This window comes from Micromonospora sp. IBHARD003 (assembly GCF_056106285.1).
Map to the genome: position 1 here is coordinate 402,077 of NZ_JBWBBX010000001.1, position 57,671 is coordinate 459,747.

A 57,671-nucleotide genomic window follows, 5' to 3' on the forward strand; every position below is an offset into this window, starting at 1 on the left:
CTTCTGCCGGGACCCTTCCCACTTGCGAGCGGCGGCGCTCTAATGACCGCCCCGAGGCAGTAGTCCGTGCGGGCCGGAGCCAAGGAGGACTGGTGGAGTACAACCTTGCCGACCTGTTCGAGTCGGTCGTGGACGTGGTCGCGGACCGTGAGGCGCTCGTCTACGTCGACCATCCGGGGACGGGCGCGGAGCGCCGGTACAGCTACGCGGAGCTCGACGCCGCGGCGAACCGGATCGCCCACCACCTCGCCGGCGCGGGAGTGAAGCCGGGCGAGCACCTCGGGCTGCATCTCTACAACGGCGTCGAGTACGTACAGACGGTGCTCGGCTGCCTCAAGGCCCGCATCGTGCCGGTCAACGTCAACTACCGCTATGTGGAAGAGGAACTGGTCTATCTCTACCGCGACGCCGATCTGGCGGCACTCGTCTTCGACGCCGAGTTCACCGAGCGGGTCGCGGCGGCCGCGCCGCGCAGTGGGAAGCTGCGGCATCTGGTGCGGGTGGGGACCCCGCCCCAGGGCGCTTCGGCCCTCGACTGCACGGCGTTCGCGGATGCGGAGGCGGACGGCTCGCCGGAGCGCGGTTTCGGGCCCCGGTCGGCCGACGACCAGTTCATCATCTACACCGGCGGTACCACCGGGATGCCCAAGGGCGTGATGTGGCGTCAGGAGGACCTCTTCTTCGCCGGTCTCGGCGGCGGAGCGCCGACCGGTGAGCCGGTGCGGCGCCCGGAGGAACTCGCCGAGCGGGTCGCCGCGGGCGGCGCCGGCATCACCTTCTTCCCCACTCCCCCGCTGATGCACGGCACCTCGACGCTCACCGCGTTCATCGCCTTCAACTTCGGTCAGCGGGTGGTGCTGCACCGCAAGTACGTTCCGGAAGAGGTGCTGCGCACCATCGAGCGGGAGCGGGTCACCAGCGTCTCCCTGGTCGGGGACGCGATGCTGCGGCCGCTGATCGACGCACTGAACGGACCGCTGAAGGGCACGGACCTGTCCGCACTGTTCAGCGTCTCGTCCTCGGGGGCGATCATGTCCGAGACGGTGCGGGAGCAGTTCACGGCGCTGGCGCCGAACGTGATGCTGCTCAACAACTTCGGCTCGTCCGAGTCGGGCTTCAACGGTACGGCGACGGACGACTCGGGGCCGGACAAGGGCTTCCGGCTGCGCGTCAACGCCCGTACGCAGGTGGTCGATCCGGCCACGTACGAGCCGGTGGCCGTCGGCGAGCCGGGTCGCATCGCCCAGCGCGGCCATGTACCGCTGGGCTACTACAACGACCCGGCGAAGACGGCCGAGACCTTCTTCCGCCGGGGCGACGAGCGGTGGGTGCTGCTCGGGGACATGGCGACGGTGGACGAGGAGGGCGTCGTCACCGTGCTCGGGCGCGGTTCGCAGTGCATCAACACGGGTGGCGAGAAGGTCTATCCCGAGGAGGTCGAGCAGGCACTCAAGGCGCATCCGGACGTGTACGACGCACTGGTGGCCGGGGTGCCCGATGCGACCTGGGGCAGTCATGTGGCGGCCGTGGTGCAGCTGCGCGAGGGCGCGGATCCGCTCGACCTCGGGACCCTCCAGGCACACTGCCGCACCCGGCTGGCCGGATACAAGATCCCGCGGCAGCTGGTCCTCACGCCGGTGATCCAGCGCTCGCCGAGCGGCAAGGCGGACTACCGGTGGGCACGGGCCGTGGCGACCGCGGACGCGGAGGAACCGCCCGGGTCATCCGGCACCGAGCGCTGACCGGCTCACCCCTTCAGATACGCCAGCACCGCCAGCACCCGCCGGTTGTCCTCCGGCGACTGCTCGATCCGCAGCTTCCCGAAGACCGACGCGATGTGCTTGGCCACCGCGCTCTCGCTCACATGGAGGGTCTGGGCGATGGCGGTGTTGGAGCGGCCCTCGGCCATCAGGGCGAGCACCTCGTGCTCGCGGCCGGTCAGGGAGTCGGTGCGGCCCCGTTTCCCGCTGCGGGTCAGCAGCTTGGCCACGACCTGGGGGTCCATCACCGTACCCCCCGCCGCGACCGTGCGCAGGGCGTCGACGAACTGGGCGGTGTGGGTCACTCGGTCCTTGAGCAGGTAGCCCACGGCTCCTTCACCGGAGGCGAGGAGTTCATGGGCGTAAAGCTGGTCGACGAAGTGGGAGAGGATCAGGACGGGAAGTGCGGGGCGGCTGCGACGGGCTTCAAGAGCCGCCCTCAGGCCCTCGTCCGTGTGTGTCGGCGGGAGCCGGACGTCGATCACCGCGACGTCCAGGTCGGTCCGGGTGAGGGCCCGTGCCAGCGCGGGGCCGTTGTCCACGGAGGCGACCACCTGGCAGCCGTGGTCGTGCAGGGTGCGGGTCAGGCCGTCGCGGAGGAGAAAGAGGTCTTCGGCGAGGACGACGCGCACGGGATCTCCAAGGTTGCTGTGGTCGGTCCGCCCGGCGGGCTGTGCAGGGCGAGTGTGCCGTCGAAGGGGTCCAACCGGCGCCGGATGCCCGGCAGCCCGGTACCGGCCGCCGGGTCCGCGCCGCCGTGGCCGTCGTCCGTCACACTCACCCGCAGTCGGCCGCCGTGGTGGGTGAGGACCACGTCGACGCGGGTCGCCGCCGCGTGTTTGGCCGCATTGGTGAGGAGTTCGGACACCGCGAAGTAGGCCGCCGACTCGACGGGGGCGGGCAGGCGTGCCGGAGGGAGCTCAACGGCCACATCCACGTCCAGGTGGCTTTCCAGGGCCAGTGAGCGGACCGCGTCGGCGAGGCCCCGGTCCGCCAGGACGGGAGGGTGGATGCCGTGAACCAGGTCGCGCAGGTCCTGCAACGCCCGTTCAGAGGTGGCGCGGACGTCGGCGAGAAGGGCGCGGGCGGTCCGAGGGTCCGTGTCCAGTAGATGGGTCGCATCGTCCAGGGTGAGCCCCAGGGCCACGAGGCGGGCTTGTGCACCATCGTGCAGATCCCGTTCGATGCGGGCGATTTCAGCGGCGTGGATGTCCTGGGCAGTGGTTCGTGTGTCGGCCAGGCGAGTCACGCGGCGGGCGAGTTCGGTACTGCGCGGCGCGGAGAGGAGACGATGTGTGAGACGGGCGTGCAGCGTGGTGACAGACGGCGCCAGACGCAGTCCGGCCGCCGAGAAGGCAAGGCCCAGCAGCAGGGCGGTGACCATGGTGACCGTCGAGGTGACCGGCACGAAGGCGTACCAGTTGCCATCGCCCAGCCGGCGCCACACGAAGGGCTGGACGAGCGCTCCGAAGGCCCCGTAACCGACCAGGGCAAGCGGTAGGGCCGCAAGTACTCCGCCCGCCCACGGCTCCAGGCACGCCCAGCGCAGTTCGTGCCAGAAGCCGTCGTCGGCGAGGATCGCGGCGCTGCCGCGGCGGGCCGAGGTGTCGTGTGGGAGGGGGTCGGGACGGCTGAGGGGACGGCCGGTCCAGCGGGCCGCGCGGTTGCGGTACCGGTCGCAGACACGGCGCAGGAGCCGGGCGGCCGGAGGCAGCGCCCAGAAACCGACCCCGATCGGCAGCAGCAGCAACGCCCCACCGGCCAGGATCCCGGCACCGATCACCGCGAACCCTGTCAGCCCGAGCAACTGACAGCGTCCGAGGGCGACCCACTCCTCGCGCCCGAAACGCACCGCCCTCATGTCCCCCGACCCGTTCATCCCGCCGTCGCCGCGATCTTAACCGCGGAGCTCCGCCGTGCTCGCCACACCCACGGCAGGGCAGCAGTCGCGCACGCCAGGCCGAACAGCACCATCGGCGCCGCCCGGCCCGTCTCCTCGTCCATGAACAGGAGCATGCCCAGATTGACCAGGCAGTGGAAACCGCCCGCGAAGAGCAGGCGCCGGAGTCCCCGTGCCTCGTCCAGGGCCACACCGAGGACGACGGACATCGCGGTCGTGGCCAGCAGGAAACCCGCCGCGTAGGCCGGGCTCCCGGCCAGCACCTGAACGTGCCACAGCCCCCACACCACCCCGACCACGACCGACGCGGTGAACTGGTCGAAACGGGTGCGCAGCAGTGGCTGCAGGAAGCAGCGCCAGCCGATCTCCTCGCCGCAGGCGCCGACCAGTTGGGCGAGGACGACGAGGAGGAAGGGGTGGTGCAGGCCGCGCGGATCGGTGGCATGAGCGCCACCGGTGAGAAGGGCGTACGTGCCTGCCGACAGGAGGATGATCCAGGGAGCCGTGGCGAGCAACGCCGGGCCCGGGGCGGCCGTACCCGTCGGGGATCCGGCCAGCATCCCGCGAGTCCGGGCAGGCCACAGCAGGGCCGCCGCTGCCACGGCCAGCGCCGGACCGAACTGGGTCAGTTGGACGACCTCCGGGGGGATACCGGTGGCCGGCTGGACCGCTCCCAGTGTCCCGGCCGCCACGAAGGCGATCGCCAGAAAGAATCCGGCCGGGGCTTTCCACTGCTGTCTCATCTGCATGACGTCGACGATGCCGGACGGCCGGCGTGCGCGGACTGCACCTGCTTGCCCATGTGGGCTGTACCCAGCACCACCCCCGGGGTGGTGCGACAGCACGGTCGTGCCCCGGCGCGGCGTTGCAGGTGAAGGGTCCGGGACGAGGCTGTCGGACTGCCTCGATCTGTCCACGTGGCAGTCGGTGCGGGCGCCTCACACGCGCTGCGGCCCCTCCGGGAAGCGCCTGACGAGATCGAGGGCACGCCAAAAGAGGTTGTCGGTGCGTCGTGCGATAGTGACTGCGTGTTGAAACTGGTCGGTAGATCCGAGGAGTTGGCGCGGCTCGACTCGCTTGTCTCAGGTGTCGGAGCGAGCAGCAGACCCGGGGTGGTCGACATCACCGGGGACGCCGGGATCGGCAAGAGCCGGCTGCTGGGCGAGCTGTGCGCGAAGGCAGCGCGCGGCGGACTGCTCGTACTGCGGGGCAGGGCCACGGAGTTCGAGCGGCACACCCCGTTCCAGGCGTTCACGGACGCGTTCGCGGACATCGATGTGCACGACCTGGTGGACACGGCCACCGCCGATGGCACCGACGCCGCCTTCGTGGAGGCGGCGCCCGTGGTGCGCGGTGTCTCGCATGCGGCGCCCGGCGCGGCCGACCGCTTCGGTGTCTACCGTGCGGTCGCGCGCACGCTGGCCCGGCTCGCGGACGGTGCCGGGAAACGCGGGCTGCTGGTGACCCTGGACGACCTGCACTGGGCCGATCCGGCATCGCTGGAGCTGCTGGACCACCTCGTGCGGCATCCGGTGAGCGGCCGGGTGCTGTTCGTCGTGGCGCGCCGGGACCGCCAGACGCCGACCTCGCTCACCGCGGCGCTCACCCGGGGGATCGACAGCGGTGTCGTGCTTCCCATGGAGCTGGCCCCGCTCCCCGAGCGGGAGTCGCTCAGGGAACTCGCCGCCGATCTGCCGCCGGGTGACGCCGCGGAGCTCTTCGCGGCCAGCGAAGGCAACCCGCTCTATCTGCTGTCGCTGCTCCACGCCTACCGCAGCGGTGCGCCGCTGCCGGGAGGCTCCGGCGCCGCCCGGCACAGCGACCTCGTCGGGGTGCCGAGCGGTCTGCGCTCGCTGCTGCTGGACGAGCTCACCCTGCTGACCGGCTCCGAGCGCCGTACCGTCGAGACGGTCGCGGTGCTCGGCGATCACGCGACACCGGCGATGGCGGCCTCCGCCACCGGATTCAGCGCCTGTGAACTGGACGAGGTCACCGGTGCGCTGACGCGGCGCGATCTGCTGCGTCCCGCGCCCGGCGGCCGGTTGACGCTGCGGCACCCGGTGCTCAGAGCCCTGGTGTACGAGAACACCGCGGCCCATGAGCGTGCCGGGATGCACCGTCGTGCCGCGGACGAGCTGGCCCGGTCCGGCGCGTCCGCCGCGGAACGCGCCCACCATGTGGAGCGGTCGCTGACCGGCTGGGACCCGGCGGCGGCCGCGGTGCTCACCGAAGCGGCCGACCAGCTCGCCCACACGGCCCCGGCGACCGCCGCCCATCTGCTCGATGTCGTACTGCGGCTGCTGCCCGGCACGCCCGAACACGCACGCCGACGCGGTGAGCTGACCCTGGCCAGGGCCCGCGCCCTCGGCGTCTGCGGCCATCTGCGGGAAAGTCGCGACCTGCTGCACAAGGTGATCAACTCGTTCTGCGCCGAAGACCCTTCACTGCGCGCGGACGCCATCGCCCACTGCGCCGTGATGGAACGGCGCCTCGGTCACTCGCCGGAGGCCACCGCCCTGCTGCGCCGTGAGCTGTCGCGCAGCCCGGGACCGTCACCGGGCCAGACGGTGTCCCTGGGGCTCGCGCTGGGCATGTCGGCGCTGATGACCGTGACCTACCCGACCGTACGCGACGAGCTGGCGCGGACCCTCGCCCTCGCCCGGGACCACGACGACCGCACCGGTGAGGCCGCGGCGCTGGCCCTGTGCGCGCTCGGGGAGGCCTACGAAGGCGAGACCGCGGCCGCCCTCCGGTTCACCGACGAGGCGGCCCGGCTGGTCGACGGGCTGACCGACCCCTCCCTCACCGAGCTGTGCGAGTCACTGGTGTGGCTGAGCTGGTCGGAGACCCTGCTGGAGCGGTACGCCGACGCGGAGCGGCACGCCGAGCGCGGACTGGCCATCGCCCGCCGCAGCGGTCATCTCTATCTGCTGCCACACCTGCTGATGAGCAAGGCGTATGTGCATCTGAACACCTGCCGGCTGCCCTCCGCGCTCCAATCGGCCGATGAGGCGGAGTCCATCGCGCGGGGTGTCGGGGACAGTGAACTGCTGACGTTCACCCTGTCGTTCGCGCCGCTGATCGTGCTCGCGGCGTCCCCGCTGGGTGACTCGCGGGCGATGGCGGTCGCCGAGGAGGCCGTCGCCACGGCCGGTGCGAGCGACAGCTGGTGGGCCTCGCTGGCCTGGTGCATGCTCGGCCAGACGGCACTCGTGCACGGCGATTCGCAGCGCGCCGAGGAAGCCATCCTCAGGGCGGGCGGCGGTGCACACCTGAGGCGGGTGCAGCCGTCGATACGCCCCGCTCAGCTGGAGCTGCTCGTCGCCACCGCGCTCGCGGGCGGTCGCCTGGACGAGGCCGAGCGCTGGGCGGCCCGCGCCGCCGAGGAGGCCGAACGGCTGGGGCTCGGCGGCCAGCGTGCGGCGGCGCTGCGCGCGTCGGCCGCGCTCGCCGAGCACCGGGGCGACACCGGTACGGCCATGCGTCTGCTCGACGAGGCGGCGCGCGAGTACACCGCCCTGGGGGCCGCGCTGTGGGAGGCGTACTCCCTGTTGCGTGCGGCTGCCCTGGCGCAGTCGGCGGGTGACGGTCCGCGTGCCGCCGCGATGTGGCAGCGATCGCGGCGCCTCGCCGACGAGGGCGGAGCACGGCTGCTGGTCGATCTGGCCGACATGATGCGTCCGCAGGCGGCCGGCGAAGGTCACGCCGACCAGGAAGTGCCGGCGGAGCTGGCCCTGCTGACGGTGCGTGAACGGGAGATCGCCCATCTGGTGGCGCAGGGGCTGAGCAACCACGCCATCGCCCAGGGGCTGCACCTCAGCCGGCGTACCGTCGAGACCCATCTGACCGCGATCTACCGGAAGGCCGGGGTGCCGTCGCGTTCGGCCCTGGCCAGCCTTGTCACACGCACGGCGTCGCTCGACGGAGCCGCCCGGGCGGGCGGCGGCTGAGTCGCGGCTTTGTGGCGCGCGCGGGCCGGTCATGCGGGGGGACCGGCGGCGGCCGGGGTGACGGCGGACGGAGACACGGTGGTGAGGCTGACATGATCGCCGTCGAGGTGCAGGACGCGATCGGCGCGGGCCGCGGAACTCGAGCGGTGGGCGATCACTACGAGGGTGCCGGGCCTGGCCCGGAAGGCGGATTCCGCGACCTCCTCGGCGGCGGGGTCGAGGTGTGAGGTCGCTTCGTCCAGGATGACGATCGGGGCGGCGGAGAGATAGGTCCTGGCGAGGGCCAGCAGTTGGCACTCCCCGCTGGAGAGCGTGCCTGCGGGGTCGCCGATCACGGTGTCCGGGCCGCCGAGTCGGGTGAGCAACGGCGTGAGGCCGACCGCGGCGGCGGCACGGGCGATCTCGGTGTCATCGGCCCAGGGGGCGAGGTAGCGGAGGTTGTCCCGTACCGTGCCCTCAAAGACGTAAGCCTCCTGCGGGACAAGGGCGATGAGACCGCGGCGCAGTGCTTCGGGCAGTCCGGTGGCGGGTCGGCCCGAGACGAGGACCGCGCCCGCCGCGGGGGTCCGGATGCCCGCGAGGAGCATCGCGAGGGTGGACTTGCCGATACCGCTGGCCCCGGTGATCGCGAGATGGTCGCCGTACGGGATGCGCAGGTCCAGGCCCTTCAGCACGGGATCCGCACCGGGTCCGTAGGCGAAGGTGAGCCGTTCGGCCACGAGTTCGGGTGTGCCGGGGGGCGCGAGTGGTACCGGGGCGGTGGGCGGCGCGGCGGGCGGGGGCTCGGGGGCTGCCTCGGCCAGGCGGTGCAGCAGCACTCCGAGCTGGCTCCAGTAGCCGCTGACGGCACGGGTCATGAGTTGCAGTGCGGGGACGACGGATCCCGCGACATAGGTGGCCGCGCCGATCAGGGCGCCCGCGGTGATGGCGCGCTCTTCGATGAGCCTGGGCCCGATCAGCAGCAGGCCCACCAGGGGGACGTAGCCGCCGACGAGGATCACGGTGATACGCAGCGACGCCGCGCGGCCGACCTCCGCCAGGGCCCGGACCGCCGCGTCGGACCGGATCTCGACAAGCGCGGCTGCCTGCTGCTCGGCGCCGAGCGAGGTGATGTCGCGCGCGGCGGCAAGCACTTCTCCGGTGCACCCGGCGACCTCCTCCCCGGCGATCAGGGCGCGTCGCCGCAGTGCGGTCAGCCGTCGCATCGTCCACAGGAACCCCGCGATCGCCGTCGTGAGCGGTACCAGGACGAGGGCGGCGAGCAGGGGTGCGAGCCCGGCAAGGCCGGCGAGCGCCGCGAGGAGTGTGACGGCCAGCGGGCGGGCGGTCCGCATCAGCGTCGCGGTCAGATTGCGTACGGTGTCGACCTGGCCGGTCAGCCGCGACACGCTCGCGGTGTCGGGTGCCTGGTCGAGGGTGGTCGCCTGGGCCAGGGAGTTGTGGACGACGCGTCGGGTGAGACGGTCTCGCATCGGCTCGACCACCGCGGCCATCGGGGCGAACATGCCGCGCTCGGCGACGGCGCGTACCAGGTACAGCACGGCGAGAACCGCCAGCCAGGCCACTCCGATGTCCGGACGGTGCTTCAGGAAGCCCTGGTCGAGAGCGGTGGCGGTCACCCAGCCGGAGGCGAGGGCGGGGGCCGCCTCCAGGGCCGACAGGGCGGCTATCCGCAGCAGTGGCCGTCCACTCCCCCGCAGCGAGTCGACGAGCAGGGCGGACGCGGCGGGACTCGGACCGAGGCGTGCCGTCATGCGGCGGCGTTTGTGTGCGGCCGGGCCGGGAGGCCGGGTGGTCAGCGGTCGGCCGGGCATCGCCGCTCCTCGTCGGCGGTGGAGTGCGGGACGCCGGTGGGAGTGACGGGTGCGGGGCCGGTACGGGCGTCCGGGACGGTCGGCTTCCCGGGGCCCGCGGCGTCTGCAGCGGCAGGCGCAGGCACAGTGGTGCGCGCGAAGACGGCCTGGTAGTCAGGGTCTTCGCACAGGTCCGCGTGGGGAGCCAGAGCGCGGATGCGGCCGGCGTGCAGCCAGGCCACCAGGTCACAGCGTGCCGCGGTGGCCGCGCGGTGGGTGATGACCAGGCGGGTACGGTCGCCGAGCCGCGCGGTCACGGCGTCGCCGATCTGTCTCTCGGTCAGGGTGTCCAGGCCGGATGTCGCATCGTCGAGGACATACACCAGTGCCGGGCTTGCCAGGGCGCGGGCGATGCCGAGGCGCTGGAGCTGGCCTCCGGACATCGGTGCGAGCCGCACCGGAGTGTCGTAGCCGCCGGGCATTCGGCGCACGAAGTGGTCGGCCTGTGCGGCGCGCGCCGCGTCCTCGGCGGCAGGGCCCGGCAGTTCGGGGCGGCCGAACAGAATTGCCTCGCGCAGGGTCCGTCCCGCGAGGACGGGGCGTTCGAAAGCGTAGGACACGGTCCGGCGCAGGGTGCCGAGCTCCAGTGCGAAGACGGGCACACCGCCCACGCGTATCTGGCCTTCGTCCGGCTCCGCCAGCCGGCCCAGAAGTGCGGCGAGCAGGCTCTTGCCCGATCCGGTCGCGCCGACCAGGGCGACCGAAACGCCGTGCGGGACCTCCAGATCGATCCGGTCCAGGACGCGTTCGCCGGAGCGGTGGACGGTCACACCGCGCAGCGACACGGCGCCGTCGGGCGGCGGACTGCGGCGGGGACCGCCCTGGATCACCGGCTCGTCCAGGATGGCGGCGACACGGGAGGCGCCGACCCGGGAGTGTGCGAGGTTCAGCGCGATGTCGATCTGGTCGAGCAGGCGCGTGGCCAGGGCCAGGTATCCGGTCACGGCGAGCAGTTCGCCGGGGCTGATCCGTCCTGCGGCCACGTCGAGCCCCGCGGTTGTGAGCACGGCGATCTGGGTCAGGGCCACCAGCGCCCCGATCTTCCAGACGACCTGGCGCTGGGTGCGCCAGATCGCGTGGCCCGCGGCGGACAGCTCGCCGAGCGGGGTGACGACGCGCTCCGTCTCGGCCGCGAGGGTGCCGGCCGCCCTGATGGTGCGTGCCCCCGACAAGGCCGTCACCAGCAGGGTCGCCATACGCGTCCGGGCGTCGAGATAGCGGGCTTCGGCATCGCCCGCCTCGGCGACGAATCTGCGGGCCACCGTGGCGATCAGCGGTGACAGCACGGTGAAGGCCAGCCCCGCGCGCCAGTCGACCACCCACAGCGCGACCAGGGCCGCGAGCGAACCGAGCGCGGATACGGCGGCTTCGGCTGCCTCGGCAGGCAGGGAAGCCGCCTGCGGGGCCGACTGCACCACATGCGTCACCGACTCCCCCACGGAGTACGGCGAACCCGGGCCGAGGGCCAGCAGCCGGCGCACCGTCGACATCCGCAGCCAGGCGGTGCTCACCGCCGCGGTGGTTACCGAAAGCCGCAGGGCGGCAGCCTCGGCGAGGGCGCCCGCCACCAGGACGGCCACGAGCGCCGTGACGGGTCCCCGCAGGGCCTCGTCGCGGAGCACCGCGTCGCCGCACGCGGCCAGCAGTACCGGGATCGCCACTCCGGCACCGGAGTTCACGGCGAGCGCGATGGTCAGCAGAACCAGACGCGGGCGTACGCGTCGCGCCGTGGCCGCGAGCAGCCGGCCGCCGGTCAGGTCCTTTCCGGGCGGTCTTCGATGCTGTCGCCGCGGGCCCTGGAAGATCGCCCGGAGAGGGCCTGGGGCGGGCATGGTGCCTCCGTGGGATGTCGGCGTACGGGAAGGCCTGTGGCGGGCCGGTCGTGCCGGGGCGCTGCGAGCGCCCCGGCACGACCCCGGTTCTCCTGCCGTGAGACGGCAGGAGAACCGGCTCAGTCCGCTGAGAAGGCGCAGGTCCGCGGGCACGTGATGTCCGTCCGGTCGCAGCCTCCGGTCTGCTCCTCCTCGGCGGGAAGCTCCTGCAGGACGTCGAGGTCCAGTTCCACGATGGTTCACCTCCTCTCGCTTCGAGACGGGGCAGAACGCCCGCTAGACGGTGAAGGTCGGGCAGGTCGCACAGCAGCTGCTCTTGCAGCAGCCGGACTGCTCCTCGTCGGCGGGGAGCTCCTGCAGGGCATCGAGGTCCGGTTCCATGGCTGATCACCTCCTCTCTTCGGCCGGTCGGTGTGTGCGGCGGGTGGACCCGCCGTCGGTGAGGGGCCCGGTCACCTCGGCGGTGACCGGGTCCCCGACGGCCGCGCCGTTGGCGGCGTGGCCGTGGTCGGGGAGTTCGAGGTAGCGGTGGTCCGCGCCTCGCGGCTGCACAGCGCGGCCAGCCTCGCGGCGAGGGAACGGGAGGGAGCCACCGCCGGGCTCGGTGGCGCCGGCGAGAAGCGAAGGATGGCCGCCGTGACCGATGCCGTACACGGCGACGTGTTCATCGTCCGCCGACCGCCGTCGTGGCCGGGCGACCGGCTACGGCCTCACAGAAGGCGTCCGTCGCGAGCCCGTCGGCCATCCAGGGCCTGCCGCCTCCGTGGCGCAGCCGCAGCAGGAATCCCACCGCACCGCTCAGACCGACGTGGTAGTCGACCGCGACCGTGCGGTTGGACTCGTCGGGCACCAGCCGGAGTTCTCCGTGGACCGCATGGCGCAGGACCATGGCCGCGGCCAGTTCCTCGGCCCAACCGTGATAAGGGCCGCCGATCGCGTCGGCGAGATCGAGCAGGAACTCGCCGTTGCCGGCGAGGCCGTGGCAGGCCGCTGTGCCCGATGTCCACATGACCTGCCGTACCGCCGCGGCTGCCTCCTCCGCCAGGGTCAGACAGCCGGTGTCACCGGTGGCACGCCACAGTCGCAGCAGGAAGGTGCCCACTCCGGAGGATCCGCTGCACCAGTGGAACCGCATGCCCGTGCCGGGCGCGTCGGCGCGGTCGTTGCGCCAGCCGGTCCCCCAGGGACCACGCTCGGCCTCGGCGGCCAGTGTGGCGCCGGCGGTCACGGCCGCGTCCAGGTACTTCTCCTCGCCGGTCGCCTGCGCCGTCGCCAGCAGGGCGTAGCCCACCCCCGCGACACCGTGGGCGAATCCCAGGTGGGTGATACCGGCCAGCTCGGAGTCCATATCGGCCGGTACGGGCCAGTACACTCCGCCGTTCTCCCTCAGGGCGGCCGCCAGCAGCGCGTCCGCCGCGGCCCGCGCGCGGTCGAGGAATTCCGTGCGTCCGGTCCCGCGCCACAGATGGAGCTGTGCGAGGAGCGCTCCGGCGACTCCGTGGCACACATCGGGATTCGGCCCCACCACGGGTATGTCGAGGGCGAGTTGGACGGCGTGCCGTTCCCGTTCGGAGTCGCCGAGACGGCGTGCGGCGTCGAACAGCGCCCAGGCCGTGCCGGAGCGCCCGAAGTAGAGGCCGGGCAGCAGTCGGGGCACCGCCTTTCGGCGCCGGTCCGTCCAGCGCGCCACCCGTGCGACGGCCTCGTGCAGGTCTTCTCGGCCGAGCAGGCGGTCTGCCAGTGTGAGCACGCTCAGGACGCCCGCGGAACCGTGCTGCACGTTGCAGGGGTCGGTGTCGTCGCCGAACCCGGTGCTGGGCCACAGTCGACGGGCGTCGGAGGCGGGGCCGGCGAGGGTGGCCAGGATGTGGGCCAGGCCGTCGTCGGCCATCCGCTCCTGCTCGGCGGGGGTCAGGGCGCCACGGTCCGGTATGTCGGGGGCGGCGTCCGGCGTGCCCGCCCGGGGCGCCGTGGCAGGGGCGACGGGCGTCGTGGGGACGGTGGTTCGGGCGACGCCGGCGAGGAACGTCCGCAGGCGTTCGACGGACCAGCGCTCCTCGGGGGCGTCCGCGGTCAGCCCCCGTATCGCGGGAGCCAGCAGCCGGGCGGCCGGGTTGTGTTCGGCGACGGCGGTCAGCAGGGCACTGAGCCGCCCGTACGCCGGGACCGGTTCGGGCTTGTCCTCGCCGAACAGCGGGGCGGTGCCCGCCGTGACGAAGAACAGCAGCGCGCCCAGGGAGAAGAGGTCCGCCGTCCGCTGCGGCGCCGGACCCTGGCGGGGGTTCGCCAGCACCTCGTGGGCCGCGAACCCGGGTGTGTGGCCGCGCACGGCCCACGTTCCGGGCACGGCCGCCATCTCCGGGTCGATCAGCTTCAGTTCGCCGTCCGGGGTCACCATGATGTTGAACGGGGTGAAGTCCTGGTAGACGAGGCCCCGGTCATGGACCTGGGCCAGCAGCTCGGCCAGCTTCCGTGCGAGCGGCACGGCTTCGTGCGGGTCGAGCCCGGTGAGGGGACCCGTCTCGTCGAGCCGGTGGGCGACCCACTCGGCCAGCGTCCGTCCGGGCAGCAGCGACTCGACCAGGAATGTGTGCCCGTCCCGGTCGATGACGTCGATCGGCTCTGCGGCGATTCCCGACAGCGTGGCCAGGGCCGCCGCCTCCGCCCGCAGACCGTCCCGCGAGTCCTGGCCGTTCAGACGGACCCCCACGTGGGCGCGGGCCTGCTTGACGATCACGGGTGTTCCGTCGGTGCGGTCCACCGCCCGGTACACCCCGCCGCGGGCTGTGTGGCGGATGGCCTCGCGTACCTCGTAGCGGTCGGCTATCAGCACCGGACGCGGCCCGGACGTGCGGGCCGGAGGTGTCTGCGGCGGTCGGGGGAAAAGCGGTTCGGCCCAGGCAGGCGGGCAGAACCACGGCTTGCGGAGGTCTTCCACGGGTGTGCCGTCCGGATCGGCGACCCGCACCTGGTGGACGCCGTCGTCGGTCAGCACCGGCACACCGCGGAACGCGCCGTAGCGGTAGTGCACCAGGCTGCCGGGCCGCAGGGGCCGGTCGGACAGGATCGCCGGACCGGGCAGTCCGGCGGTGGCGTCGTCCAGCTCGGCGGCGAGCATCCGCAGCTGGTCCTCGTCGGACGGGTAGACGGTGATGATCTTTCCGCACTGGGCCCGGTCGGAGCGTCCACCCGTCATCTGCTCGACCATCGCGATGCTCCGGGCGAACTTGAACGCGCAGCCGTGGTCGACGAGCGGACCCGCCACCAGGTGGAGCACCTCCGGCGCGGAGAACCGGGTGGCGGATACATGCAGCTTCCAACCCTGGATCCGCTCCACGGCCCCGCCGTCCGCCGGCACCGCACGGCACCACACGTCGTCCCCGGTGAGCGTCCAGCCCTCTGCCCGACGCTCCGAGAGCACGGCATCCACGACCCACCGCAAGCGAAATTCCCGCATCAGACCGCGCGCTCCTCCCGGTGCCCCGTCGCCCTTTGGCGACCTCGGCGACGAATCTGGCAGGGGGCGCGGGCCGCAGCATGAGGGAGCGACCCCTGATGTGCGGACGGGGCGGTCAAGGGACCCCCTCGGTGCGCACCCGCACTCGTCCGCAGGGGGTGTCCGGGGCGGCGGACGGCACGGCGGCGGTCTCGCGCAAGGCCGGTCATCGAGGATGCGCGGCAAACCGCAAACCGCAAACCGCAATCCGCAACCGGACGGGACGCCCCCGCTACCTGCGCCGGATCTGCGTGATTACCACGATGCCTCCGTATGACTACGTGCCCGACGATCGGGTCAGACGTTCCGTTCCGCCGCGCGGGACGGCACAACCGTCCGGGCGAGGGGCCACGGACGAGGGTCGCAATCCGGCGACGGCCATGCCGTCCGCGGACGAAGCAGAAGGCGAGGCAGGCTTGTTGGAGCAGAGTCGGAGGGCAACCGGGTCCGCGACGGCGGACCGTCCGGAGCGTCCCGGCCGGTCAGGTCGGGCAGGTCGGGCAGATCGGGCGGGCCGGATGGAAGCCTCGGCGGGCTCCCGTCCTCGGTTACTGGTCGGCCGGGAGCACGAGACGGCACTGCTGCGCTCGGCGATCGCCGCGTGCGTCGGCGGTACCTCGTCGGTGATCGAGATAACCGGCGACCCGGGCCTGGGCAAGACGCGGCTGCTGGACGAACTCGGCGCTCTGGCCCGCGCCGAGGGACTGGTGACGCTCTCCGGCCGCGCCTCGGAGTTCGAACAGCAGCGCGTCTTCGGGGCGTTCGCCGATCCCGTCCGCCGGTGCGTCGAACTCGGCGCGCACGAGCGCCGTTCACCGGACGGGTCGCCCCCAGGGGCGCCTGACGACGAGACCGCGGCCCTTGTGGACCTGGTGCGCCACCGCGGGGTGGGCGCACGGACGACGACGTCACCGTTCACCGGGGACAGGCGGGAGACTCTGCACCACGCCGTCACCCGGCTTCTCTCCGCCGTGGACCGCGGCCGCGGAGTGCTGCTGTGTCTCGACGATCTGCACTGGGCCGACGAGGGCACGCTGGAACTGCTGCACCATGTGCTGCGGCATCCGCCCCAGGTCCCGCTGGTGCTGGCCTGCGGTCACCGGCTCCGGCAGGCGCCGGCGAAACTGCTCGCGTCCCTTCGCACGGCCGCCGCCGGGTACCGCACGGTCGGTGTTCCGCTCCCGCCACTGGACCGCAAGGCCTGCGACGCCCTGCTCGGGACCGGCCTGACCCCCGCTCAGCGGGACCGGTTGTACACGGCCGGCGGCGGCAATCCGTTCTACCTCGAGGTGCTGAGCGAACTGACCGCCGAGCGCACCGGCGGCTTCTCGGACCTGCCGGACACCCTCCGGGCGGCTCTGGCCCGCGACTGCGCGCTGCTCACCGATGACCAGCTGTGTGTGCTGCGCGCCGCCGCGGTGCTCGGCGACCCCTTCGACCCCCTGCTGCTCGCTCCCGTCGCCGCCCTGCCGTCCCCGGCCGCGCTGGAGGCGCTCGACGTGCTCGCCACGGCGGATCTCGTCAGGGCCGTGAGCACGCCGGGCCCGCGGGGCGAGGTGCGCCAACTGCTGCAGTTCAGGCACCCGTTGCTCCGCGAGGTGGTGTCGTGGGACACACCGCCCGGCTGGTGGCTGGCCGCGAACGGGCGGGCCGACCGTGCGCTGCGCCGCAGCGGAGCCGGGCCGGTGGAGCGCGCGCCCTACGTCGCCCGTTCGGCGCGGGCCGGCGACAGGGAAGCCGTCCGCGTGCTGTCCGAGGCGGCCACCCTGACCCTCCACGCGGCACCGTCGATCGCGGGTGCCTGGCTGCGAACGGCCCTGGACCTGTGCGCCTCACGGCGATCCGGTGAACCGGCCCGCGAGCGGCTCGGTCTGCTGCTCGGTCTGGCCCGCGCCAGCGGGATGACCGGTGACCTCGCCGCCAGCCGCGACGCCCTCGCCCAGGCCCTGGACCTCGTCCCGCGGGACCGGCCCGATCAGCGCATTCCGATCGTGGCGCTCCGCTCGGTCGTCGAGCGGGTGCTCGGCAGCCCCCGTACGGCCGGGCGCGTACTGGAGGAGGAGCTCGCCCACTGGCCGCCGGACGATCCGCGGCCGAACCCCCTCCGGCTGCAACTCGCCACCGTGGGCATGGCCCTGGGGCGCTACGAGGAGGCCGACGCCCAGCTCGGGACACTCCTCGCCCTCCTCGCGGACGGCCCCGCGCCGGCCGATCCCAGGACGCGCACGGCGGTCGCCGCGTGCCGTGCCCTCGGGGCCGCCCACAGCGGCCGGGCCGCGACCTTGCGAGCCTGCACCAGCGAGGCGGCCGCGTCGATCGACGCCATGGACGACGTGGATTTGGAGGCCCTGCTCGACGAAGTGGGGCAGCTGGGGCTGGCCGAGGTCCTGGCCGAGCGGCATCACGACGCCGTACGGCACCTGGTCCGCGCTGTGCGTGTCGCACGGCGGACCGGGCACACCTTCCTCCTTCCGTATCTGCTGCTGTGCCGGTCCCACGCCCAGCAGGCGCTCGGCGACCTCGACGGCGGAGAGGCGTCGGCGGCGGGCGCCGAGGAGACCGCCCGGCTGATCGATCGGCCGGACTTCACCGGCCACGCCCTGGCCCTGCGGGGGGCGATCACGGCGGTGCGAGGCGGCCCGGCTACCGCGATTCCCGTCGTCGAGCAGGCCCTTCGCTCGGTCGACCGGTGCGGACGGCTGTGGGAGCTGTCCGCGTCCGTCCTCGCGCCCCTCCGCCTCGCCCAGGGCCGTCCCGACGAGTGCCTCGAACTCCTGGGCACGGTCATCGGATCGGAACACCCACCGTCCACGCACACCCTGCGGCCCCTGTGGTTCTCCACGGCGGCCGAGGCCGCGGCGTCCCTCGGTGACATGCGCGCGGCCCGCCTCTGGGCCGCCCGCACGGCCGAAGCCGCGCAGTCCGCCGGCCTGCCGGGACAACACGGCCACGCCGCTCTCGCCAGGGCGTTCGTCCTCGACGACCCCGCGGCCGCCGCCGAGTGGTCGTCCGAGGCCGCCGACCGTTTCGCCGACGCCGGACTCGCCGTCGCGGAGTTCCGTGCGCGCCTTCTCCTCGGGCGCCACCTCGCCACCGCACGCAGCCTGGACGCGGCCGGGGCCGCCATCGGCCGGGCCAAGCACCTCGCCGATGCGCTCGGTGCCCCTCACCTCGGCGCGCTCGCCGTGGACGCCCAGCGCCGCATCGGCGCCCGCAGGCCGCGCGACGGCCACCGCGACCCCATCGGCGCCGTCCTCTCGGAGCGGGAGCGCCGAATCTCGGAGCTGGCCGCCCGCGGCCTCACCAACACCCGCATCGCCGCCGACCTCTACATCTCCGCCAAGACGGTGGAGGGCCACCTCACACGTATCTTCCGCAAGCTCCGCATCACGTCCCGGGCCGGGCTGCCCGCGGCTCTCGCGGGCCTGCCGGATCCGTCCTGCCGTTGAGGACGGAGGTTGAGGAGATCGAGGAGGTTGAGGACGGTGACTCGCACGGCCCTGATCCCGGACGACTGCGACCCATACGGACGTCCCCTCACCCCCCCGGGTTGAGCAAGGTCGTCCGGGCTTACGTATTCCCCGGCAGCCAGTCACCTCCGGAGGACCCCCCATGGCCGAAGCCGGCAGCAACGTCACCGAGCTCTTCCGCGCGTCCACGGCGCACAGCCCGTCGTACTTCACGCTCAGCAGGGCGGGGGCCGCGGGCCCGGGCGGGGCGGGAAACGGGCAGGGGATCACCGACTTCTGCATCCCCTGCAACCCGTACTTCCCGACGCCCGAGATGTTCGAGGAACTCGGTGGCCGGCTGAGGGACATCCTCACGTACTACCCGAGCAGTGCTGACACCATCACCGCCGAGCTGTGCTCGGTCCTCGGCCTCAATCCGCAGACCGTCGCCATGGGCAACGGCTCTACCGAGCTGATCACCTGGATCGACCATCTGCTGGTACGCGAATCGCTCGCCGTGCCGGTGCCGACGTTCGGCCGGTGGACGGACCAGCCGATGGAGACCGGCAAGCGGGTCGACATGTTCCCGCTGCCGGAGGCGAACGGATTCGCCCTGGACCCGGCCTCGTTCGTGGACTTCGTACGCAGCCGCGGCTCGCGCACGGCCGTCATCTGCAACCCGAACAACCCGGACGGCGGTCTGCTGCCCCGGCACGGTGTCCTGGCACTGCTGGACCAGCTGCAGGACCTGGATCTGGTCGTGGTGGACGAGTCGTTCCTGGAGTTCGCCGACGCGGAGGCGGACTCGAGCGTGGTCGCCGACGCCGTACTGCGCCCCAACACGATCGTGCTGCGCAGCCTCGGCAAGAACTTCGGTCTGCACGGGGTGCGTTTCGGCTATCTCGTCGCGAATCCGGGACTGGCCGGCCGGGTGCGTGCGGCGCTTCCGAAGTGGAACCTGAACTCCTTCGCGGAGACGGTGGTCTTCATGCTGAAGGAGCACCGGACGGAGTACACGCAGAGCCTGCGGATGGTGCAGCGCGACCGTCAGGAAATGCTCTGGCACCTCAGCCGGCTGCAGGGGCTGACGGTCTACCCCTCGCAGGGGAACTTCGTCTACGTGCGGCTCCCGGAAGGTGTCGACGGGGCGGCGCTGCGCGACCGGCTGCTGGAGGAGCACGGCGTCCTGGTGCGGGAGTGCGGAAACAAGATCGGCAGCTCGAGCCGCTTCCTGCGGCTGGTGGTACGCCCCCAGATCGATGTACAGCGGCTGGTGGCGGGGCTCGAGCGCACGTTGTACGCCGCGCCGCAGGAGCAGGTCCTGGGGCAGTTCCCCGGGCGGTACCAGGGACCGGTATCGGTGCCGTCGCGGGGACCCGGTCCGATGCCCGCCCTGGCACTGCCCTACGGCTCCGGTACCCCGGCCGTGGACCGGTTGGTGAGCGGAGGCTGACTCGCGTACGCCGGGGACCAGGAGCCCGCCGGCCGCCGTCTCGCGAAAGTGGGTTGCCGGGCGGTGGCGGGCCCTGCTGGGGTGACGGGATGGATCACGAAGCCGTCCGTGCGCAGTACGACCACCAGATGCGGCAGCACGCCCCTGCCGACGGCCCCGGGGCACGGGTGGAGCGGGTCGGTGACGTGGTGCGGCAAACCGCCCCCGCCCACGGCTGGAACGGGATCCTCTGGTCGCACCTGGACGAGTCCACAGCGGACGCGGCCATCGCCGAGCAGGTGCGGCACTACGACGCGCTCGGCCTCGAGTGCGAGTGGAAGCTGTACGGCCACGACCGGCCGGGGGATCTCGCGGAGCGCCTTGTCGCTGCCGGGTTCGTCGCGGAGCCGGAGGAGACCCTGCTGGTCGCCGGCACGGACGAACTCGCGGTCGGTACCGGCGTACCGGAGGGTGTGGAACTGCGGGAGGTGACCGACGCGGCCGGAGTCGACCTCGTGGCCCGGGTCCACGAGCGGGTGTTCGGGACGGACTCCCCCGGGCTGCGAGACCGGCTGCTGGCCCGGATCGGTGCTCCGGAGCCCACAGTGGTGGCGGTCGTGGCGATGGCCGGCCGGGAAGCCGTGGCGTCATCGCGGGTGGAGTTGCCGCCGGGGCGGGATTTCGCGGGGCTGTGGGGAGGCGGGACGCTCCCCGAATGGCGGGGCCGGGGAATCTACCGGGCCTCGGTCGGCTTCCGAGCCCGGATCGCGGCGGCCCGCGGCCACCGCTTCCTCCAGGTGGACGCCCTTCCCACGAGCGGGCCGATCCTGAGGCGTCTGGGCTTCACCGCACTGGGCACGACGACGCCGTACGTCCACCGGCCGCCCATGGCGCCGTAGCCGAGGCTCCGCGGGCCCCGCGTCCCACGGTTGCCGGTCAGCCGGTGGACAGCCCCGCCGCCGCTCGCGCCAGCGCCTGCAGGACCGTGCTGAGCAGCGGGTGCGTCTCGGCGCCGCGGCGCACCGCCGCGAAGACCCGGCGGGTCGCGGCCGGTCCCTCCACGGGCAGGACCACCGTGTCCTTGAGTTCCATGCCGCGCAGCGCGGACCGCGGTACGAGGGCCACTCCCGCTCCCGCGCCCGCGAGGGCCACGACCGCCCGGAAGTCGTCGGAGGAGTGGGTGAGCCGCGGTTCGAAGCCTGCCAGCTCGCAGGCGCGGAGCATCACGTCATGGCAGGGGTTGCCCGGGTACTGCCCGATCCAGTCGCTGTCGGCCAGCTCGGCGAGCCGCACGCGCGCGCCCTCGGCCAGCGGGTGCCCGCAGTGCAGCACCGCGTCGAAGGGCTCCGCGTACAGCGGGACGCGGGCGAGCCGGCGGTCGCTCTCCCGGGGCGCGCCCCGGTACTCCACCGCGAGGGCGAGATCGGCTTCGCCGTCGAGCACCATGGGCAGGCTCGCGTCCCCTTCGGCGTCCCTGACCCTGACCCGGATGCCCGGATGTTCCTCGGCGAGCCGCCCGATCGCCGGGGCGAGGACCTCGGCGATGCCGGTCGCGAAGGAGGCGACGGTGACCTCGCCGACCGCGCCGCCTTCGTACGCCGCGAGCTCGGCCTCGGCCCGCTCGAGCTGGGCGAGCACGGTGTGGGCGTGACCGAGCAGGATCTCGCCCGCTGCGGTGAGGCGCACACCGCGTCCGCTGCGTATGAGCAGGGTGTGGCCGGTTTCCTGCTCCAGCGCGGCGAGCTGCTGGGAGACGGCCGAGGGGGTCAGATAGAGCGCTGCGGCCGCGGCGGTCACCGTACGGTGGTCCGCCACGGCGCGCAGAATGCGGAGCCTGCGCGGGTCGATCACCCAGCCATTGTCGCCCGGGCGTCGACGAAGGCGGCAATCGCCCGCTCCACGTCCTCGGTGGAGTGCGCGGCGGAGAGCTGGACGCGGATCCTGGCCTGGCCCATCGGCACCACCGGGTAGGAGAAGCCGATCACGTACACCCCGCGCTCGAGGAGCAGCTCGGCCATGCGGCCCGCCTCGGCGGCGTCGCCGATCATGACCGGGGCGATCGCGTGGTCGCCCGGCAGGATCTCGAAGCCCGCCTCGGTCATCTTGGTGCGGAAGAGCGCGGTGTTCGCGGCGAGCTTCTCGCGCAGGTCGCCGGCGGACTCCAGCAGGTCGAGGACCTTGAGGGAGGCGGCGGCGATGACCGGGGCGAGGGAGTTCGAGAACAGGTACGGACGGGAGCGCTGGCGCAGCAGCTCCACGATCTCGGCGCGGGCGGCGACATAGCCGCCGGAGGCGCCGCCGAGGGCCTTTCCGAGCGTGCCGGTGATGATGTCGACCCGGTCCATGACGCCGTGCAGCTCGGGGGTGCCGCGGCCGCCGGGGCCGACGAAGCCGACGGCGTGCGAGTCGTCGACCATGACCATGGCGTCGTAGCGGTCGGCGAGGTCGCAGATCTCGGTCAGCGGCGCGACATAGCCGTCCATGGAGAACACACCGTCGGTGACGACGAGCTTGCGCCGCGCGCCGCTCTCCGAGGCTTCCTTGAGCCTGGTCTCGAGCTCGGCCATGTCCCGGTTGGCGTAGCGGTAGCGGGCGGCCTTCGACAGGCGGATGCCGTCGATGATGCTGGCGTGGTTGAGGGCGTCGGAGATGACGGCGTCCTCGGGGCCGAGCAGGGTCTCGAAGACCCCGCCGTTGGCGTCGAAGCAGGAGGAGTAGAGGATCGTGTCCTCCTGGCCGAGGAAGGCGGAGATGCGGCTCTCCAGCTCCTTGTGGACCTCCTGGGTGCCGCAGATGAAGCGGACGGACGCCATGCCGTAACCCCAGCGGTCCAGCGCTTCCTTGCCCGCGGCGACGACCTCGGGGTGATCGGCGAGGCCGAGGTAGTTGTTGGCGCAGAAGTTCAGTACGTCACCGGGGGCGCCGCCCGCCGTGACGGCGACGGAGGCCGACTGGGGTGTGCCGATGACACGCTCGGGCTTGTGGAGTCCGGCGGCGCGGATCTCGTCGAGGGTGGCACGGAGGTCGTCGCGTACGGACGCGTACATGTGTGGGTCTCCCTGAGGGCGAGTGCTGCTTGGTCGCTGCGGGCGAGTGCTGTGGGGCCGAACGGGCCTGCGGTGGTGTGCGGACCGGCGAGTGATCCGAAGGGCCGGGGGGAGGACCGGGCCCGGAGAGATTATGCGGTCCAGTCGAGGATGATCTTGCCGCTGCGGGCGGTGGAGGCCTCGTCGAAGGCCGCGTCGAAGTCCTGGTACCCGTAGCTCCCGGTGATCACGGGGCCGAGGTCGAGCCCGCCCTCCAGCAGGACCGTCATCGCGTACCAGGTCTCGAACATCTCACGGCCGTAGATCCCCTTGATGGTGATCATCGAGGTGACGATCTTGGACCAGTCGACGGCGAACTCCTGGGCGGGCAGGCCGAGCATCGCGATCCGGCCGCCGTGGGTCATGTTGTCGATCATGTCGCGGACCGCCTCGGGGCGGCCGGACATCTCCAGGCCGATGTCGAAGCCCTCCTTCAGGCCGAGCACGTGCTGTGCCTCGGCGATGGAGGACTCGGCGACGTTGACGGCGAGGGTGGCGCCCACCTTGCGGGCCAGTTCGAGGCGCGGCCCGCTGACGTCCGTGACCACGACGTTGCGGGCGCCGGCGTGCCGGGCGACGGCCGCGGCCATGATGCCGATCGGTCCGGCGCCGGTGATCAGGACGTCCTCGCCGACCAGCGGGAAGGAGAGCGCGGTGTGCACGGCGTTGCCGAACGGGTCGAAGATCGCGGCGACGTCGAGATCGACGTGGGTACGGTGCACCCACACGTTGGACGCCGGCAGGGACACGTACTCGGCGAACGCCCCGTCGCGCCCGACACCCAGCCCGATCGTGCTGCGGCACAGATGGCGGCGGCCCGCCAGACAGTTGCGGCACCTCCCGCAGACGAGGTGCCCCTCTCCGCTGACCAGATCACCGACGGCGATGTCCTGCACGTCGGAGCCGATCGCCGCGACCTCACCGACGAACTCGTGGCCGGCGACGAGCGGGGTGGAGATCGTCTGCTGGGCCCAGCCGTCCCAGGAGCGGATGTGCAGATCGGTGCCGCAGATGCCGGTACGGAGGACCTTGATCAGCACGTCGCCGGGGCCGTACTCCGGCTCCGGCACGTCCATGAGCCACAGCCCGGGCTCGGCGTACTGCTTGACGAGTGCCTTCATGGTGCGGCTCCAGGCATTGCGGGGAGGGACGTGCTGACCAGGCGAGATGCTCGGTCGGGGAACGCGCACCAATCTGCCGACCCGGAACCGCCGAGTCCATCGAGGATTTCTTAAGCGGGCCCACAGGAGATCTTCACGCGCCCTGCCGGCCGACGCGTGGGCGCGCCGGAGCGGGCCCCAACTCCCCTACGCGGAAAGGGCCTTGCCCTCTTCGCCGGTCACGGCCGTGCCGCCGGGACGGGTCGTGGCGGGCGGTCCACGGTGCCCTACTCCGTGCGGGTGGCGCACGAGGGCGGGGGGTCCCCTCCCGTCAAGGCTCGGGATCGTCGAGGAACGCGGCGACGGCGCGGCGGAAGGCCTCGGGGTCGTCCACCCAGGGGTAGTGCCCGGCACCCGTCTGGACGACCGTCCTGGCGTGCGGGAACAGTGCGGCGAGCTCGGCCGCGCGCGCCGGTGAGGGGCCGCCGTCGAACTCGCCCGCGAGTACCAGGACCGGCGCGTCGAGCGCGGCGAGAGCCCGCACGGTGGCGGGCGGATCGAAGGCTCCGTCCGCGTAGTAGACGCCCCTCGCCTGGTGATTGGACTGGTGGGCGTCGGCTGCCGCGTGTGTCTGGGCGGTGGAGTCCCAGCGGCCGTACATGAACGGCACGATGTCGGACCAGAGGTCGTCGAGCGCGCCGCCGTGCAGGAAGGCCTCCCAGGCGGCGCGCCCCGCCTCGTACCAGGGCTCGCCCTCCCGCAGGGCGATGGCGTCGCGCCAGTCCTGCTCGGTGGCCTCGATGCCGACGGCGCGGGTGCCGGGGGTGACGAGGGTCAGGGAGCGCACGCGCAGGGGGTGGGCCGCGGCGTACAGCTCGGCGAGGTTCCCGGACGCCGAGTGCCCGACGATGTCGATACGGTCCAGCCGCAGATGCTCGCGCAATGCCTCGACGTCGTCGACGAGCCGGTCGCAGCGGTAGGTCCCGGGGTCGGCGGGCACGGCCGAGTCCCCGGTGCCCCGCAGGTCCAGCCGGACGAGCCTGCGGTGGGCGGTGAGCCCCCCGAGGTCGCCGAGGTAGGCGGAGGCCCGCATCGGGCCGCCGGGCAGACAGATCAGCGGCTCGCCGTTCCCTGAGAGGTGATAGGCGAGTGTGGTCCCGTCATACGCGCTGAAGACCGGCATACGGCGATCCTCGCCGGACGTCCCCGATCCCGCCAGTGCATGCCCGGTGTGCCGTTCGCCCCGCCACGGGGGCCCCGCCGCGGGCGATGCCCCTCGAAGTCTTGACGCCCGGCCGGGTGACTGGATTACTGATCTCCGACAGCTCGACCGAATGATCGGTCGCCCGACTTGTCAGCCGGACACGGGAGTCTCCGTATGACCGACCAGACGCGCCCGACGACGGACCTGCTGGATGCCGGGGAGCGGCTGGGCCGCGAGGAACTGCGAGCGCTTCAGCTGGAGCGGCTGCGGGCGGCTCTGCGTCATGCGTACGAGAACGTCGGCTTCTACCGCGAGTCGTTCGACAAAGCCGGGCTCGCACCCGAGGACTGCCGGTCCCTGGACGATCTGGCGCGCTTCCCGTTCACCACGAAGGGCGATCTGCGGGACCACTACCCGTTCGGGATGTTCGCGGTCGAGCAGTCGCGGGTGCGGCGCATCCACGCCTCGAGCGGGACGACGGGGCTGCCCACGGTCGTCGGCTACACGGAGCGCGACCTCGACACCTGGGCGGACGTCGTGGCCCGCTCGATCCGCGCGGCAGGCGGCCGTCCCGGCGACACGGTCCATGTGGCGTACGGCTACGGGCTGTTCACGGGCGGGCTCGGCGCGCACTACGGAGCGGAGCGGCTCGGCTGTACCGTCGTCCCGGCTTCGGGCGGGATGACGGCCCGCCAGGTCCAGCTGATCCAGGACTTCCGGCCCGGGATCATCATGGTGACGCCGTCGTACATGCTCACCCTGCTGGACGAGTTCGAACGGCAGGGCGTCGATCCCCGGTCGACCTCGCTCAGGGTCGGGATATTCGGTGCGGAACCGTGGACCGAGGAGATGCGGCGGGAGATCGAGGAGCGTTTCGCGATCGATGCCGTGGACATCTACGGACTCTCCGAGGTGATCGGTCCCGGCGTCGCCCAGGAGTGCGTGGAGACCAAGGACGGGCTGCACATCTGGGAGGACCACTTCTATCCGGAGGTCGTGGACCCGTTCACGGGAGAGGTGCTCCCGGACGGTGAGGAGGGCGAGCTCGTCTTCACCTCGCTCACCAAGGAGGCCATGCCGGTGATCCGTTACCGGACCCGGGATCTGACCCGGCTGCTGCCGGGGACGGCACGTGTGTTCCGGCGGATGGAGAAGGTGACCGGACGCAGCGACGACATGATCATCCTGCGCGGTGTGAACCTCTTCCCGACGCAGATCGAGGAGATCGTGCTGCGTACGCCGGGTGTCGCCCCGCACTTCCAGCTGCGGCTGACCCGCGAGGGCCGCATGGACGCCCTGACCGTGCGGGCGGAGGCCCGGGCCGGCGCGTCGTCCGATCAGCGGGCGGCGGCCGCTGGGCTGATCGCGGCGGCGGTGAAGGACACCATCGGCGTCTCGGTGGCGGTGGAGGTCGTGGATCCGGAGACGCTGGAGCGTTCGGTCGGCAAGATCAAACGGATCGTGGATCTCCGGTAGAGCCCTTCCGGCCTCGGCCCCGAGCCCGGAGCGATCTCACGCGGGCAGCCGGAGCGTCACGACGGCACCGGCACCAGGGGTGCTGCTCATGGTCGCGGTGCCGCCGTGCGCCTCGACGAGTTTGCGTACGATCGACAGACCCGGACCGCTTCCGCCGGTCTGCCGGCTGCGCGACTTCTCCGCGCGCCAGAAGCGGTCGAAGACATGGGGCAGGTCCTCGGGCGCGATTCCCGCACCGGTGTCCGCCACCTCGATCACCGCGTCGGCACCGTCGCGGCGGACCCACAGGTCGACGCTGTCACCCGCACCCGGCGGCCGCGAAGAAGTGCGAGTCGACGCGGCCTCTCAACCCGCCCGAGCTGGAAGAGGAGACCAACCCGCACTACGTGGACGACTTCCGCGAGTGGATCGCGTGCATGCACCGGCACAAGTACATGGTCATCCCCGCGCCGGACGGATCGGGATACGCCAACCCCGAGGGCCAGATCCCGCCCAACTCCAAGGAGATCGAGAAGAAGTGCCAGCAGGAGACCTTCGGCGGCCGCGAGTAGCAACCCGTCGTCCGCCGCACGGGGTGCTGCCGGTGACTACCGTGCCGTCAGCCGGGCGCGCAGTTCCCGTTTGAGGATCTTGCCGCTCGCGTTGCGCGGCAATTCGTCCACGAACACGATCCGCTTCGGGGCCTTGAAGCCGGCGAGCCGCTCACGCACATGGGCGAGCAGTTCCTCCTCCGACACCGTCGAGGTGCCGCGGATGACGACGACCGCGGTGACCGCCTCGATCCAGCGGGCATGGGGCAGGCCGACGACCGCGGCCTCGGCGACGGCGGGATGGGTGTAGAGCGCGTCCTCGACCTCGCGCGAGGCGACCAGGACCCCACCGGAGTTGATGACGTCCTTCACCCGGTCGACGATCGTGTAGTAGCCCTCGTCGTCTCGTACGGCGAGATCGCCGGAGTGGAACCAGCCGTCCCGAAAGGCGTCCTCGGTCTCCTCGGGCTTGTCCCAGTAGCCCAGGCACAGCTGGGGCGAACGGTAGACGATCTCGCCGGGCGTGCCGTCGGGGGCGTCTTCGCCGTCCTCGCCGACGACCTTGGCCTCGACGAAACGGACGGGCCGACCGCAGGAGTCCATCCGGCCCTCGTGCTCCTTGGGGCCGAGCACGGTGGCCAGCGGTCCGATCTCGCTCTGGCCGAAGCAGTTGTAGAAGGCGAGTCCGGGCAGCGTCCCGCGCAGACGCTCCAGCACGGGCACCGGCATGATCGAGGCGCCGTAGTACGCCTTGCGCAGGGCCGTCAGATCGCGGCTGGTGAAGTCCGGATGACCGCTGAGACCGATCCAGACCGTGGGCGGGGCGAAGAGGCTGTCCGCACGTCCGGCCTCGACGAGGTCGAAGATCCGTGCGGGGTCGGGCGCGTCCAGGATGGTGTTCTCGGCCCCGACCGCGAGGTACGGCAGCAGGAACACATGCATCTGTGCGGAATGGTAGAGCGGCAGCGAGTGGACGGGGCGGTCGCTCTCGTCCAGGTCCAGGGCCGTGATCGCGCTGATGTACTCGTGCACCAGAGCGCGGTGCGTCATCATCGCGCCTTTGGGCAGGGCGGTGGTGCCCGAGGTGTAGAGCAGTTGTACGAGTGCGTCGGTGTCGTGCCCGATGCCGTGGTCCCGTGGCTCGGCGAGGGCGTTGAGCAGGGACTCGTCCGTATCGCGCAGGGCCCGCACGGCGAGACCCTCGGGGACATGGCCGGCGAGGCCGGGGTCGGCGAGCACGAGTGAACTGCCCGACTGGTCCAGGATGTACGCGAGGTCGTCGCCCGTGAGGTGGTGGTTCACCGGCACATGGACCAGCCCGGCGCGCGAGCAGGCCAGGAAGGCGATGAGATACGCGTCGGAGTTGTGTCCGTAGGTGGCGACACGGTCGCCCTGGCCGAGGCCGTGGTCCTTCAGCACGGCGGCCGCGGTCGAGACGGCCCGGTCGAGTTGCTCGTAGGTCCAGGAACGGTCGGCGTAGCGGACGGCGATGCGATCGGGTACGCGCCCGGCGCTGTGGTGTACGAGGCCGTCGACAGTGTTGTTGAGGAGTTGCTCCAAGGCTGCCATGACTGGATCCTTGGCGGCCGTGGAGCAGTCGTCAAGCATCGAAGGGCCGGGCCATGCCCTTGCCGGACCGGGCATCGGCGCCCCGGGCAGCCGGATCGCAGCCACCTCGCCGACCGGGCCGATGGCCTCATCACACCGAAGGCGAGGAGGCGAAGACACCCGGCGCGCCACCGTCAACTGCTCACGGAAATGGATCGATTGCGGCGGGGACGGCAGGTTCACACGACACCGCCACCCCCCTAGACTCATCGCCCAACACCGGGATCATGTGTCAACCGTGTGTTCCGGCCAATTCGCCATCCCCCTTGGAAGGTTCATCCTCGTCATGCGTCTCAGATCCCTGCCTGCCATGTGCGGGCAGTTCGTCCGGCGGTCCGCTCTCGTCGTGCTGTCCACCATGCTCGCCCTGTCCGCCGCGCCACCAACCGCCTTGGCCGCGGGTCCGGTTGCCCCTCCGGCACTCGTCGAGCACCCGACCGACTACGTCGACCCGCTCATCGGTTCCCGCAACAGCGGAACCACCTACCCGGGCGCCACACTCCCGTACGGAATGATCGCCTGGTCGCCGACGAGCACCAGGGGCGACCAGACCAACACCGGGGCCGCCGGCGGCTACAACTACGACGTGACACGGATCCGGGGCCTCAGCCTCACCCATCTCAACGGGACCGGATGCCATCCGGGTGCCGCCGGCGACGTGCCGATCATGCCGCATGTCGGGGAGGTCGACTCCTCGCCGTCGGCCGACACCAAGGACGCCGTCTACGCGTCGAACTTCTCGCACGACAACGAGCAGGCCAAGCCCGGCCGCTACACCCTCGGTCTGGATTCCGGCGCCACCGCCGACCTCGCCGTCAGCCAGCGGGCCGGCGTCGCCGACTTCACCTTCCCGAAGAACAAGCCCGCCAACCTGCTCTTCCGCGTCTCCAACTCCCTCAACGGAAGCGAGGACGCCCACGTCGAGATCGACGCCGAGCAGCGCAAGGTGACCGGCTGGGTCCTCACGGGCGCCTTCTGCGGCCAGCGCGCCAACGGCGGTACCAACAACCGCAAGAGCTACTACAAGCTCTACTTCAGCGCCTCCTTCGACCGCGCGTTCGCTTCCATGGGCACCTGGCACGACGGCACTCTCTCCCCTGGCTCCACCGCGGTCTCCGGCGGTGAGGGTTACGCGGGCGCCGGGCGGGCCGGACGCGGCTCGGGTGGATACGTCGGCTTCGACACAAGCGATGACAACGTTGTCAACATGCGTATCGGGATCTCGTACGTGAGCCTCGCCGGTGCCGAGAGCAACCTCCGCCAGGAAGTACCCGCATCTGCGGAAGTCGGCGACGTCGCCGCCGCCGGCAGCCGCGCCTGGGACAGCGAACTGCGGTCGGTACGCATCGGCGGCGGGACGGATGCCCAGCGCACCACCTTCTACACCGCGCTCTACCACTCGCTGATGCAGCCGAACCTGATCAGCGACACCGACGGCCGCTACTACGGCATGGACGGCAAGGTGCACGAGATCGGCGCCAGCCAGGGAGCCCAGTACAGCAATTTCTCCGGCTGGGACCAGTACCGTGCCCAGATCCAGCTGCTGGCCCTGCTCAAGCCCAACATCGCGGGCGACTTCGCCCAGTCCTTGTACAACTTCGCCCGTCAGAACGGCGGAGTCTGGGACCGCTGGGTGCACGTCAGCGGTGCCACCCACGTCATGAACGGTGACCCGACGGCGGCAACCCTGGCCACCTTCTACGCCATGGGCGTGCGCAACTTCGACGTTCAGGGCGCCTATGACTCCCTCGTCCGCCAGGCCACCGTCCCGCATCCGGACGGTCTCTCCGACGCGGGCTGTGTGGGGCAGTGCGTGGGGCAGCGCCCCAATCTGCAGCAGTACCTGGATTTGCGCTACATGCCTCAGAACAACTGCCACTGCTGGGGCGGCGCGGCCGAGACCCTCGAGTCCGCCGTCGCCGACTCCGCGCTCGCGAAGTGGGCGAAGCTGCTCGGCCGGACCCAGGACGCGGCGACCTTCACCCAGCGGGCCGGTTACTGGCGCAATGTGTTCAACCCCGATGCCACCCCGGGCGCCGGATACATCCAGGCCCGCAACAGCGACGGTTCCTGGGTGACCCCCTTCAGCCCGCAGACGGGCACCGGTTTCGCCCAGGGCACCTCCGCCTCGTTCACGTGGATGGTCCCCCAGGACGTCCAGGGCCTGGCCGAGGCGATGGGTGGCCGGGACGCCGCCGCGACTCGTCTGGACGGCTTCTTCCACAAGCCGGACGGCTCCTGGTCCCTCAAGGGCGGCGACCCGCTGCGCTACGACCCCACCAACGAACCCGGTCTCCACGCGCCATGGCTCTACAACGCTCTCGGTAAGCCCTGGAAGACCCAGGAGACCGTCCGAGAAATCGTCAACACCGTCTACGGGACCGGCCCCGCGGGCCTGCCCGGCAACGACGACCTGGGCACGATGTCGGCCTGGTACGTCTTCTCCGCCCTCGGCCTGTTCCCGCAGACCCCGGGCGGGGCGAACCTCCTGCTGGCCGCGCCGCTGTTCCCCCACGCGGTCCTGGACCGTCCGACCCAAGGGGACATCGTCATCAGCGCACCGAACGCCGACGCCAAGCACAAGTACATCGACGCGGTCCGCGTCAACGACCGCAGAAGCGACAACTCCTGGGTCGACCGGGGACTGACGCTCTCCGGCGGCACCCTTGCCTACCGGCTCGCCGAACAGCCCAACAAGACCTGGGCCACCAACCCCGTCGAACCGCGGGGTGACGGCCAGGAGCTCCAGGTCAACGTTCCGAAGCCGGCGCCGGGTGAGTTCGGTTGGAGCATCGACGGCGGCAATGGCCTGGTGGACCTCGGCACCGCCCGGGAAGTCAACGGGGACCACTTCGTCGCGAGCGGCAGGATCAACCCGATCCTTGTGTCGGACAGCCGCCGTTCGCCGGCTCCGTGGGTGATCTCGGCCAACGTGAGCGACTTCAAGGACTCCGGCACGACGTTCCCCGGCTCCCACCTCGGCTGGACCCCGCGCCTCCTCGAGAGCGGCGCGGGCGCCGGCGCCGGTGAGCGAGTGGCCTCCGGCTACGACGACCACGGCCAGGGCCTGTCCGTCTCACGCAGCCTCGGCTCGGCAGTGCAGGGGCATCCCCGTGGCACCGCCAAGCTCGGCGCCGACCTGGACCTGAAGATCCCGGACACCGTCGAAGAGGGCCGCTACCGGGCCACTCTCACCATCACCGCACTGACCAACTGATCCAACCCGTTCCACAGGGCGGGGCGGCCACCTTCGCGTGCCTGCCCCGCCTCCCGCACCAGGAGAACCCTCCGATGCCCACACTCCCAACCCACCGCAGACCAACCGTGCTCGGCGCACTCGTCCGCACCGTCACCCTCGCTCTGCTCATTGCCGGCGTGATCACCGGTCTGGGTGCCTGCCCCGCACTCGCCGCGGACGGCGAAGTCACCTGGACGGTCAGGACGGCCGCGAACGAGCACGGCGAGGACCGGTCCAGCTTCGGCTACGGCGTCAGTCCCGGCGGACGGGTGAAAGACGCCATGGTCGTCGCCAACCACGGCAAGACCCCACTGAAACTGGCCGTCTACGCCGCCGACGGCTTCACGACCGACATCGGCCGGCTCGACCTGCTCACCAAGGACAAGAAGTCCGCCGGCGTCGGCGCATGGGTCCGGGCCGATCACGGCAGTGTCGTGATCCCGGCCGGCAAGTCGGCCCGGATTCCCTTCACGGTCACGGTGCCGGGCAATGCCAGGCCCGGCGACTACGTGGGCGGCATCCTCACCTCGCTCAAACAGCCCACCGAGACCGAGGGCGTCAATGTGGACCGGCGCCTCGGGATCCGCATCACACTGCGGGTCAGAGGGGAGCTCAAGCCGCAGCTCGCGATCGAGGACCTCCGTGTGAAGTACACCGGATCGCTCAATCCCTTCGCCAAAGGCAGGGCCACCGTCACCTACACGATCCACAACACCGGCAACACCATCCTGTCCGCACGCCAGCAGGTGTCCGTCACGGGCCCGTTCGGCTGGCTGCGGACCGACGCCGGCCCGGTCAAACCGCCACCGGACCTGCTGCCCGGCGAAACCTGGAAGATGACGGTGCCCGTTCACGGTGTGGCACCCGGAGTCAGCCTGACCGCCACGGCGACCCTCACTCCCGTGCTCACCGACGTCTCGGGATCCACCAGCCCACGTGCGCCCGAACAGGCCACAGCACACTGCTGGGCCGTGCCCTGGGCCCTGCTGCTGTTGATCGCCGCCGTCACCGGAGCCCTTCTCCTCACGCGCCACAGGCGCAAGCGCCGCAAGCTACGCGAGGACAAGCGCGTCCAGGACGCCGTCGAGCAAGCACTGCGCAACCACACGACGCAGGAGAACTGACCCCGTCTTCATGCGCCACACTGCCAGGCGTGCGCGTGGTCCACTCGGAGTGATCCGCTCGCGGTGTTCCGCCGTTGGGGGTCCCCTCCCGCCGGCAGCCCACAGAGCCCTCCCCGGCGGCTGCCGGGGACGGTGGGACGGCGGCACGGCGGCACGGTGGGACGGCGGGACGGCGGGACGGCGGCACGGTGGGACGGTGGGACGGCGGATCACATCGCGCGGTCGCGGCCCTCCCAGTACGGATCACGCAACCGCCGCTTGTAGAGCTTGCCGTTGGGGTCGCGGGGCAGCACATCGATGAAGTCGACGCTCTTGGGCCGCTTGTATCCGGCCAGTTGCCGCTCGCAGTGGGCCAGGATCGCGGTGGCCAGGGCCGGGCCCGGGATCTCGCCTTCCGCCGGTTCGACGACGGCCTTGACCTCCTCGCCCCAGTCGGAGTGCGGGATGCCGAAGGCGGCGGCGTCGGCCACCGCGGGGTGGCTCAGCAGCACGGACTCGATCTCGGCCGGGTAGATGTTGACTCCGCCCGAGATGATCATGTCGATCTTGCGGTCGCGAAGGAAGAGGTAGCCCTCCTCGTCGAGCACCCCGAGGTCGCCGACGGTGAAGAAGTCCCCGATGCGGTTCTTGCGGGTCTTGGTCTCGTCCTTGTGGTAGCTGAATCCCCCGGTCGACATCTTCATGTAGACCGTGCCGAGTTCACCGGGAGGCAGCCGTTTGCCGTCGTCGTCGAACACGGCGATCTCGCTGATGGGCCAGGCCCTGCCGACAGTGCCGGGCTTCTTCAGCCAGTCCTCCGCCGTGGCGAAGGCCCCACCGCCTTCGCTCGCCGCGTAGTACTCCTCCACACAGGTCCCCCACCACTCGATCATCGCCCGCTTCACATGGTCGGGGCAGGGGGCCGCACCGTGGATGGCGTGCCGCATCGACGTCACGTCGTACCGTCCCCGTACGTCCTCGGGGAGCGCGAGCAGCCGGTGGAACTGCGTCGGCACCATATGGGTGTGGGTGCAGGCATGCGCGTCGATCAGCCGGAGCATCTCCTCGGGCGTCCACTTGTCCATCACCACCAGCCGGTGGCCGATGTGCAGCGAGGCGCCCGCGAACTGGAGCACGGCCGTGTGGTACAGCGGCGAGCAGACCAGATGGACATTGCCGTCGAAGGGCCGGATCCCGAAGATGCCGAGGAAGCCGCCCAGGTAGGTCTCCTCGGGGAGCTTGCCCGGGAGCGGACGGCGGATGCCGCGTGGTCTGCCGGTGGTACCGGATGTGTAGTTCATGACCCAGCCGAGGGTGCGGTCGGCGGGCGCCGTGTCCGGCTGTCCGTCCAGGAGTTCGGCGTACGGACGGAACCCGCCGACCCTGCCGACGGCGTAGCGGTGGCTCCCGGGCAGCTTCGCCTCGTCGGCCGCCGCCCTCGCTGCGGCGCCGAAGCGTTCGTGCGCGATGAGCGCCTTGGCGCCCGAGTCGGCGACGATCCAGGCGATCTCGGAGCCGACGAGATGGTGGTTGACGGGGACGAGATAGAAGCCCGCCTGGGACGCGGCGAGGTACGCGGTGAGGAACTCGACGCCGTTGGGCAGCACGACGGCGAAGGCGTCACCCCGCTCCAGACCCGCGGCGCGCAGTCCGTGGACGAGTCGGTTGGCGTCGGCGAGCAGCCGGCCCGCGGTCCACTCCTCGCCGTCCGGTGCGACGAGCACGCTGCGGCCCGGGTCGGCGGCAGCCTGGGCCCAGAAGCCTCCCGGGGGCTGCGTCTTCGGGGACCCCGCCTGCTGCTCCGTCATGATCCGCTCCTTCCGGTCCTTCCGGCGATACGGCTGATACGGTCCACGGCCCGCTCGAATCCGCGGGTGAGGTCGTCGAACACGTCCTGGACGCTGCGCTCGGAGGTCATCCGTCCGACGATCTGGCCGACCGGGGTGCCGAGCAGCGGTTCGACCTCGTACTTCTGGATCCTGGAGACGGCTTCGGCCACGAGCAGGCCCTGCAGGGGCATGGGCAGGGCGCCGGGGCCGTCCGGATCGTCCCAGGCGTCGGTCCACTCGGTGCGCAGCTGACGGGCGGGCTTGCCGGTCAGGGCGCGGGAGCGGACCGTGTCGCCGGAGCCGGCGGCGAGCAGCTTCCGGGTGAGGGCCGGGGAGTGCAGATCGGCCTCGGTGGTGGTGAGCCAGATCGAGCCGAGCCAGACGCCCTGGGCGCCGAGGGCGAGCCCGGCCGCGATCTGCTCTCCGCTGCCGATGCCCCCGGCGGCCAGTACGGGCAGCGGTGCGACGGTGTCGACGACCTCGGGGGTGAGCACCATGGAGGCGATCTCGCCCGTGTGGCCACCTGCCTCGTAGCCCTGGGCGACGACGATGTCGATGCCCGCGTCGGCGTGCCGGCGGGCGTGCCGGGCGCTGCCGGCGAGGGCGGCGACGAGGACGCCGTGCTCGTGGGCTCGGGCGACGACGTCGGGCGGCGGGGAGCCGAGCGCGTTGGCGAGGAGCTTGATGGGGTAGTCGAAGGCGACGTCGAGCTGGCTGCGGGCGACCTGTTCCATCCAGCCCGTGATGCGCCATCCGGAGGCCTCACCGTCGGCGAGTGCGGGGACACCGTGTTTGGCGAGGGTCTCTTGGACGAAGCGGCGATGGGCGTCGGGGATCATCGCTTCGACATCGGCCTCCGTGACGCCGTCGACCTTCTTGGCGGGCATCACGACGTCGAGGCCGTAGGGCTTTCCGCCGGTGTGCTCCTGCATCCAGTCGAGGTCGCGGGCGAGGTCGTCGGGTTCGGTGTAGCGGACCGCGCCGAGCACCCCGAAACCCCCCGCCCTGGTGATGGCGGCGGCGACCGCGGGGAACGGCGTGAAGCCGAAGATGGCGTGTTCCACGCCCAGTCTCTTGCTCAGCTCCGTCTCCATGGGCGGCAGGATGCCGCAGCGGAACGGTCGAGGGAAGAGATTTTCTGATGCTGTGTCAGATTCTTGTCCGCGGCCGTGCGCCCGCGCGGGCCCTTCGGAGCCGCCGCGCCCTTGCCGCCGCCTGGTCGCGGTACGAGACTTTTCCGTGTTGCACGGTGCCCCGAAGGATTCTGTCGGGAAGGGTGCGGTATGACGGACGCGCCGCCCGGCCGGGCGGCGCAGACGGTTCAGGGCGTGGCGGGATCAACCGCCGGCTGCTGGGCTTCGGAATGCCGGCACTGGGAGGTGCGCTCGTGGTCGGACCCGTCCCAGGCCACGCCGCAGCGAGGGATCCACGGGCCGGGGACGACACCCACCACGGCGTCCGCGCGGTCCTGCGCCACGGGACCCCCGGGCAGGCCGGGCTGATCGCGGCCCATCTGGACCGTCTGGTCGCCGACGCCGAGACGTACCTCGCCCCCTCGCCCGAGCACCCCTGGTACGCGGGGGCGGTGCTCCTCGCGGGCCGCGGGACGACGGTGGCCCTGCACCGGCCGATCGGCACGGCGGTGCGGTACGCGGCCTATGACGAAGCTTCCGACGCGGGGGTGGAGTTCCCGGCGGACCGGCGGATCCCGATGGCCGAGGACACCGTCTTCGATCTGGCCTCCGTCTCCAAGCTGTTCACGTCGCTCCTGGCCGTCCAGCAGCTCGAGCGGGGTGCGCTGGGGCTCGAGGAGAAGGTCGCCGCGTACCTTCCGGAGTTCGGGGCCGCGGGCAAGCAGGACGTCACCGTACGCCAACTCCTCACCCACACCTCGGGCCTGAGGGCATGGGTCCCGCTGTACGAGGAACCGTCACGGGAAGCGCGGCTGCGGCGGCTGTGGAACGAGGCACCCGCGCATCCGCCCGGCTCGGCGTATCTGTACTCGGACCTCAATCCGATCGCGCTCCAGCTGGTCCTGGAGAAGATCACCGGCCGCACCCTGGACGTGCTGCTCCACGACGAGATCACCGCCCCGCTCGGGCTGCGGCGCACACGGTTCAACCCCCCGCCGTCCTGGAAGCCGTCGATCGCGGCGACCGAGGACGCCCGGCCGCCGTGGTCGGGTCTCGACCGGGGGCTGGTGTGGGGCGAGGTGCACGACGAGAACGCGTATGCGTTCGGCGGCGTCGCGGGTCATGCCGGCGTGTTCTCCTGCGCCTGGGATCTGGCCGCGGTCGCCCGCACCCTGCTCGACGGCGGGGCGTACGGGGGCGCCAGGATCCTCTCCGAAGCTTCCGTGGAGCTGATGTTCACGGACTTCAACACGGCGTTCCCCGGCCATGCCCACGGGCTGGGTTTCGAGCTCTACCAGCACTGGTACATGGGGGCGATGGCCACTCCGCGCAGTGCGGGGCACACCGGGTTCACCGGCACCGCTCTCGTCCTCGACCCGTCGACGGACTCGTTCCTCGTGCTGCTCGGCAACTCCGTCCATCCGGTGCGCAGGTGGCGCTCCGGCAGCGCGCCGCGCGTGGCCGCGGCGAATCATCTGGCACGGGCCGTGGCCGTACGCCCCCGGCACGGGCAGACCGCCTGGTTCTCCGGTATGTCCGCGGACACCACCGCGACCCTCACCCTGCCGGAGCTCGCCCCTGGGGCCACCGGGCGGGCACGGCTGTGCTGCGCCCTGTGGTGGGACACCGAACCGGGTTCGGGCGGGGCCGTCCTCGAGGCGTCGGCGGACGCGGGTGCCACCTGGCGGCCGGTCCCCTTCACGACCGTGCGCCCCGGCCGGGCGCCACGCGCTCACCCCGACGGCCGGGCCACCGGCTGGTCGGACCGCGTCTGGCACCGCGTGGAGTGCGATCTGTCCTCGTGGCGCGGAAGCCCCGTCCGGCTGCGCTGGCGGTACTCGGCCGGACCGCGGTACGTCGGGCGCGGGGTGTACGTGGACGGCCTGCGGGTCGAGGACGGCCGGGGAACGCTCTTCGACGAGTCAAGGCCGCGGGACGCGGCCCGCATCACGGCGTGGGGCTGGACGGCCGCGGCCGACTGAGCGGCAGCGGGGCCGCGGGCGATACCGCCGGGACGGGGACCGGCCTGCGCGGGCCGCGCGCGGTGCGGGCCGCGCACGGTGCGGGCCGCGCACGGTGCGGGCCGCGCACGGTGCGGGCCCCCGTAGCGACCGTCGGCGCCCTGTCCGCCGGCTGTGCTCAGCCTTCCCGCACCGAGAGCACGATCTTGCCCCGGGTGCGGCCCGTCTCGCCCAGCCGGTGTGCCTCGGCGGCATGCTCCAGGGGCAGCACGGTCTCCACGACGGGGCGCAGCTTCCCCTCCCCGGCCAGTGCCGCGAGGGCGTGCATGCCCGTGGAGTCGGGTTCCACCAGCGTGAAGCCGGAGCGGCTCCCCCGCGGGTCGCCGTCGACGGCCGGCGGGACCTCGTCGGGCGAGGGCAGGGTGACGAGGGTGCCGCCGTCCCGCAGCACTCGCAGCGAGCGGGTGCCGTAGTCCCCGCCGATGGAGTCGAGGACGACGTCCACGCTGCGCTCCCCGAGCACCTCGGCGAAGTCCTGCCGGGTGTAGTCGATCAGCTCGTCGGCGCCCAGCTCCTTGAGCAGCGCGTGCTTCTCCTCCCTGGCGGTGCCGATGACCTGCGCCCCCCGCGCCGCGGCGATCTGCACGGCGAGGTGGCCGACGCCGCCCGATGCCGCGTGGATCAGCACCCGCTGCCCGGTGCTGAGTCCGGCGGTCTCCACGAGGGCCTGCCAGGCGGTGAGCCCGGCCAGCGGCAGAGCCGCGGCCTCCACATGGCCGAGGGCCGCGGGCTTGGGTGCGAAGTGCCGGGCGGGCCCGGTGACGTACTCGGCGTAGCCGCCCGCCTGGCGCGGGAACTCGGGCATGCCGAAGACCTCGTCACCCGGGCGGTAGAGCGTGACGCCGACGCCGACCGCCTCCACCACGCCCGAGACGTCGTAGCCCAGCACCGGCGGCTCGCCGTGCATCCCGAAGCCGCCCGTCGCCCGGGTCTTCCAGTCGATCGGGTTCACGCCCGCCGCGTGCACCCTGACGAGGATCTCCGTCGGGCCGGGGACGGGCCGGTCGACGGTCACGGCGGTGAGCACCTCGGGACCGCCCCAGGAGGCCGGGCCGATCGCGCGCATCGTGGTGTCGTTCATGGGTTGTCCTCTCCGTTCCTTGCGGTACACCACCACGATCGCCGTCACCACGATGATCCAGAACTGGCCGGATGGCCATGATGTGACAGAATCTGGCCATGGACATCGTGGAGCAGCGGAACGCACCGGGCGAGTGGGACGCGTACGAGGGCTGTGTCGTGCCGCCGGGGACCGATCCGCACCGCGTCGTGGTCCTCGCCCTCGACGGTGTGATGACCTTCGAGCTCGGCATCCCGGCGCGGATCTTCGGCAGCGCCCGCGACGCGGACGGGACCGCGCTCTACGAGGTGGCCGTCTGCACTCCGGACGGGCGTCCGGTGCGCACCGAGGCGGGCTTCTCGATCGACGTGGAGCACGGTCCCGAGGCGCTGGAGCGCGCGGACACGGTGATCGTGGCGCCGACCCACCGGCTGGGCGCCATCGGCACACAGGGCGTGCTGCCCGAGGACCTGGCCGCGGCCCTGGCACGGATCCGGCCGGGGACCCGGACGGTGTCGATCTGCACGGGTGCGTTCGTCCTCGCGGCGGCCGGACTGCTCGACGGCCGCCCCGCCACCACGCACTGGGCGGAGGCGGATCACTTCCGGCGGCAGTTCCCGCGCGTGCGTTTCGACGAGGACGTCCTCTTCGTCGACGACGGAGATCTGCTGACGTCGGCCGGCGCCGCGGCGGGCGTCGACGTGTGCCTGCATCTGGTGCGCCGCGACCACGGGAGCGCCCTGGCCAATCAGGTGGCCCGGCGCTGCATCGTGCCGCCGTGGCGGGACGGCGGCCAGGCCCAGTACATCGAACGTCCCGTACCCGCGCCGACGACCGCCACGACGGCGCCCACCCGCGCCTGGGCGCTGGAGAGGCTGCACCGGCCGCTGACGCTCTCGGAGTTGGCCGGTCATGCGCGGATGAGCGTACGCACCTTCACCCGCCGCTTCCGCGACGAGGCGGGCGTCACCCCCGGCCAGTGGCTCACCGCGCAGCGCGTCGAGGTCGCCAAACAGCTGCTGGAGACGAGTGATCTGTCCGTCGACCTGGTCGCGGACCGTGCGGGATTCGGCAGCGCGAACTCCCTGCGGCAGCACATGCGGGAGCTCGTGGGGGTGTCCCCGGCGGCGTACCGGCGCACCTTCCACGGCGCGTAGGCCCGAGGGCGCGAACACACGGGACGACGCGAACGCGTGACGAGCGAACGCGTGAGAACGGAACGCGTGACGAGTCAACGCGTGACGGTGCCGACGACGCCCGGGACGCGGGACCACCGGGGGTGCGCGTCCTGCGTCGTACGGCCCCGCGTCAGCGTCCCAGTGCCGCCATCGCCGCGTTGTGGCCCGGGATGCCGCTCACCCCACCGCCACGCACGGCACCCGCGCCGCACAGCAGTACGTTCGCGTGCCCCGTCTCGACCCCCCAGCGGCCCGTGGAGCCGTCCCCGTACGGGAACGCCAGGTCGCGGTGGAAGATGTGCCCGCCCGGCAGCCGGAGGTCGTGCTCCAGGTCGAGCGGCGTCTTCGCCTCGATGCAGGGCTGTCCCGCCTCGTCGAGGGCCAGGCAGTCCGTGATCGGCTCCTCCAGATGGGCGTCCAGTTCGGCGAGCGTCGCCTTGAGCAGGGCGTCGCGGGCCGCGTCGGGGGCGTCCGTGAACAGCCGCGCGGGAGCGTGCAGTCCGAAGAGCGTCAGGGTCTGGTAGCCCTGCGCGGACAGCTCAGAGCCGAGAATGGAAGGGTCGGTCAGGGAGTGGCAGTAGATCTCGGACGGCGGCGCCCCGGGCAGCCGTCCCGCCGCGGCCTGGGCGTACGCTGTCGCCAACTGCTCGTAGCCCTCGGCGATATGGAAGGTGCCGGCGAACGCCTGGTGCGGATCGACGCGGTGGTCACGGAGCCGCGGCAGCCGGCGCAGCAGCATGTTGACCTTGAGCTGAGCGCCCTCCGGCGGGGCCGGGGGTTCCTCGCCGAGCAGCCCGGACAGGGCCTGCGGTGAAGCGTTGACCAGGACCTTGCGGGCGGCGACGGTGCCCTCGCCCTCTCCGGTGCGGAAGACGACCTCGGCGCTCTCGCCATCGGTGTGGATGCGCACGGCCTCGTGGCCGGTGACGATCTCCGCTCCCGCGCCGCGCGCCGCATCGGCCAGTGCGTCCGTGAGCGCCCCCATCCCGCCGACGGGGACGTCCCAGTCCCCTGTGCCGCCACCGATGACGTGGTAGAGGAAGCAGCGGTTCTGCACCAGCGAGGCGTCGTGGGCGTCGGCGAAGGTGCCGATGAGCGCGTCGGTGAGGACGACGCCCCGGACCAGGTCGTCCTGGAAGTTCTCCTCGATCGCGACCCCGATGGGGTCCTCGAAGAGCATCCGCCAGGTCGTGTCGTCGCCGAGCCGCTCTCGCAACTCCTCACGGGACGGCAGCGGCTCGGTCAGGGTGGGGAAGATCCGCTCGGCCGCCGTGCGGGTGCGCTCGTAGAAGCGGAGCCAGGAGGCGTACTCCGCGTCCGAGCCGGTGATGTCCGCGAACGACTCACGGGTGCGCTCCTCGCCTCCGCCGACCAGAAGTCCCGTCGCCCGGCCGTCGCGCAGGGCGGGGGTGTACGAGGAGACGGTCCGCTTGCGCACCGCGAAACGCAGCCCCAGATCGCTGACGATCTTGTCGGGCAGCAGGGAGACCAGATAGGAGTAGCGGGACAGACGTGCGTCGACCCCCGCGAACGGGCGGGTGGAGATCGCCGCTCCCCCGGTGCCGCCCAGACGTTCCAGGACGAGGACGTCCCACCCGGCCCGGGCGAGGTAGGCGGCGGCGACCAGACCGTTGTGGCCACCACCGACGATGACGGCGTCGTACACGGCTCGGGAGAACGCTTCGGCTGCTGGCATGCCTCTTCGTAGCACGCGATGATCGCCCCGGGCCAGGGGGCGAGGCTGCGCCCGCCCGTCAGACACCCTCTCTGGCGGTGACGGCACCGGACGAGATGGCCGCCTTGAGCGCCGAATGGTCGGCGGCGGTGCGGTCCGCGTAGGTCATGGCGAAGTCGGCCACGGCCCGGTCGAAGCGGTCGGAGGTGCCGAGGTAGGCGGCGATCGCGATCCGCTCGCCCGTCCGGGCGTGGGCGCGGGCCAGGGTCCTTCCGCACAGTCCGGCGTATTCGCCGAGCAGCGCCGGGTTCATGGTCGCGATGTCCGCCGAGCCCTTCATGTCACGCAGCTGCCGCCAGTAGAAGTGGCGCCCGGCGGGTCCGCTGACCCAGCCGAGGAAGATGTCGCTGGCCGCCTGGAGCAGCCGCTGCCCGGCGACGACACGCTGGCCCTGGTGCTTGTACTGCGAGCGGGCCAGATGGGGTTCAAGCACGGACCGCTCGGCCTCCTTGATCTGCAGGAAGAGCGGGTCGGCGTCGTCGCGGCCGGTCATGAGCGCCACATAGCAGCGGGTGCCGACACTGCCGACGCCCACGACCTTGCGGGCCGCCTCGACGAACCGGAAGCGGTCGAGGAGCACCCTGCGGTCCTCGGGGAGGGTGCTGCGGTAGTCGCTGAGGATCTTCCGTACGGCCGAGGCGTCGGGCATATCGAGCACGTCGAGCAGCGGGGGGTCGAAGACGATACGGCGCCGGCCGTCGATGACGGAGGTGAGCTTCTCCAGTGCCTGGAGGCTCGTGCGGCGGCGGGCCTTGGCGATCTGCGTCTCGACGCGGGCGCGGTCCACGTTGCGCACCAGGGCCAGGACTTCCGCTGCGTCGAGCCGCTCGTACCAGACGTCGAGTTCACCGCGTCCGGCGAGACGCCGCATGGTGGTCCGGTAGGCCCCGGCCCCGGCCTGTGCGGCCTGCCGGGCCTTGGCCTCGGGGTGACCGTTGTCCAGTGCGGCCACGGCGACACTGGCGACCAGCCGCTTCACATCCCACTCGAAGGGGCCCGGCAGGGTCTCGTCGAAGTCGTTGAGGTCGAACAGCAGGTCGCGTTCGGGGGAGGCGAAGGCGCCGAAGTTGAGGAGGTGAGCGTCGCCGCACAGCTGGACGGTGAGCCCGCTCTGGGGCTGGACGGCGAGGTCGGCGGCCATGACGGCGGGGGCGCCGCGCAGATAGGTGAACGGCGAGACGGCCATCCGGCCGTACCGGATGGGCACGAGGCCGGGCTCCCGGCTCCGGGCCTGCGCCTCGAGGATCTCGAGGGGATCCCGCCGGTCCGCGGCGGGGATCCAGCTCCCATGTGCGGACCTGGGCACCCGCTTGCGCGCGTCGCGGCCGCGCTGCTCCTGATCGGCGGCATCCGTCATAGGGCCATTGTGCGCCGGGCACGGCGTCTTGACCTGGGGAGGAAAGCCGAGCGGGTGAGGGCCCGGCAAGCCGCGTCCGGCTCCCGCCGTGGCGGAGCCCCCGACCATTTCCGAAAGAAATATTGCGGAATTTATATTTCACAATCTACGGTGGCGGGTATGCGATCGAAGCGCGAACCCGAGCGGATCACCGACCTGTCCCGGCTGAAGGCGTTCACCAACCCGCTGCGGATGCAGCTCTACCGGCTGCTGTATGCCTCGGGCAGCGCGACCGCCTCTCAGCTCGCCGAGCAGGTCGACCAGGCGCCGTCGCTGGTCAGTTACCACCTGCGCAAGCTGGCCGAGCACGGCTTCGTGACCGAGGCGACCGGCCGGAGCAGCGACGGCCGTGAACGGTGGTGGCAGGTGGCGTCCGAAGGCTTGGGCTTTCGCAACTCGGACTTCGCGGACACGCCCGAAGGGGCTGCCACGGTCGGCGCGGTGACTCGCGGCATCTTCGACACGCGCACTGCCCAGTACCGCACGTATCTGGATCAGACGGCGGCCTGGGGCAAGGCATGGACGGACGCCGCTGTCAGTTCCGAGTGGGCTCTCGATCTGACGCCCGCCGAACTCGCCGAGATGAGCGCCGAGTTCCAGGCGCTGGCCCAGCGCTGGCGAGAGCGCGGCAAGGCCGCCGGAGCGGCCGGCGACACCAATGATCGCGAGCACGTGGCCGTGCACCTCTACGGCTTCCCGTTCCGGCTCTGACCCGGCCCGTACCCCACCCGATGGAGCTCGCGATGGACACCGCACGCACAGCCGTGCCCGAAAGCGCCACCACGCCGGCCTACCGCGACCACAACGTGCTGCGCTGGCTCACCTCGTACACCGTCTCCCTCATCGGCGACAGCGTGTACTTCGCTGCGCTCGGCTGGTCCGCCCAGGAGGCAGCCGGCGCTGCCGAGGTCGGCCTCGTGATGGCCGCCGGAGCGCTGCCACGGGCATTACTCATGCTCGGCGGGGGCGTGGTTGCGGACAGATTCAGCCCCCGCCGGGTGATCCTCGGCAGCGACGCGCTGCGCTGTGTGCTCATCCTCACGGTGGCCACCGGCATCGCTCTGACCACACCGGCCTTGTGGATTCTGGTCGCGGTGGCGCTCGTCTTCGGCGCCTTGGACGCGCTCTTCGTCCCCGCAGTCGGGGCTCTCCCCGCGTGGATCACCAGCCCCGACCAGCTGGCCCGGGTCACCGGCATGCGCTCCTTGTCGATGCGCCTCAGTCAGATCGCGGGCCCGCCCATCGGCGGCCTGGCCATGGGGCTGGGAGGTACGGCGGCCGCGTTCACCGTCGCCGGCCTGCTCTTCGCACTGTCCCTGCCGCTCCTGCTGGCCCTACGAATACAGCCTCTCGGGGCGCGAGCCGAGGACCAGCCGGAACCCGGCACCGCACGCGAGGACCTGCTCGACGGGCTGCGCTATATCCGGCGCCACCCCCTCATCGGCCCGCTCGTCATCGTCGGCGCCCTCTGTGAAATCGGCCTGATCAGCCCCCTGACCGTCGGCATGGTGCTCCTCAACGCCGAGCGTGGCTGGGGCCCTTCCGGCTACGGCTGGATCGTCGGCAGCTTCGGCGCGGGAGCGGCGGTCAGCGCCGCACTGCTCGCCATCGCCGGCCGGCTGCCTCGTGCCGGCCTGGTCCTTGCCGGGACACTCCTCGTGGGCTGCACGGGAGCGGCCGCCATCGCGCTGGTGCCGACCCTTTGGCTCGCCATGGTGCTGGCCGCGGTCATCGGGCTGAGTGCGGGCGTCTTCGGCACTCTGGCCAACGCCTTCATACAGATCGCGGCAGACCCCGCCTATCTCGGCCGGGTCACCTCCGTCGTCATGCTCACCATGGTCGGTCTCGGCCCCCTCAGCTACCCGTTGGCCGGCGCGGCCATCGGCGCCTGGGGTGCCGCCCCGGTGTTCCTCGGCTGCGGCGCCTTCGCCGGTCTGGGCGTGGCCATGGCCCTTGCCTCCGATGCGGTGCGTCGCGCCGAACTGCCCCGGCAGCAGTCGGCGTGACCGCCTCAGGGCAGTCCGGCGCAAGAGCCTGGTCCCGGCTCCGACTTGACCGACGCAGCAGATCGACGCAGCAGATCGACGGTACGGGCCCGGCATGCCCGTGTGGTGACGAGGGAACGGCGCGAGAGGCGGGGCAAGGCCTCGTGCCTACGACGGCCGACCCCGCCGGGTCGCTCAGTGGCCCCCGGCCCCGCTCTGCTGCCGCAGCGCCGCCACCCGGCGGTACAGCTCGACCGCCTCGGCGCCGCGGCCCAGCTGTTCGAGGCAGTGGGCCTCGTCGTTGCGGCTGGCCAGGGTGTCGGGGTGACCGGCGCCGAAGACGTGCTCCCGGGCCTCGGCGACCTGGCGGTAGACGGTCAGCGCGTCCGCCCAGCGGCCCAGCCAGCCGAGGCCGACGGCGACCTCGCGACGGCTGACGAGGGTGTCGGGGTGTCCGGGTCCCAGCACCCGTTCCCGGATCACACAGACGTCGCGGGCCTCGGCGAGCGCCTCCCCCCAGCGGCCGAGCCGCCCCAGATTGACCCCGAGGCCGTGGCGGGCTCGCAGGGTCTCGGGGTCCTCGGGTCCGTGTACGCGGACGCGGTCGGCGACGAGTTCGCGGTACAGCTGCAGTGCCTCGGCGCTGCGGCCGAGACGGCCCAGGCTGATGCCGACCTCGTAGCGGGCGGCGAGCGTGTCGGGATGGTCGGCTCCGAGGGAGTGCACCCGGATGGAGGCCACCTCCCGGTAGGTCTGCAGGGCCTCCGTCCAGCGGCCCAGCTGGCCCAGTGCGTAGGCGACCTCGTAGCGGGTGACCAGGGTGTCCGGATGCGCGGACCCCAGCACCCGCTCCCGGGCGGCGGCGACGTCGCAGGACATCCGGTACGAGTCCTCCAGGCGGCCGAGTCTGCTCAGATTGAAGGCGAGGTTGTGGCGGCAGCGCAGGGTGTCCGGATGGTCGGGGCCCGTGGAGCGTTCACGGGACGTCAGCACCGCCGAGTACACCTGGTGCGCCTCGAAGTGGCGGCCGAGCTGGCCAAGGACGTACGCCGTCTCCTGCCGGGCGGCGAGGGTCTCCGGGTGGTCGGGGCCCAGGGCGCGCTCGCGTCCGTCGGCGACACGGCCGAACGCGTCCAACGCGTCCGTGGTGCGTCCGGTCCTGCTGAGGGTGAAGCCGACCTCGTAGCGGCTGGCGAGGGTTTCGGGATGGTCGGCGCCGAGCAGGTGCTCGCGCTCCGCGAGGACGGCGCGGTGCACCTCGCCGGCCTCTTCCCAGCGCCCGAGGCGGGCCAGGCTGAGGCCCGCGTTGTGGCGGCTGGTGAGAACGGCGAGCAGTTCGGGCGCCGGGGTGGGGCGCTCGGAACCCCGGGGCGGGCCGGAGAGCGGCTCGCGTACGTCCGTCCCGGTCGTCCACTCCCCGGTGAGACCGGCGGTGAGGTCGGGCGGAGCCGAGCGCAGCGCGCCGGCACCGACCGCCTTGTGCCCCGTGGTCATTCCGCGGGTCCAGGACGGCATTCTGCGGTCGATCTGAGCCCACTGCGGCTCGGGCTTACGGGCGACGTGCTGTGTCGTCGGGGGCGCGGACCGGGCGGCGGTGATACGGCGGCGCAGGTCCTGCGCATCGGCGGGACGCCCCTCCGGGCTCTTGGCGAGCAGGTCGAGGACGATCCGGTCGAAGAACCCGGGCAGCTCGGCGCGGAGGGTGCGGGGTGGCTCGGGCACTGTGTCGCGGTGTCCGACGAGGATGGACCAGGTGTCGCCGAGGTCGAACGGCGGCACACCGGTGGCGATCTCGTACAGCACACAGCCCAGTGAGTACAGGTCGCTGCGGTGGTCGATCTGTCCGCCGCTGATCTGCTCCGGCGACATGTAGTGCGGGGTCCCCATCGCGACGCCCGTCCCGGTGAGCCGCGAGGTGAAGCCGATGTCGTGGCCGAGCCGGGCGATGCCGAAGTCGCAGATCTTCACGGTGCCGTCGGTGAGCCGCATGATGTTGGCGGGCTTCAGGTCACGGTGGACGATGCCGCGTTCATGGGTGAAGGCGAGGGCGTCGGCGACCTGGTCCGCGATGTCGACGACGTCGGCGACGGGCAGGGGGTGCTGTTTGTTGTCCTCGAGCAGTTGGCTGAGGTTGCGGCCCTCCAGGAACTCCATCACCAGATAGAGCACGCCTTCGTCGTCACCGAAGTCATGGACCACGGTCACCCCGCGGTGCTGCAAGGAGGCGGCGACCCGGGCCTCTCGGCGGAAGCGCTCCCTCAGGACATCGCTGATGGGCTGGTCGCGCTGCTGCCCGAGGGGTTTGAGGCATTTGACCGCGACATGCCGGCCGAGCGACTCGTCGTGAGCCTGCCACACCTCGCCCATGCCCCCGCGCCCGATCAGATCGAGCAGCCGGTACCGGCTGTGGATCAGCCTGGTGTCCGCCATTGCTTGCTGTCGCCCCCGTCGCTGTACTGCGCCCTCCCCGGACGGTCCAGTATGGACGCCTGCCCACGGAGTGTGTACGGCGCGGGTCGGCTGCCCGGTCCGAGGCGTTCCATCGCCCGCAGGATGTGACCGGGCGGCAGCCTCCAGCGCAGCCGGGCGGGGATACAGCGCAGGGCGTTGCCGGTGGCGATGAGCTGATGGGTGACACGGTCGGGCGGCGGGGCGGGGCGGCCGTACAACTCGTGGGCGTAGGGGGGCAGGGCGTTGTAAGCGAGTGCCGCCACGCGCCGCCAGAGCAGTTCGCGTGCCGGGACGAGCAGGGCGGGTGCGGGCGGCCGGCGCAGGAAGTCGTCGACGGTACGGGCGTCGGCTCCGGCGGCGAGTTCGGGCCGCACCGCTGCGAAGTAGGCGGCGAGCTCCGCGGTGGTGGCGGGGACGCGGTCCGGGTCGAGGCCGACGAGGCGGGCGCTGACCCGGTGCTCGTCGACATAGCGGTCGGCCTGCGCGGGCGAGAGCGGAAAACCGGAACGCAGCTGGACCTGGAGATAGGAGTCGACCTCGGCGCAGTGCACCCACAGCAGCAGCTCGGGATCGTCGACGCCCAGCAGCCGGTGGATCCTGCGGACGCGGGCTCCGGCCCGCTCGGCGGCCTCCGTGGTGCCGTACGTGATGGAGCCGACGAAGCTCGCGGTGCGTATCAGACGACCCCAGGCGTCACGCCTGAAATCGCTGTTGATCATGACTCCGCGCACCGCCCGGGGGTGCAGGGCCTGGAGGTAGAGCGCACGGACCCCGGCGACCCACATCATCGGGTCGCCGTGCATCTGCCAGGTGACCGAGCCCGGGCCGAAGAGTCCCGGATCCGCCTGCGTCTCAGCGCTCATGGTCGATGTGTGCCTCACAGCTCTCGCCGGCCCCCGGGCACCTGTGGGGCGGTGTGCCCGATCGGTACGCCGCCATCCGTTACGGGAAGCCCTGCACGCCGGTCCGCCCACCCCGTCGGCTCCACGGTACCGGCCCCGCCGCCGCTCGTTCGAGTGTCGCGTCATACGTTCACGGCCCGCGGCCGGCTGCCTCGCGCGATATGCCGCTTGGGCCGGACGGCCCTGCGGCGGTCCCTCTCGGCCCATATGGACCTGCCGTAGTGCCGGTGAACTACCAGACCGTCGACGGCGAGATCGCTCTCCGCACGGCTCTCGGCAGGGTCCCCGCCTTCGCCGCGGGCGGTGAACTGGCCTTCGAGGTGGACCACATCGACGACGTGTTCAGCCAGGGCTGGAGTGTGCTGGTCGTGGGCATGGCCCGGGCCGTCACCGAGGAGTCCCTCGTCCGGCGGCTGGATGAGGAAGCGCGGACATCCCCCTGGGCAGGAGGGCAGCGGGACCTGTGGCTGGCCGTCACGCCCTCCCGCATCACCGGGCGCAGGATCGTGAGCCCCTGGACCACGGCCGAGCAGTGAGGTCATGCCACTGGGCACCCGCGCCCGATCCGCTGCGGCGCGGGGGGCCGCTCGGCGAGGGCACGGGCTGAGGCCCCGCTCGTCTTCCCGTATCCGCCGTACGCGTGGCCGGCTACTCGACGGCGGGATCCTCGTCGGCACGCCGGGCGGCGTTCCTCACCTGTTGCTCGACGTCCTCGCGGGACATCACCACGTCAGTCCGCGCTGCGTACTCCGCGACTGCGGCGTGGAAGGCGTCGTCGGCCGCGCGCCACGCCTGCAGCTGGGCGTCGAACTCCTCGCCTTTGAGGCCCGCGAGCTTGGCGCGCTCGACTTCGGCGAAGCGTTCCAGCCTGATCAGTTCATGGGGAATTCCTGCCATGAACAGCGATCCTAGTGCTGCAGGAAGCCACAGCCTCCTCACACCGAAGCGGGTGGGTGAGACACGCGCACGGTTCCCGACCGGGACGGGCCCCGCAGACCGGTCCCCTCTGCTCTGACGGCACCACTGACGACAGCACACCGGAACATTCACACGATCTCGAGCACATCACCGACCGGCCGCCGCGGCGTCGGGTGGCCCACCGGCCCGTAGCCGAGCCGGATCACCATCTGGACGTGGCCCATGGCGGACACCGGGTCACGTACGGCCCAGCGCAGTTCGGGCCATTCCAGCGCCTGGGACGTCAGCGAGCAGGCAAGGCCGTCCAAGGTGGCCTGCAGGAGCACCCGTTCCATCGCCTGGCCGGCTCGCAGCCAGTCGCCCGGTTGATCGTCTGCCGTGCCCAGCAGGGCGAGACGGGGCCGTTTCTCGAAGACGGCGGTATCACGGTCGGGGACTGTCCGTCCGGCGGCGAAGTCCCGCACGGGAGCAGTGACGTCGTGCTGCCGGGGACCGTACGCGCGCGCCGGGATGCCTTCCTTCGGCGTCGTGTCGCCCTCGGGACCGGTGCGGGTCCAGCGGGCCAGTTCCTCCCGTACCTCCGGGTCGAGGGCCTCGCGGCTTTCGGCATCGTGGATCAGACTGAGGAGTTCCTGCAGATGCCAGGCGTCGGGGACATGGAGCCGGGCGCCCTCCAGCCGCGCGGCGCCGCGCAGTCCGTCCAGTACGGCATCGGGGACCGGCTCGTCGGTGAAGGGAAAACGGCTGGTGTGCCGGCGCCGGATCGCGGGGTGCAGGACGGCGAGGTCGTCGTCGCGGCGCGCGGGCAGGTCGAGCCATACGTCTGCGAGGAGCCATGTGTCGTCGGGGGCAGGCAGGAGCGTCGTGACCGGTTCCCTGCCGATGCGCGCGGCTGCCACCCGCAGGTTGAACAGTGCGGCACCGCACCCCGAGACTTTCACGCCGGGTGCAGGGACGGTCACCTTCAGGAAGACCACCCGGGTCCTGGCGGCGGAGCGGTCAGGAGTGCTTACATGGAAGAGACGGAGGGAGCCCGACAGCAGGCTCGGAGAAGCGGCCGGTAGCCGCGCACCGGGCAATCAGGACCCGCGAGAAGCGGATGGACTCCCTCCGCCGTCGTGCGCTCGGGCCCTTCGGGGAGCCGGATCGTCGCGCCACCCACGGAGCGCGCCACATTCCCCGTCATCAGGCGCTCAGGTGAATGGGCATGGGGCTAACGCCTCTCTTTGCGGCACTCGGCGGGCGGCAGGGGTGCCGCCTCAGTGGCGCCGCCCGTGATTCCTGGTCGTTCCCCCGATTCTTACGACGTCACAGGGCGTCAGCGCCGCACGCGCGGCATCCCGAGGCCGATCCAGGAGATGATCTCGCGCTGGATCTCGTTGTTGCCGCCGCCGAAGGTGAAGATCACGGCCGAGCGGTAGCCGCGTTCGAGTTCGCCGTGGAGCACGGCTCCGGCCGAGCCCTCCTTCAGCGGGCCTGCGGCCCCGACGACCTCCATCAGCCAGGCGTAGGCGTCGCGCCGGGCCTCGGATCCGTACACCTTGACCGCGGAAGCGTCCTGCGGGGTGAGGCTGCCGTCCTGGACGGCGCCCACCATCTGCCAGTTGAGCAGTTTCATCGCGTCGAGCCTGGTGTGGGTGCGGGCGAGGCGGCCGCGGACCCATCCGAGGTCGATGACCCGGCGTCCGTCGGCGAGTTCGGTTCCGGATGCCCAGCGCTGGACGTCGTGGAGGGCGCGGATGGCCATGGTCCCGTGCGCGGCCAGGGTGACGCGCTCGTGGTTGAGCTGATTGGTGATCAGCCGCCAGCCCTTGTTCTCCTCACCGACACGGCGCGACACCGGCACACGGATGTTCTCGTAGTAGCTGGCGGTGGTGTCGTGCGAGGCCAGGGTGTTGATGACGGTGCAGGAGTAGCCGGGGTCCGAGGTCGGCACGAGGAGCATGGTGATGCCCTTGTGCGGCGGGGCATCGGGATCGGTGCGTACGGCGAGCCACACCCAGTCGGCGGTGTCCCCGTTGGTGGTCCAGATCTTCTGGCCGTTGACGACATAGGTGTCGCCCTCGCGGACCGCCCGGGTCTTGAGCGCCGCCAGGTCGGTGCCCGCGTCGGGCTCGCTGTAGCCGATCGCGAAGTCGATCTCGCCGGAGAGGATCCGCGGCAGGAAGTACGCCTTCTGCTCGTCGGTGCCGTACTGCATGATCGTCGGCCCGACGGTGTTGAGGGCCATCAGCGGCAGCGGTACGCCCGCCTGGGCGGCCTCGTCGAAGAAGATGAACTGCTCCATCGGTGTCAGCCCGCGCCCGCCGTACTCCTTCGGCCAGCCCACGCCGAGCCAGCCGTCCGCGCCGAGCTTGCGGATGGTCTCCCGGTAGAAGCGTTTCTGTGCGGCGGGATCGGCGTAGCGGGCGTAGGCGTGGTCCGGTACGAGCGCGTCGAAGTAGGCACGCAGCTCGGCTCGCAACTGCTGCTGTTCGGGCGTGTAGGCAAGGTGCACGGCCCCTCCAGGCGTCTCGCGGACCCGGCGGACGGGCCCGTGCCGGCTTGCGTCGTCGTCCCTGCGGCGCGCACACAGTAGAACGCGTTGCAGTAATCCGGAAGGGCCGTGCACGCTCCCGCGAGATCCGGCGCGCGGAGCGCAGGACCGGGCGGGGTGGTGCGGGCGACCGCCGAGCTCCCGGGATCAGTCCTCGGGTGCCCAGGGCGCGATGTTGTGGTTCAGCCGGAAGAGGTTGCCGGGGTCGTAGCGCTGTTTGAGTGCGGCCAGCCGGGCGTGGTTGTGGGCGTAGTTGGCCCGGACCCGTTCCGTGTGCTGGTCGTCGTCGTCCATGAAGTTGACATAGCCGCCCTCGAGGGAATGGGGCGCGAGAGCGGCGGCGAACGCCCGGGCCCAGCCCCTGTGCGCCTCGCAGTCGGCGCGGGAGAGCAGGGCCGGGCTGAGCGCGGTGGAGAAGTCAGCCGCGCGGTAGGCGAACGCGGTCGCGTCCGGCGCGACCCGGTGGCAGGCGCCGTCGACTGGGAAGACGACCGTCGCGCTCTGGACGGTGGGGGTCGTGGCTCCGTACTCGACGTACGCGTCGATCGCTCCGTCCGGCAGGCCGCGGCTGAAGGTGCCCTTCCAGTAGTGGAAGAGACCCGCGGGCAGGAGGTCGTCGAACAGGGTGTTGACCACGGGGTACGGAATGCGGCCGACATGCTGTCCGTGGACGGGCCCGAGGCCGGCGAGCCGGGCGAGGATCTCGTCGTCCCGGGACTCCTCGCCGCTCCAGCAGGTGAGGACACCGCAGAGCGGCCGGCCGTGCAGGCGCTCCGGGAGGAAGGGCAGCGGCGGGCCGAGCCCGACGACGAGCAGGGCGCCGAGCGCCTCGGGGGCGTCGCCGATCAGGTCGCGGTAGTGCCGCAGGACCTCTCCGTCGAGCGGATAGAAGGTCGGACCTGCGAGGACGTCGGCGATCGGGTGCAGGCGGTACGTGAAGGAGGTGACGACGCCGAAGTTCCCGCCCCCGCCCCGGATCGCCCAGAACAGATCGGCGTTCCGCTCCTCGGAGCAGGTGAGGAACGCTCCGTCGGCCGTGACGACATCGGCCGAGACGAGGTTGTCGCAGACCAGCCCGCAGCGCCGGGCGAGGTAGCCCATGCCGCCGCCGGTGGTGAGCCCTCCGATGCCGGTGGTGGAGACGATGCCCCCGGTCGTGGCGAGACCGAAGGCATGGGTGGCGTGGTTGACGTCGGCCCAGGTGCACCCGCCTTCGGCCGTCGCGGTGCCGGTCCCGGGGTCGACGCGGATCCCGCGCATCCGGCCGAGGTCGAGGACGACGCCGTCGTCGCAGGTGCCGTGGCCGGCGACGCTGTGGCTGCCGCCGCGTACGGCCAGGAGCAGATCCCGCTCGCGGGCGAACGCCACGGTGGTGATGACGTCGCCCGCGTCGGCCGCCCGTACGACCACCGCGGGCCGTTTGTCGTGCATGGCGTTGTAGACCGCGCGGGCCTCGTCGTAAGCGGGGTCGCCGGGTTCGATGACATCGCCGTGAACGGTCTCGTGCAGTCGCCCGGTGTGGACGCGGTCCTGGGTGGGTGCGCAGGTGTTCACGATCGCCGCCGCCTTCCGGGAATGTGGGGGAAACCGCTACGGATCCGTTGTAGGCCCGCGTCCGTACGGGCTCATCGCCACAACGGCCCATCACGGCGGTGTCGGGCATGGGCAGAACGGCCCACACCGGGCCCGCGGCTGCGCCGGGAGGCCACACTCGCGCCCCGTGCTTCCCCTCAGGCCGCTCGCGGCTCGTGTGGCTCGCGCACCTCGTGCGGCTCGTGTGCTCTACGCGACGAGCCCGTGGGTGTACGCGTAGGCCGTCGCCGCGGCCCGCGACGACACATCGAGCTTGGCGAAGATGTTGTTGAGGTGGCGCGCGACGGTGTGCTCGCTGATGGTCAGCTCCAGGGCGATGGACCGGTTGGTCCCGCCCAGGGCGACGAGGCGCAGCACCTCGGTCTCACGTTCGGTGAGCCGGCCGGGGAGGCTGAGCAGGCCGGCGGCGCGGCGGGCATCGGGCTCCGCGCCCAGCGCCTCGAACGTGGCACGGGCCGCACCGATCTCCAGCCGCGCGCCCTCGTCGTCACCCGCGTCCCTGGCGGCAGCGGCCAGCGCCATCCGCACCTGCGCGGCCTCGTACGGCACCCCGAGTTCGAGCCACAGCGCCAGCGCCCGGCGCAGCAGGCCCACCGCGCGCTCGGGTTCATGGCCTGCGGCCGCCACCGCACCGTCCGCCGCCGCTGCCATCGCGTGCAGCACCGTGGTCACCGATTCACGCAGCAGCTCCCAGGAGTGCGCGAGGGACGCGAGTTCGTCCGCCGCGGTACGGGCCTCGTCGAGCCGGCCGAGTACGAGCGAGACCTCCACCTGGGCGGTCAGCAGTCTGCATCGCCCGAGCCGGGCCGGGCTCCCGCCGCCGGTCCGGTCCGCGAGCGCCAGGCGCAGGGCGGCGGCTGAGGAGGCGGCCCTGCCCTGGGCCAGGCGCAGCAGTGCCAGGCCCGGCTGCGGGTCACGGCCGAGTTCGTGCGCGCGGCCGTACGACGCCTCCGCCGCGGCCTTCTCCCCGCGTCTGCGCTGGATCTCGCCGGTCAGATAGACCGCCTCCGCGGCCGTTCCCGCCTCGTACGGCAGCAGCTCCTCGCAAGTCAGGGCGGCTTCGGCGGTGGCCTGCGGCCAGGCGCCGCGCAGCTCCAGCACCTGGACACGGTGGACGCGGCACAGTCCCCGGAAGTTGTTCTCCTCCGGCATGGACGCACACCAGTCCATGGCCGCGTCGGTCCATTCGGCGGCCCGCTCGAGGTCCGCGGACGCCATGGAGTGCTGGAGGCCCAGGCAGTAGATCCAGCCGGTGAAGAAAGAGCTGAGCTCACCCGCCATGGCCGCGCACATGGCGTCGTCGAGCTTCGAGAGCCCGTCGGCGATCCGGCCGGCGGCCAGCAGGACCCCGGCTTCGGCCTGGGTGCTCATGGCGAGCAGGTCCGGACTGCGGCAGCGCCGGGCGATCCCTGCCATCCGGCCCGCACAGGCCAGGGCTTCGTCGAAGGCGCCGCGGCTCTGCGCGTCCTCCGTGTCGACCCAGGCGAGATAGCACTGCTCGGCGCACTCGGGCTCATCGCCGAGTTGCTGCCTGGCCCGGCGCAGCCAGCCCGCCGCAGCCGCGGTGCGTCCGGCGAGCCGGTACTCGTAGAAGAGCATCCACGCGCTGTAGCCGGCTCCCCGTGCGTGGCCGGCGGCGCTGTAGCCGGAGTAGGCCTTCATACGTGCCGCGACGGACTCCTCGACCCGGCTGGTCCACCAGGCCGCGTCGGCCAGTGCCGCCAGATCGTCCGGACCGAGCCGCCCGGTGTCCAGGCGGTGCAGGGCCTCGTACGCCTCGGCCCATGCCTCGTGGGCGACCAAGGCCCTGGCCCGCTCCAGCAGCGGTTCGTGCTCGTGGCCGGTCGCGTCCCCGGTGACGGTGATCCGTTCGGCCACGCGCGGCTCCTTCCGCTCCCACCAGGATAGGAGCGGCAGGGGCGGCGGGAACCGGCCGCCCCTGCCCGGCCGCCGTTGGTCACCGGCGCCCGGCGGATCCCGGCGCACCCGGCGCGCCGGGGCTCAGACCCTGGGCGCTCCGGTGAAGGAGTCACGTCCGGCGACGCACAGGCCCCAGATCACGAACACGCAGAAGGCGATGGCCACGATCGCCCACACCGGGGTGTAGGGCAGCGACAGGAAGTTCGAGATGATCAGCAGCGTCGCCACGACGATACCGACCACCCGGGCCCAGGCCTGGGCCTTGAACAGACCGATACCGGCCGCGAGTGCCACCACACCGAGGATCAGATGGATCCAGCCCCAGCCGGTTACGTCGAACTTGAAGACATAGCCGGGGGTGACGACGAAGATCTCGTCCTTGGCGATCGCCATGATGCCCCGGCAGATGTCGAGGATGCCCGCGATCAGCAGCATCACGGCGGTGAACAGGACAAGGCCCTCGGCCACCTCCCCGGACATCCCGGAACGGGGATGAGACGTGGAAGTCATGTTGTGCCTCGATTCGTTTCGGTGCCGCCCCTGTGCCGGGGCGGTCTGCGCGGACGGGGCGCACCGGTCGCAGCGCGCCGGAGGCTCCCGGGTGTGAAGTCCGGCCCGTGGAGGGCCCGGCTCCCCTCACGCTCCCTTCACCCGTGGCGGGTGGGCCGGGTGGGCCCGGCCCTCGGCGGACCGGTCAGCCCGGTGCCGCCCCGGTGCCGGGGGATCCGCTGCCGGTCCGGTCGTGCCGTGCCGCGCGGATCGCGGACCGCAGGGCGAACGCCCCGGCCAGCTCCAGCAGACCCAGCAGCACGAGCCACAGGCCCAGCAGCCGGGCCAGGGCGACCGCGGAATCCACGGGGAAGGACAGGACGACGATCCCTGCGACGACGCCGAGCGCGCCGGTGGCGAAGGTGACTCCCCGGTGCCTCAGCCCCCGGTCCGCCACGGCGACATAGGCCGTCATCAGCCCGGACAGCAGCCAGACGGCTCCGACGATGAGCGACAGCGCCGCGATGGTCTGGAGCGGGTGCCGCAGGACCAGCACCCCCGCCAGCACCGCTGCCACGGCGATGAGCACTCCGGCCACGCGGCTGCCTTCGCGGTCACGGCCGGAGAGCGCGGTGACGAAGCGGAACCCTCCGGCGATCAGTAGCTGCAGCCCGATGATGACCGCCAGGACGTGCAGGGTCTCGTCGGGCCATACGAGTACGAGGATCCCGGGGATCAGGGTCGCCAGGGCCAGGCCGAGCGCCCAGCCCCATGAACTCCCCACGTCGCCGAGGACGTCCACGGGATCCCTCGGGCCGTTCCCGGCCCGGAAATCGGAGGATGTGGTCATGGTGCGCCTCCCTCCTCCCTCACCCAGTGTCCGCCCGCGATGCCGTCCGGGACTCACCCCACAGGAGTGATTGTCGGCCGACGGATGGACGCAGCCGGGAGAGCTGCTCCAGCCCGGATCCCTCTCCCTGGGACGCTGGGCCCTGTCCGGCCGGACACCCGGGCCGCATCCCGGGCCTGTGGAGGTACGCACCGATGAAACGCTGGCGGGCTCTGGCCATCCTCGGGACGGCCCAGTTCCTCATGGTGCTGGACACCTCGGTAATGAACGTGTCGATCAGCCGTCTGGTGGAGGACTTCGACACCGACGTCACCGCGATCCAGGGCGTGATCACGCTCTACACCCTGGTCATGGCCGCGTTCATGATCACTGGGGGGAGGGTGGGGGACATCCTCGGTCGCCGGAGGATGTTCGGCGTGGGCCTGATCGTGTACGGAATCGGTTCCGCGATCACCGCCGTGGCGCCGACCGTGGGGGTGCTCGCGACGGGCTGGTCGGTGATCGAAGGACTCGGAGCCGCCCTGGTCCTCCCTGCCCTGGCCGCGCTGGTGGCCGGCGCGTACCGCGGCCGGGACCGTGCCGTGGCCTACGGGGTCATCGGCGGGCTGGCGGGGGCGGGGATCGCGGTGGGGCCGCTGCTGGGCGGGTGGGTGACGAC

43 protein-coding genes and 1 pseudogene (1 of these 44 cut by a window edge) are annotated in these 57,671 nt (G+C 71.9%); 15 read left to right on the forward strand and 29 right to left on the reverse strand.

The window, feature by feature from the left end; all coding sequences use genetic code 11:
- Nucleotides 1-92: 92 nt before the first annotated feature.
- Nucleotides 93-1,742, forward strand: a complete 1,650-nt coding sequence (locus tag ACTWOL_RS01625) for an acyl-CoA synthetase (protein WP_474293507.1) — start codon at nt 93-95, stop codon at nt 1,740-1,742.
- Nucleotides 1,743-1,747: 5 nt separating this feature from the next.
- Here ACTWOL_RS01625 and ACTWOL_RS01630 read toward each other — a convergent pair whose 3' ends face one another.
- From ACTWOL_RS01630 to ACTWOL_RS01640, 3 genes are read right to left on the reverse strand one after another with little or no spacing between them, the layout of a single operon-like run.
- The gene (locus tag ACTWOL_RS01630) at nt 1,748-2,392 is read right to left on the reverse strand and encodes a LuxR C-terminal-related transcriptional regulator (RefSeq protein ID WP_474293509.1); all 645 of its coding nucleotides are present in this window, start codon (nt 2,390-2,392) and stop codon (nt 1,748-1,750) included.
- Nucleotides 2,344-3,621, reverse strand: coding sequence for a sensor histidine kinase (locus ACTWOL_RS01635; RefSeq protein WP_474293511.1), 1,278 nt, complete (start codon nt 3,619-3,621; stop codon nt 2,344-2,346). Before ACTWOL_RS01635 ends, ACTWOL_RS01630 begins: the two co-directional genes overlap by 49 nt.
- A gap of 14 nt (nt 3,622-3,635) precedes the next feature.
- Nucleotides 3,636-4,409 carry a CPBP family intramembrane glutamic endopeptidase gene (locus ACTWOL_RS01640; RefSeq protein WP_474293512.1) on the reverse strand — a complete coding sequence of 258 codons (774 nt, stop codon included), beginning with the start codon at nt 4,407-4,409 and terminating at the stop codon, nt 3,636-3,638.
- Between the two features lie 279 nt (nt 4,410-4,688).
- On the opposite strand from ACTWOL_RS01640, the gene ACTWOL_RS01645 reads away from it, so the two are divergent.
- Nucleotides 4,689-7,610, forward strand: coding sequence for a helix-turn-helix transcriptional regulator (locus ACTWOL_RS01645; protein ID WP_474293514.1), 2,922 nt, complete (start codon nt 4,689-4,691; stop codon nt 7,608-7,610).
- A gap of 29 nt (nt 7,611-7,639) precedes the next feature.
- Here ACTWOL_RS01645 and ACTWOL_RS01650 read toward each other — a convergent pair whose 3' ends face one another.
- The 6 genes from ACTWOL_RS01650 to lanL all read right to left on the reverse strand — a co-directional run bounded on the left by ACTWOL_RS01650 (nt 7,640) and on the right by lanL (nt 14,752).
- Nucleotides 7,640-9,424, reverse strand: coding sequence for an ATP-binding cassette domain-containing protein (locus ACTWOL_RS01650; protein ID WP_474293516.1), 1,785 nt, complete (start codon nt 9,422-9,424; stop codon nt 7,640-7,642).
- On the reverse strand, nt 9,406-11,295 hold the full coding sequence (locus ACTWOL_RS01655; protein ID WP_474293518.1) for an ABC transporter ATP-binding protein: 1,890 nt from the start codon (nt 11,293-11,295) through the stop codon (nt 9,406-9,408). Before ACTWOL_RS01655 ends, ACTWOL_RS01650 begins: the two co-directional genes overlap by 19 nt.
- Nucleotides 11,296-11,414: 119 nt before the next feature.
- Entirely contained in the window at nt 11,415-11,528 is a 114-nt protein-coding gene (locus ACTWOL_RS01660) for an ALQxL family class IV lanthipeptide (protein WP_474293520.1), read from the reverse strand.
- A gap of 43 nt (nt 11,529-11,571) precedes the next feature.
- On the reverse strand, nt 11,572-11,676 hold the full coding sequence (locus ACTWOL_RS01665; RefSeq protein ID WP_474293522.1) for an ALQxL family class IV lanthipeptide: 105 nt from the start codon (nt 11,674-11,676) through the stop codon (nt 11,572-11,574).
- A gap of 6 nt (nt 11,677-11,682) precedes the next feature.
- Nucleotides 11,683-11,847 carry a hypothetical protein gene (locus tag ACTWOL_RS01670; RefSeq protein ID WP_474293524.1) on the reverse strand — a complete coding sequence of 55 codons (165 nt, stop codon included), beginning with the start codon at nt 11,845-11,847 and terminating at the stop codon, nt 11,683-11,685.
- Between the two features lie 112 nt (nt 11,848-11,959).
- The gene (gene lanL / locus ACTWOL_RS01675) at nt 11,960-14,752 is read right to left on the reverse strand and encodes a class IV lanthionine synthetase LanL (protein ID WP_474293526.1); all 2,793 of its coding nucleotides are present in this window, start codon (nt 14,750-14,752) and stop codon (nt 11,960-11,962) included.
- Between the two features lie 557 nt (nt 14,753-15,309).
- On the opposite strand from lanL, the gene ACTWOL_RS01680 reads away from it, so the two are divergent.
- From ACTWOL_RS01680 to ACTWOL_RS01690, 3 genes are all read left to right on the forward strand, one after another.
- The gene (locus tag ACTWOL_RS01680; RefSeq protein WP_474293528.1) at nt 15,310-18,240 is read left to right on the forward strand and encodes a helix-turn-helix transcriptional regulator; all 2,931 of its coding nucleotides are present in this window, start codon (nt 15,310-15,312) and stop codon (nt 18,238-18,240) included.
- A 163-nt stretch (nt 18,241-18,403) separates the two neighbouring features.
- Entirely contained in the window at nt 18,404-19,693 is a 1,290-nt protein-coding gene (locus ACTWOL_RS01685) for a pyridoxal phosphate-dependent aminotransferase (protein ID WP_474293530.1), read from the forward strand.
- An 89-nt stretch (nt 19,694-19,782) separates the two neighbouring features.
- On the forward strand, nt 19,783-20,571 hold the full coding sequence (locus tag ACTWOL_RS01690) for a GNAT family N-acetyltransferase (RefSeq protein WP_474293532.1): 789 nt from the start codon (nt 19,783-19,785) through the stop codon (nt 20,569-20,571).
- Between the two features lie 37 nt (nt 20,572-20,608).
- On the opposite strand, the gene ACTWOL_RS01695 is transcribed toward ACTWOL_RS01690, so the two are convergent.
- The 4 genes from ACTWOL_RS01695 to ACTWOL_RS01710 all read right to left on the reverse strand — a co-directional run bounded on the left by ACTWOL_RS01695 (nt 20,609) and on the right by ACTWOL_RS01710 (nt 25,041).
- Nucleotides 20,609-21,523, reverse strand: a complete 915-nt coding sequence (locus ACTWOL_RS01695; protein ID WP_474293534.1) for a LysR family transcriptional regulator — start codon at nt 21,521-21,523, stop codon at nt 20,609-20,611.
- Nucleotides 21,520-22,719: a glycine C-acetyltransferase gene (locus ACTWOL_RS01700; RefSeq protein ID WP_474293536.1), complete on the reverse strand. Its 1,200-nt coding sequence runs from the start codon at nt 22,717-22,719 to the stop codon at nt 21,520-21,522. The genes ACTWOL_RS01695 and ACTWOL_RS01700 overlap by 4 nt, the downstream gene beginning before the upstream one ends.
- Before the next feature lie 131 nt (nt 22,720-22,850).
- Nucleotides 22,851-23,879: an L-threonine 3-dehydrogenase gene (gene tdh, locus ACTWOL_RS01705; RefSeq protein WP_474293538.1), complete on the reverse strand. Its 1,029-nt coding sequence runs from the start codon at nt 23,877-23,879 to the stop codon at nt 22,851-22,853.
- A 310-nt stretch (nt 23,880-24,189) separates the two neighbouring features.
- Entirely contained in the window at nt 24,190-25,041 is an 852-nt protein-coding gene (locus tag ACTWOL_RS01710) for an alpha/beta fold hydrolase (RefSeq protein WP_474293539.1), read from the reverse strand.
- Between the two features lie 195 nt (nt 25,042-25,236).
- Here ACTWOL_RS01710 and paaK point away from each other — a divergent pair, with 195 nt between their 5' ends.
- The gene (gene paaK, locus ACTWOL_RS01715) at nt 25,237-26,538 is read left to right on the forward strand and encodes a phenylacetate--CoA ligase PaaK (RefSeq protein ID WP_474293541.1); all 1,302 of its coding nucleotides are present in this window, start codon (nt 25,237-25,239) and stop codon (nt 26,536-26,538) included.
- A 36-nt stretch (nt 26,539-26,574) separates the two neighbouring features.
- Here the strand turns inward: paaK and ACTWOL_RS01720 are convergent.
- Nucleotides 26,575-26,832 (reverse strand): annotated as a pseudogene (locus tag ACTWOL_RS01720) (sensor histidine kinase); the annotation flags it as partial.
- A gap of 92 nt (nt 26,833-26,924) precedes the next feature.
- Here ACTWOL_RS01720 and ACTWOL_RS01725 point away from each other — a divergent pair.
- Entirely contained in the window at nt 26,925-27,089 is a 165-nt protein-coding gene (locus ACTWOL_RS01725; protein ID WP_474293543.1) for a hypothetical protein, read from the forward strand.
- Between the two features lie 36 nt (nt 27,090-27,125).
- Here ACTWOL_RS01725 and ACTWOL_RS01730 read toward each other — a convergent pair whose 3' ends face one another.
- The gene (locus tag ACTWOL_RS01730; protein ID WP_474293544.1) at nt 27,126-28,637 is read right to left on the reverse strand and encodes an acyl-CoA synthetase; all 1,512 of its coding nucleotides are present in this window, start codon (nt 28,635-28,637) and stop codon (nt 27,126-27,128) included.
- A gap of 325 nt (nt 28,638-28,962) precedes the next feature.
- Between ACTWOL_RS01730 and ACTWOL_RS01735 the strand changes: the two genes are divergently transcribed.
- Together ACTWOL_RS01735 and ACTWOL_RS01740 are read left to right on the forward strand one after the other, a co-directional pair.
- Nucleotides 28,963-31,893 carry a GH92 family glycosyl hydrolase gene (locus ACTWOL_RS01735; protein WP_474293546.1) on the forward strand — a complete coding sequence of 977 codons (2,931 nt, stop codon included), beginning with the start codon at nt 28,963-28,965 and terminating at the stop codon, nt 31,891-31,893.
- Between the two features lie 74 nt (nt 31,894-31,967).
- Complete coding sequence (locus tag ACTWOL_RS01740) at nt 31,968-33,038, forward strand: WxL protein peptidoglycan domain-containing protein (protein WP_474293548.1); 1,071 nt, start codon at nt 31,968-31,970, stop codon at nt 33,036-33,038.
- A gap of 209 nt (nt 33,039-33,247) precedes the next feature.
- Here the strand turns inward: ACTWOL_RS01740 and ACTWOL_RS01745 are convergent, their stop codons facing one another.
- Both ACTWOL_RS01745 and ACTWOL_RS01750 read right to left on the reverse strand, forming a co-directional pair.
- Nucleotides 33,248-34,825 carry an acyl-CoA synthetase gene (locus ACTWOL_RS01745; protein WP_474293550.1) on the reverse strand — a complete coding sequence of 526 codons (1,578 nt, stop codon included), beginning with the start codon at nt 34,823-34,825 and terminating at the stop codon, nt 33,248-33,250.
- Nucleotides 34,822-35,940, reverse strand: a complete 1,119-nt coding sequence (locus tag ACTWOL_RS01750; RefSeq protein WP_474293552.1) for an NAD(P)H-dependent flavin oxidoreductase — start codon at nt 35,938-35,940, stop codon at nt 34,822-34,824. The genes ACTWOL_RS01745 and ACTWOL_RS01750 overlap by 4 nt, the downstream gene beginning before the upstream one ends.
- Before the next feature lie 293 nt (nt 35,941-36,233).
- Here ACTWOL_RS01750 and ACTWOL_RS01755 point away from each other — a divergent pair, with 293 nt between their 5' ends.
- Entirely contained in the window at nt 36,234-37,961 is a 1,728-nt protein-coding gene (locus tag ACTWOL_RS01755) for a serine hydrolase domain-containing protein (RefSeq protein WP_474293554.1), read from the forward strand.
- Nucleotides 37,962-38,118: 157 nt separating this feature from the next.
- On the opposite strand, the gene ACTWOL_RS01760 is transcribed toward ACTWOL_RS01755, so the two are convergent.
- Nucleotides 38,119-39,081: an NADP-dependent oxidoreductase gene (locus tag ACTWOL_RS01760; protein WP_474293556.1), complete on the reverse strand. Its 963-nt coding sequence runs from the start codon at nt 39,079-39,081 to the stop codon at nt 38,119-38,121.
- 98 nt (nt 39,082-39,179) lie between these two features.
- Here ACTWOL_RS01760 and ACTWOL_RS01765 point away from each other — a divergent pair, with 98 nt between their 5' ends.
- Nucleotides 39,180-40,217: a GlxA family transcriptional regulator gene (locus tag ACTWOL_RS01765; protein WP_474293558.1), complete on the forward strand. Its 1,038-nt coding sequence runs from the start codon at nt 39,180-39,182 to the stop codon at nt 40,215-40,217.
- 151 nt (nt 40,218-40,368) lie between these two features.
- Here ACTWOL_RS01765 and ACTWOL_RS01770 read toward each other — a convergent pair whose 3' ends face one another.
- Both ACTWOL_RS01770 and ACTWOL_RS01775 read right to left on the reverse strand, forming a co-directional pair.
- Nucleotides 40,369-41,934 (reverse strand): phytoene desaturase family protein, encoded by a 1,566-nt coding sequence (locus ACTWOL_RS01770; RefSeq protein ID WP_474293560.1) that lies wholly within the window; start codon nt 41,932-41,934, stop codon nt 40,369-40,371.
- Between the two features lie 58 nt (nt 41,935-41,992).
- Nucleotides 41,993-43,330 carry a DUF2252 domain-containing protein gene (locus ACTWOL_RS01775; protein WP_474293562.1) on the reverse strand — a complete coding sequence of 446 codons (1,338 nt, stop codon included), beginning with the start codon at nt 43,328-43,330 and terminating at the stop codon, nt 41,993-41,995.
- Nucleotides 43,331-43,489: 159 nt separating this feature from the next.
- Here ACTWOL_RS01775 and ACTWOL_RS01780 point away from each other — a divergent pair, with 159 nt between their 5' ends.
- Both ACTWOL_RS01780 and ACTWOL_RS01785 read left to right on the forward strand, forming a co-directional pair.
- The gene (locus ACTWOL_RS01780) at nt 43,490-44,080 is read left to right on the forward strand and encodes an ArsR/SmtB family transcription factor (RefSeq protein ID WP_474293564.1); all 591 of its coding nucleotides are present in this window, start codon (nt 43,490-43,492) and stop codon (nt 44,078-44,080) included.
- A 32-nt stretch (nt 44,081-44,112) separates the two neighbouring features.
- The gene (locus ACTWOL_RS01785; protein WP_474293565.1) at nt 44,113-45,375 is read left to right on the forward strand and encodes an MFS transporter; all 1,263 of its coding nucleotides are present in this window, start codon (nt 44,113-44,115) and stop codon (nt 45,373-45,375) included.
- A 174-nt stretch (nt 45,376-45,549) separates the two neighbouring features.
- Here the strand turns inward: ACTWOL_RS01785 and ACTWOL_RS01790 are convergent, their stop codons facing one another.
- The gene (locus ACTWOL_RS01790) at nt 45,550-47,784 is read right to left on the reverse strand and encodes a serine/threonine-protein kinase (protein WP_474293566.1); all 2,235 of its coding nucleotides are present in this window, start codon (nt 47,782-47,784) and stop codon (nt 45,550-45,552) included.
- The gene (locus tag ACTWOL_RS01795; protein WP_474293568.1) at nt 47,766-48,668 is read right to left on the reverse strand and encodes an oxygenase MpaB family protein; all 903 of its coding nucleotides are present in this window, start codon (nt 48,666-48,668) and stop codon (nt 47,766-47,768) included. Before ACTWOL_RS01795 ends, ACTWOL_RS01790 begins: the two co-directional genes overlap by 19 nt.
- A 200-nt stretch (nt 48,669-48,868) precedes the next feature.
- Here ACTWOL_RS01795 and ACTWOL_RS01800 point away from each other — a divergent pair, with 200 nt between their 5' ends.
- The gene (locus ACTWOL_RS01800) at nt 48,869-49,243 is read left to right on the forward strand and encodes a pyridoxamine 5'-phosphate oxidase family protein (protein ID WP_474293570.1); all 375 of its coding nucleotides are present in this window, start codon (nt 48,869-48,871) and stop codon (nt 49,241-49,243) included.
- 112 nt (nt 49,244-49,355) lie between these two features.
- Here the strand turns inward: ACTWOL_RS01800 and ACTWOL_RS01805 are convergent, their stop codons facing one another.
- From ACTWOL_RS01805 to ACTWOL_RS01835, 7 genes are all read right to left on the reverse strand, one after another.
- Nucleotides 49,356-49,604, reverse strand: a complete 249-nt coding sequence (locus ACTWOL_RS01805) for a hypothetical protein (RefSeq protein WP_474293571.1) — start codon at nt 49,602-49,604, stop codon at nt 49,356-49,358.
- Between the two features lie 149 nt (nt 49,605-49,753).
- Nucleotides 49,754-50,587 (reverse strand): Acg family FMN-binding oxidoreductase, encoded by an 834-nt coding sequence (locus ACTWOL_RS01810; RefSeq protein WP_474293572.1) that lies wholly within the window; start codon nt 50,585-50,587, stop codon nt 49,754-49,756.
- Between the two features lie 356 nt (nt 50,588-50,943).
- On the reverse strand, nt 50,944-52,122 hold the full coding sequence (locus ACTWOL_RS01815; protein WP_474293574.1) for an acyl-CoA dehydrogenase family protein: 1,179 nt from the start codon (nt 52,120-52,122) through the stop codon (nt 50,944-50,946).
- Between the two features lie 186 nt (nt 52,123-52,308).
- Nucleotides 52,309-53,715 carry an FAD-binding oxidoreductase gene (locus ACTWOL_RS01820; protein ID WP_474293576.1) on the reverse strand — a complete coding sequence of 469 codons (1,407 nt, stop codon included), beginning with the start codon at nt 53,713-53,715 and terminating at the stop codon, nt 52,309-52,311.
- Nucleotides 53,716-53,943: 228 nt separating this feature from the next.
- The gene (locus tag ACTWOL_RS01825; RefSeq protein WP_474293578.1) at nt 53,944-55,632 is read right to left on the reverse strand and encodes a LuxR C-terminal-related transcriptional regulator; all 1,689 of its coding nucleotides are present in this window, start codon (nt 55,630-55,632) and stop codon (nt 53,944-53,946) included.
- Nucleotides 55,633-55,755: 123 nt separating this feature from the next.
- Nucleotides 55,756-56,184, reverse strand: a complete 429-nt coding sequence (locus ACTWOL_RS01830; RefSeq protein ID WP_474293580.1) for a DUF7144 family membrane protein — start codon at nt 56,182-56,184, stop codon at nt 55,756-55,758.
- Between the two features lie 184 nt (nt 56,185-56,368).
- Complete coding sequence (locus ACTWOL_RS01835) at nt 56,369-57,013, reverse strand: HdeD family acid-resistance protein (RefSeq protein WP_474293582.1); 645 nt, start codon at nt 57,011-57,013, stop codon at nt 56,369-56,371.
- Between the two features lie 194 nt (nt 57,014-57,207).
- On the opposite strand from ACTWOL_RS01835, the gene ACTWOL_RS01840 reads away from it, so the two are divergent.
- A protein-coding gene (locus ACTWOL_RS01840; protein WP_474293584.1) for an MFS transporter crosses the window boundary here: on the forward strand, nt 57,208-57,671 show its beginning. 1,141 nt of this gene lie beyond the right edge of the window; the window shows 464 of its 1,605 coding nt (coding positions 1-464); it begins with the start codon at nt 57,208-57,210; its stop codon lies beyond the right edge, outside the window.

What these genes read in the sequence shown, in the direction of transcription:
- ACTWOL_RS01765 (WP_474293558.1), top strand. Translation starts at nt 39,180, where the DNA reads ATGGACATCGTGGAGCAGCGGAACGCACCGGGCGAGTGGGACGCGTAC.
- lanL (WP_474293526.1), bottom strand. Translation starts at nt 14,752, where the DNA reads ATGCGGGAATTTCGCTTGCGGTGGGTCGTGGATGCCGTGCTCTCGGAG.
- ACTWOL_RS01690 (WP_474293532.1), top strand. Translation starts at nt 19,783, where the DNA reads ATGGATCACGAAGCCGTCCGTGCGCAGTACGACCACCAGATGCGGCAG.
- ACTWOL_RS01800 (WP_474293570.1), top strand. Translation starts at nt 48,869, where the DNA reads ATGCCGCTTGGGCCGGACGGCCCTGCGGCGGTCCCTCTCGGCCCATAT.
- ACTWOL_RS01775 (WP_474293562.1), bottom strand. Translation starts at nt 43,330, where the DNA reads ATGACGGATGCCGCCGATCAGGAGCAGCGCGGCCGCGACGCGCGCAAG.
- tdh (WP_474293538.1), bottom strand. Translation starts at nt 23,879, where the DNA reads ATGAAGGCACTCGTCAAGCAGTACGCCGAGCCCGGGCTGTGGCTCATG.
- paaK (WP_474293541.1), top strand. Translation starts at nt 25,237, where the DNA reads ATGACCGACCAGACGCGCCCGACGACGGACCTGCTGGATGCCGGGGAG.
- ACTWOL_RS01635 (WP_474293511.1), bottom strand. Translation starts at nt 3,621, where the DNA reads ATGAGGGCGGTGCGTTTCGGGCGCGAGGAGTGGGTCGCCCTCGGACGC.
- ACTWOL_RS01735 (WP_474293546.1), top strand. Translation starts at nt 28,963, where the DNA reads ATGCGTCTCAGATCCCTGCCTGCCATGTGCGGGCAGTTCGTCCGGCGG.
- ACTWOL_RS01700 (WP_474293536.1), bottom strand. Translation starts at nt 22,719, where the DNA reads ATGTACGCGTCCGTACGCGACGACCTCCGTGCCACCCTCGACGAGATC.
- ACTWOL_RS01770 (WP_474293560.1), bottom strand. Translation starts at nt 41,934, where the DNA reads ATGCCAGCAGCCGAAGCGTTCTCCCGAGCCGTGTACGACGCCGTCATC.
- ACTWOL_RS01685 (WP_474293530.1), top strand. Translation starts at nt 18,404, where the DNA reads ATGGCCGAAGCCGGCAGCAACGTCACCGAGCTCTTCCGCGCGTCCACG.
- ACTWOL_RS01655 (WP_474293518.1), bottom strand. Translation starts at nt 11,295, where the DNA reads ATGCCCGCCCCAGGCCCTCTCCGGGCGATCTTCCAGGGCCCGCGGCGA.
- ACTWOL_RS01680 (WP_474293528.1), top strand. Translation starts at nt 15,310, where the DNA reads ATGGAAGCCTCGGCGGGCTCCCGTCCTCGGTTACTGGTCGGCCGGGAG.
- ACTWOL_RS01650 (WP_474293516.1), bottom strand. Translation starts at nt 9,424, where the DNA reads ATGCCCGGCCGACCGCTGACCACCCGGCCTCCCGGCCCGGCCGCACAC.
- ACTWOL_RS01795 (WP_474293568.1), bottom strand. Translation starts at nt 48,668, where the DNA reads ATGAGCGCTGAGACGCAGGCGGATCCGGGACTCTTCGGCCCGGGCTCG.
- ACTWOL_RS01750 (WP_474293552.1), bottom strand. Translation starts at nt 35,940, where the DNA reads ATGGAGACGGAGCTGAGCAAGAGACTGGGCGTGGAACACGCCATCTTC.
- ACTWOL_RS01640 (WP_474293512.1), bottom strand. Translation starts at nt 4,409, where the DNA reads ATGCAGATGAGACAGCAGTGGAAAGCCCCGGCCGGATTCTTTCTGGCG.
- ACTWOL_RS01740 (WP_474293548.1), top strand. Translation starts at nt 31,968, where the DNA reads ATGCCCACACTCCCAACCCACCGCAGACCAACCGTGCTCGGCGCACTC.
- ACTWOL_RS01745 (WP_474293550.1), bottom strand. Translation starts at nt 34,825, where the DNA reads ATGACGGAGCAGCAGGCGGGGTCCCCGAAGACGCAGCCCCCGGGAGGC.
- ACTWOL_RS01785 (WP_474293565.1), top strand. Translation starts at nt 44,113, where the DNA reads ATGGACACCGCACGCACAGCCGTGCCCGAAAGCGCCACCACGCCGGCC.
- ACTWOL_RS01830 (WP_474293580.1), bottom strand. Translation starts at nt 56,184, where the DNA reads ATGACTTCCACGTCTCATCCCCGTTCCGGGATGTCCGGGGAGGTGGCC.
- ACTWOL_RS01665 (WP_474293522.1), bottom strand. Translation starts at nt 11,676, where the DNA reads ATGGAACCGGACCTCGATGCCCTGCAGGAGCTCCCCGCCGACGAGGAG.
- ACTWOL_RS01760 (WP_474293556.1), bottom strand. Translation starts at nt 39,081, where the DNA reads ATGAACGACACCACGATGCGCGCGATCGGCCCGGCCTCCTGGGGCGGT.
- ACTWOL_RS01790 (WP_474293566.1), bottom strand. Translation starts at nt 47,784, where the DNA reads ATGGCGGACACCAGGCTGATCCACAGCCGGTACCGGCTGCTCGATCTG.
- ACTWOL_RS01730 (WP_474293544.1), bottom strand. Translation starts at nt 28,637, where the DNA reads ATGGCAGCCTTGGAGCAACTCCTCAACAACACTGTCGACGGCCTCGTA.
- ACTWOL_RS01835 (WP_474293582.1), bottom strand. Translation starts at nt 57,013, where the DNA reads ATGACCACATCCTCCGATTTCCGGGCCGGGAACGGCCCGAGGGATCCC.
- ACTWOL_RS01780 (WP_474293564.1), top strand. Translation starts at nt 43,490, where the DNA reads ATGCGATCGAAGCGCGAACCCGAGCGGATCACCGACCTGTCCCGGCTG.
- ACTWOL_RS01805 (WP_474293571.1), bottom strand. Translation starts at nt 49,604, where the DNA reads ATGGCAGGAATTCCCCATGAACTGATCAGGCTGGAACGCTTCGCCGAA.
- ACTWOL_RS01710 (WP_474293539.1), bottom strand. Translation starts at nt 25,041, where the DNA reads ATGCCGGTCTTCAGCGCGTATGACGGGACCACACTCGCCTATCACCTC.